This is a genomic window from Mangrovimonas xylaniphaga, assembly GCF_001280435.1.
Taxonomy (GTDB): Bacteria; Bacteroidota; Bacteroidia; order Flavobacteriales; family Flavobacteriaceae; genus Mangrovimonas_A; species Mangrovimonas_A xylaniphaga.
The window spans coordinates 461,372-519,042 of sequence record NZ_LBIP01000018.1 but is presented as its reverse complement, the minus strand read 5'-3'; the positions used below and the strand labels follow the sequence as shown (position 1 = coordinate 519,042).

The 57,671-nt window shown below is 37.3% G+C and carries 51 protein-coding genes (2 of these 51 running past the window's edge); 25 read left to right on the top strand and 26 right to left on the bottom strand.

Annotated features, from left to right (window positions below; translation table 11 throughout):
* On the top strand, positions 1-2,341 hold the 3' portion of the coding sequence (locus ZA06_RS13320; RefSeq protein ID WP_053977962.1) for a zinc-dependent metalloprotease. The gene continues 65 nt to the left of window position 1, outside the view; only the last 2,341 of its 2,406 coding nucleotides appear in the window; its start codon lies beyond the left edge, outside the window; it ends in the stop codon at positions 2,339-2,341.
* 1 nt (position 2,342) lies between these two features.
* Positions 2,343-3,365: a threonine aldolase family protein gene (locus ZA06_RS13315; protein ID WP_053977961.1), complete on the top strand. Its 1,023-nt coding sequence runs from the start codon at positions 2,343-2,345 to the stop codon at positions 3,363-3,365.
* A 1-nt stretch (position 3,366) separates the two neighbouring features.
* On the opposite strand, the gene ZA06_RS13310 is transcribed toward ZA06_RS13315, so the two are convergent.
* On the bottom strand, positions 3,367-3,690 hold the full coding sequence (locus ZA06_RS13310) for a YbaB/EbfC family nucleoid-associated protein (protein WP_053978092.1): 324 nt from the start codon (positions 3,688-3,690) through the stop codon (positions 3,367-3,369).
* 122 nt (positions 3,691-3,812) lie between these two features.
* Here ZA06_RS13310 and ZA06_RS13305 point away from each other — a divergent pair, with 122 nt between their 5' ends.
* The 3 genes from ZA06_RS13305 (at position 3,813) to ZA06_RS13295 (ending at position 8,397) form a co-directional block, all read left to right on the top strand.
* Entirely contained in the window at positions 3,813-5,876 is a 2,064-nt protein-coding gene (locus ZA06_RS13305; RefSeq protein ID WP_053977960.1) for a S9 family peptidase, read from the top strand.
* 72 nt (positions 5,877-5,948) lie between these two features.
* Positions 5,949-6,983, top strand: coding sequence for a PLP-dependent cysteine synthase family protein (locus ZA06_RS13300; protein WP_053977959.1), 1,035 nt, complete (start codon positions 5,949-5,951; stop codon positions 6,981-6,983).
* A gap of 154 nt (positions 6,984-7,137) precedes the next feature.
* Complete coding sequence (locus ZA06_RS13295; RefSeq protein WP_053977958.1) at positions 7,138-8,397, top strand: aminotransferase class I/II-fold pyridoxal phosphate-dependent enzyme; 1,260 nt, start codon at positions 7,138-7,140, stop codon at positions 8,395-8,397.
* A 52-nt stretch (positions 8,398-8,449) separates the two neighbouring features.
* On the opposite strand, the gene ZA06_RS13290 is transcribed toward ZA06_RS13295, so the two are convergent.
* Together ZA06_RS13290 and ZA06_RS13285 are read right to left on the bottom strand one after the other, a co-directional pair.
* Positions 8,450-9,565: a GNAT family N-acetyltransferase gene (locus ZA06_RS13290; protein ID WP_053977957.1), complete on the bottom strand. Its 1,116-nt coding sequence runs from the start codon at positions 9,563-9,565 to the stop codon at positions 8,450-8,452.
* A 39-nt stretch (positions 9,566-9,604) separates the two neighbouring features.
* Positions 9,605-10,555, bottom strand: a complete 951-nt coding sequence (locus ZA06_RS13285) for a transporter (protein WP_240472263.1) — start codon at positions 10,553-10,555, stop codon at positions 9,605-9,607.
* Between the two features lie 195 nt (positions 10,556-10,750).
* Between ZA06_RS13285 and ZA06_RS13280 the strand changes: the two genes are divergently transcribed.
* From ZA06_RS13280 to ZA06_RS13265, 4 genes are read left to right on the top strand one after another with little or no spacing between them, the layout of a single operon-like run.
* The gene (locus tag ZA06_RS13280) at positions 10,751-11,035 is read left to right on the top strand and encodes a DUF4834 family protein (RefSeq protein WP_053977955.1); all 285 of its coding nucleotides are present in this window, start codon (positions 10,751-10,753) and stop codon (positions 11,033-11,035) included.
* Between the two features lie 29 nt (positions 11,036-11,064).
* A complete protein-coding gene (locus ZA06_RS13275; RefSeq protein ID WP_053977954.1) occupies positions 11,065-13,488 on the top strand; it encodes a YfhO family protein in 2,424 nt (807 codons plus the stop codon).
* A complete protein-coding gene (locus tag ZA06_RS13270) occupies positions 13,475-14,758 on the top strand; it encodes a glycosyltransferase family 4 protein (RefSeq protein WP_053977953.1) in 1,284 nt (427 codons plus the stop codon). Before ZA06_RS13275 ends, ZA06_RS13270 begins: the two co-directional genes overlap by 14 nt.
* A 16-nt stretch (positions 14,759-14,774) precedes the next feature.
* A complete protein-coding gene (locus tag ZA06_RS13265) occupies positions 14,775-16,235 on the top strand; it encodes a lipopolysaccharide biosynthesis protein (protein WP_053977952.1) in 1,461 nt (486 codons plus the stop codon).
* Between the two features lie 92 nt (positions 16,236-16,327).
* Here ZA06_RS13265 and ZA06_RS13260 read toward each other — a convergent pair whose 3' ends face one another.
* The gene (locus tag ZA06_RS13260; RefSeq protein ID WP_053977951.1) at positions 16,328-17,395 is read right to left on the bottom strand and encodes a hypothetical protein; all 1,068 of its coding nucleotides are present in this window, start codon (positions 17,393-17,395) and stop codon (positions 16,328-16,330) included.
* Between the two features lie 259 nt (positions 17,396-17,654).
* Here ZA06_RS13260 and ZA06_RS13255 point away from each other — a divergent pair, with 259 nt between their 5' ends.
* The 3 genes from ZA06_RS13255 to ZA06_RS13245 all read left to right on the top strand — a co-directional run bounded on the left by ZA06_RS13255 (position 17,655) and on the right by ZA06_RS13245 (position 20,664).
* The gene (locus ZA06_RS13255) at positions 17,655-18,359 is read left to right on the top strand and encodes a LytR/AlgR family response regulator transcription factor (RefSeq protein WP_082332025.1); all 705 of its coding nucleotides are present in this window, start codon (positions 17,655-17,657) and stop codon (positions 18,357-18,359) included.
* 226 nt (positions 18,360-18,585) lie between these two features.
* Entirely contained in the window at positions 18,586-19,440 is an 855-nt protein-coding gene (locus tag ZA06_RS13250) for a hypothetical protein (RefSeq protein ID WP_053977949.1), read from the top strand.
* A gap of 156 nt (positions 19,441-19,596) precedes the next feature.
* Complete coding sequence (locus tag ZA06_RS13245; RefSeq protein ID WP_053977948.1) at positions 19,597-20,664, top strand: DUF3667 domain-containing protein; 1,068 nt, start codon at positions 19,597-19,599, stop codon at positions 20,662-20,664.
* Positions 20,665-20,816: 152 nt separating this feature from the next.
* On the opposite strand, the gene uvrA is transcribed toward ZA06_RS13245, so the two are convergent.
* Positions 20,817-23,600 carry an excinuclease ABC subunit UvrA gene (uvrA, locus tag ZA06_RS13240; protein ID WP_053977947.1) on the bottom strand — a complete coding sequence of 928 codons (2,784 nt, stop codon included), beginning with the start codon at positions 23,598-23,600 and terminating at the stop codon, positions 20,817-20,819.
* A gap of 311 nt (positions 23,601-23,911) precedes the next feature.
* Between uvrA and ZA06_RS13235 the strand changes: the two genes are divergently transcribed.
* Positions 23,912-24,496 (top strand): RNA polymerase sigma factor, encoded by a 585-nt coding sequence (locus ZA06_RS13235; protein ID WP_053977946.1) that lies wholly within the window; start codon positions 23,912-23,914, stop codon positions 24,494-24,496.
* A 224-nt stretch (positions 24,497-24,720) separates the two neighbouring features.
* On the opposite strand, the gene ZA06_RS13230 is transcribed toward ZA06_RS13235, so the two are convergent.
* A complete protein-coding gene (locus ZA06_RS13230; RefSeq protein WP_053977945.1) occupies positions 24,721-25,380 on the bottom strand; it encodes an endonuclease III domain-containing protein in 660 nt (219 codons plus the stop codon).
* Positions 25,381-25,417: 37 nt separating this feature from the next.
* Between ZA06_RS13230 and bcp the strand changes: the two genes are divergently transcribed.
* Positions 25,418-25,870, top strand: a complete 453-nt coding sequence (gene bcp, locus ZA06_RS13225; protein WP_053977944.1) for a thioredoxin-dependent thiol peroxidase — start codon at positions 25,418-25,420, stop codon at positions 25,868-25,870.
* Positions 25,871-25,928: 58 nt separating this feature from the next.
* Here bcp and ZA06_RS13220 read toward each other — a convergent pair whose 3' ends face one another.
* Positions 25,929-27,380 (bottom strand): hypothetical protein, encoded by a 1,452-nt coding sequence (locus ZA06_RS13220; protein ID WP_053977943.1) that lies wholly within the window; start codon positions 27,378-27,380, stop codon positions 25,929-25,931.
* A gap of 93 nt (positions 27,381-27,473) precedes the next feature.
* Between ZA06_RS13220 and ZA06_RS13215 the strand changes: the two genes are divergently transcribed.
* Both ZA06_RS13215 and ZA06_RS13210 read left to right on the top strand, forming a co-directional pair.
* Positions 27,474-28,235 carry an MBL fold metallo-hydrolase gene (locus ZA06_RS13215; RefSeq protein WP_053977942.1) on the top strand — a complete coding sequence of 254 codons (762 nt, stop codon included), beginning with the start codon at positions 27,474-27,476 and terminating at the stop codon, positions 28,233-28,235.
* A gap of 3 nt (positions 28,236-28,238) precedes the next feature.
* Positions 28,239-28,748 (top strand): hydrolase, encoded by a 510-nt coding sequence (locus ZA06_RS13210; RefSeq protein ID WP_240472261.1) that lies wholly within the window; start codon positions 28,239-28,241, stop codon positions 28,746-28,748.
* On the opposite strand, the gene ZA06_RS13205 is transcribed toward ZA06_RS13210, so the two are convergent.
* The 5 genes from ZA06_RS13205 to ZA06_RS13185 all read right to left on the bottom strand — a co-directional run bounded on the left by ZA06_RS13205 (position 28,745) and on the right by ZA06_RS13185 (position 34,003).
* Positions 28,745-29,395 (bottom strand): alpha/beta hydrolase, encoded by a 651-nt coding sequence (locus ZA06_RS13205; RefSeq protein WP_053977940.1) that lies wholly within the window; start codon positions 29,393-29,395, stop codon positions 28,745-28,747. The genes ZA06_RS13210 and ZA06_RS13205 overlap by 4 nt on opposite strands.
* Before the next feature lie 6 nt (positions 29,396-29,401).
* The gene (locus ZA06_RS13200) at positions 29,402-29,728 is read right to left on the bottom strand and encodes a DUF4870 domain-containing protein (protein WP_053977939.1); all 327 of its coding nucleotides are present in this window, start codon (positions 29,726-29,728) and stop codon (positions 29,402-29,404) included.
* On the bottom strand, positions 29,728-30,981 hold the full coding sequence (locus ZA06_RS13195; RefSeq protein WP_053977938.1) for a dihydroorotase: 1,254 nt from the start codon (positions 30,979-30,981) through the stop codon (positions 29,728-29,730). The genes ZA06_RS13200 and ZA06_RS13195 overlap by 1 nt, the downstream gene beginning before the upstream one ends.
* Positions 30,978-32,903: a BatA domain-containing protein gene (locus ZA06_RS13190; RefSeq protein WP_053977937.1), complete on the bottom strand. Its 1,926-nt coding sequence runs from the start codon at positions 32,901-32,903 to the stop codon at positions 30,978-30,980. The genes ZA06_RS13195 and ZA06_RS13190 overlap by 4 nt, the downstream gene beginning before the upstream one ends.
* Positions 32,904-32,977: 74 nt before the next feature.
* Entirely contained in the window at positions 32,978-34,003 is a 1,026-nt protein-coding gene (locus ZA06_RS13185) for a glycosyltransferase family 2 protein (protein ID WP_240472259.1), read from the bottom strand.
* An 82-nt stretch (positions 34,004-34,085) separates the two neighbouring features.
* On the opposite strand from ZA06_RS13185, the gene ZA06_RS13180 reads away from it, so the two are divergent.
* On the top strand, positions 34,086-35,981 hold the full coding sequence (locus tag ZA06_RS13180) for a M61 family metallopeptidase (RefSeq protein WP_053977936.1): 1,896 nt from the start codon (positions 34,086-34,088) through the stop codon (positions 35,979-35,981).
* 72 nt (positions 35,982-36,053) lie between these two features.
* Here the strand turns inward: ZA06_RS13180 and ZA06_RS13175 are convergent, their stop codons facing one another.
* Entirely contained in the window at positions 36,054-37,535 is a 1,482-nt protein-coding gene (locus ZA06_RS13175; RefSeq protein ID WP_053977935.1) for a S10 family peptidase, read from the bottom strand.
* 42 nt (positions 37,536-37,577) lie between these two features.
* Positions 37,578-38,351 (bottom strand): TIGR02757 family protein, encoded by a 774-nt coding sequence (locus ZA06_RS13170; RefSeq protein WP_053977934.1) that lies wholly within the window; start codon positions 38,349-38,351, stop codon positions 37,578-37,580.
* Between the two features lie 123 nt (positions 38,352-38,474).
* Between ZA06_RS13170 and ZA06_RS13165 the strand changes: the two genes are divergently transcribed.
* Complete coding sequence (locus ZA06_RS13165) at positions 38,475-39,092, top strand: MarC family protein (protein WP_053977933.1); 618 nt, start codon at positions 38,475-38,477, stop codon at positions 39,090-39,092.
* A gap of 1 nt (position 39,093) precedes the next feature.
* Here the strand turns inward: ZA06_RS13165 and ZA06_RS13160 are convergent, their stop codons facing one another.
* Positions 39,094-39,756, bottom strand: coding sequence for an ABC transporter ATP-binding protein (locus ZA06_RS13160; protein WP_053977932.1), 663 nt, complete (start codon positions 39,754-39,756; stop codon positions 39,094-39,096).
* A gap of 189 nt (positions 39,757-39,945) precedes the next feature.
* Here ZA06_RS13160 and folE point away from each other — a divergent pair, with 189 nt between their 5' ends.
* Positions 39,946-40,542 carry a GTP cyclohydrolase I FolE gene (gene folE, locus ZA06_RS13155; protein WP_053977931.1) on the top strand — a complete coding sequence of 199 codons (597 nt, stop codon included), beginning with the start codon at positions 39,946-39,948 and terminating at the stop codon, positions 40,540-40,542.
* A 46-nt stretch (positions 40,543-40,588) separates the two neighbouring features.
* Complete coding sequence (locus tag ZA06_RS13150; RefSeq protein WP_053977930.1) at positions 40,589-40,885, top strand: hypothetical protein; 297 nt, start codon at positions 40,589-40,591, stop codon at positions 40,883-40,885.
* Between the two features lie 55 nt (positions 40,886-40,940).
* On the opposite strand, the gene ZA06_RS17095 is transcribed toward ZA06_RS13150, so the two are convergent.
* From ZA06_RS17095 to ZA06_RS13105, 9 genes are all read right to left on the bottom strand, one after another.
* Positions 40,941-41,516, bottom strand: a complete 576-nt coding sequence (locus ZA06_RS17095; RefSeq protein ID WP_053977929.1) for a hypothetical protein — start codon at positions 41,514-41,516, stop codon at positions 40,941-40,943.
* Positions 41,517-41,528: 12 nt separating this feature from the next.
* Positions 41,529-43,931, bottom strand: a complete 2,403-nt coding sequence (locus tag ZA06_RS13140) for a TonB-dependent receptor (protein WP_053978090.1) — start codon at positions 43,929-43,931, stop codon at positions 41,529-41,531.
* 101 nt (positions 43,932-44,032) lie between these two features.
* Positions 44,033-44,368, bottom strand: coding sequence for a hypothetical protein (locus ZA06_RS13135; RefSeq protein ID WP_053977928.1), 336 nt, complete (start codon positions 44,366-44,368; stop codon positions 44,033-44,035).
* Between the two features lie 11 nt (positions 44,369-44,379).
* Positions 44,380-44,874 carry a DUF6787 family protein gene (locus ZA06_RS13130; protein ID WP_053977927.1) on the bottom strand — a complete coding sequence of 165 codons (495 nt, stop codon included), beginning with the start codon at positions 44,872-44,874 and terminating at the stop codon, positions 44,380-44,382.
* Between the two features lie 28 nt (positions 44,875-44,902).
* Complete coding sequence (locus ZA06_RS13125; RefSeq protein ID WP_053977926.1) at positions 44,903-45,334, bottom strand: DUF6146 family protein; 432 nt, start codon at positions 45,332-45,334, stop codon at positions 44,903-44,905.
* Between the two features lie 112 nt (positions 45,335-45,446).
* Positions 45,447-46,088: a DUF937 domain-containing protein gene (locus ZA06_RS13120; RefSeq protein ID WP_053977925.1), complete on the bottom strand. Its 642-nt coding sequence runs from the start codon at positions 46,086-46,088 to the stop codon at positions 45,447-45,449.
* Positions 46,089-46,185: 97 nt separating this feature from the next.
* On the bottom strand, positions 46,186-47,139 hold the full coding sequence (locus tag ZA06_RS13115; protein ID WP_053977924.1) for a D-2-hydroxyacid dehydrogenase: 954 nt from the start codon (positions 47,137-47,139) through the stop codon (positions 46,186-46,188).
* Between the two features lie 89 nt (positions 47,140-47,228).
* Entirely contained in the window at positions 47,229-48,290 is a 1,062-nt protein-coding gene (gene serC, locus ZA06_RS13110; protein WP_053977923.1) for a 3-phosphoserine/phosphohydroxythreonine transaminase, read from the bottom strand.
* A 175-nt stretch (positions 48,291-48,465) separates the two neighbouring features.
* Positions 48,466-49,524 carry an acyl-CoA reductase gene (locus tag ZA06_RS13105; protein ID WP_053977922.1) on the bottom strand — a complete coding sequence of 353 codons (1,059 nt, stop codon included), beginning with the start codon at positions 49,522-49,524 and terminating at the stop codon, positions 48,466-48,468.
* An 80-nt stretch (positions 49,525-49,604) separates the two neighbouring features.
* On the opposite strand from ZA06_RS13105, the gene ZA06_RS13100 reads away from it, so the two are divergent.
* The 5 genes from ZA06_RS13100 to ZA06_RS13080 all read left to right on the top strand — a co-directional run bounded on the left by ZA06_RS13100 (position 49,605) and on the right by ZA06_RS13080 (position 56,339).
* Complete coding sequence (locus ZA06_RS13100; protein WP_053977921.1) at positions 49,605-49,958, top strand: 4Fe-4S dicluster domain-containing protein; 354 nt, start codon at positions 49,605-49,607, stop codon at positions 49,956-49,958.
* A gap of 141 nt (positions 49,959-50,099) precedes the next feature.
* Entirely contained in the window at positions 50,100-51,194 is a 1,095-nt protein-coding gene (ychF, locus tag ZA06_RS13095) for a redox-regulated ATPase YchF (protein WP_053977920.1), read from the top strand.
* 146 nt (positions 51,195-51,340) lie between these two features.
* Complete coding sequence (locus ZA06_RS13090; RefSeq protein WP_053977919.1) at positions 51,341-53,197, top strand: DNA topoisomerase IV subunit B; 1,857 nt, start codon at positions 51,341-51,343, stop codon at positions 53,195-53,197.
* A 7-nt stretch (positions 53,198-53,204) separates the two neighbouring features.
* Positions 53,205-53,684, top strand: a complete 480-nt coding sequence (locus tag ZA06_RS13085; protein WP_053977918.1) for a hypothetical protein — start codon at positions 53,205-53,207, stop codon at positions 53,682-53,684.
* 3 nt (positions 53,685-53,687) lie between these two features.
* Entirely contained in the window at positions 53,688-56,339 is a 2,652-nt protein-coding gene (locus ZA06_RS13080) for a DNA gyrase/topoisomerase IV subunit A (RefSeq protein ID WP_053977917.1), read from the top strand.
* Between the two features lie 215 nt (positions 56,340-56,554).
* Here the strand turns inward: ZA06_RS13080 and ZA06_RS13075 are convergent, their stop codons facing one another.
* Together ZA06_RS13075 and ZA06_RS13070 are read right to left on the bottom strand one after the other, a co-directional pair.
* Positions 56,555-57,340 (bottom strand): TerC family protein, encoded by a 786-nt coding sequence (locus ZA06_RS13075; RefSeq protein ID WP_053977916.1) that lies wholly within the window; start codon positions 57,338-57,340, stop codon positions 56,555-56,557.
* A 3-nt stretch (positions 57,341-57,343) separates the two neighbouring features.
* A protein-coding gene (locus ZA06_RS13070; protein WP_053977915.1) for a hypothetical protein crosses the window boundary here: on the bottom strand, positions 57,344-57,671 show its 3' portion. It continues 59 nt past the right edge of the window; only the last 328 of its 387 coding nucleotides appear in the window; its start codon lies off the right edge, out of view — the gene reads right to left on this strand; the stop codon is at positions 57,344-57,346.

Sequence of the window (57,671 nt, the reverse complement as noted above, 5' to 3'; positions counted from 1 at the left end):
TGAAGGGAAGCAATTAGAATCCTATAAGGGATTCTTTAATTTTTACTATGAAGAAGCACAAGACAAGATTTATTTGGAAGTAAATAAATTGGATACTGAATTTCTGTATGTGAATTCTTTAGCCACAGGAGTTGGTTCTAATGATATTGGTTTGGATAGGGGGCAGCTAGGGGATAACCGTGTTGTAAGCTTTACCAAAGCAGGAAACAAACTGTTGTTGGTGCAAAGAAATATTGATTACAGGGCTAATACAGACAATGAATTGGAGAGAAAAAGCATTGAGCAGGCTTTTGCAAAATCAGTTCTTTTTGGGTTTAAGATAGAGAAGGAAAGTAATGGAGCTTACATCATTGATTTGACCCCTTTTTTATTAGAGGACAGACACGAGGTAGCCAATACACTGAAACGCTCAAAAGAAGGAAACTACAAGGTAGATTTAAGTAAAAGCGCTTTGTCTTTGAAACGAACCAAAGCATTTCCTGAAAATGTAGAATTTGAGGCCTTGTTGACTTTTTCGGGAGAACCTTCAGGAACCAAACTTAAATCCGTGACACCAACACCATCTTTAGTGAGTGTGATTCAACATCATTCCTTCGTTGAATTGCCAGATGATAGCTATCAACCAAGGGTTTTTGATCCTAGAAGTGGGGCAATTTCCATTTCCTATTTGGATTATGCTACCCCAATTCAAGAGCCTATAAAAAAACATTTCATCATTAGACATCGATTGGAAAAGCAGTTTCCGAATGAAAAAATAAGTGAGGCCAAAGAGCCTATTATTTATTATTTGGATCCTGGTACTCCAGAACCTGTGCGATCTGCTTTATTGGAAGGGGCAAGTTGGTGGAATGAAGCGTTTGAAGATGCCGGTTTTAAAAATGCATTTCAAGTAAAAATGTTGCCGGAGGATGCAGATCCTATGGACTGCAGATACAATGTTATTCAATGGGTGCATCGCTCAACTCGCGGTTGGAGTTATGGTAGTAGCGTAATAGATCCCAGAACAGGCGAAATCATCAAAGGTCATGTGAGTTTAGGGAGTTTAAGGATTCGTCAGGATTTTATGATTGCTCAAGCTTTATTGAATCAACCATTTGCTAAGAGTGATGATAATTACCAACCAATGTTGAAAATGGCATTAGCAAGAATTAGGCAGTTGAGCGCACATGAAGTAGGGCATACCTTGGGTTTTGCCCATAATTTTGCAGCTAGCGCCAATGACAGGGCTTCGGTAATGGATTATCCCCATCCATTGATAGAACTTCAGGGGAAGAATATAGACTTAAGCAATGCCTATGCAACGGGAATAGGAAGCTGGGATAAGGTTACAGTAGCCTATAGTTATTCTGAATTTTCGGATACTACAAATGAAGGAGAAGCTTTAAATGCTATTTTAGATGCTGCTCAAAAAGAAGGTCTTCGTTTTATCACTGATTCTGATGCTAGAGCACAGGGCGGTGCCCATTTGTTGGCCCATTTATGGGATAATGGAAATAGTGCCTCGGAAGAATTAAATCGAGTGATGAAGGTTAGGGAACAAGCCATAGCTAATTTTTCAGTTGATAATATCAGGACTTATGAGCCTTATTCGGTTTTGGAAGATGTGTTTGTGCCACTGTATTTCTTTCATCGATATCAAACAGAGGCTGCGACAAAAGTAGTGGGTGGTTTGGATTATAATTATGCTGTAAAAGGCGATGGACAATTAACTAGAAAAATAGTGGATGCAAAAGTTCAAAAAGAGGCTTTGGAAGCTGTTTTAGGAACACTATCTGCGGAACAATTGGCAATTCCGAAGGATAAATTGGAATTATTTCCGCCACGGGCTTTTCAATATAATAGAGGGCGCGAATCCTTTTCAGGAAAGGCGGGCGTAGCTTTCGACCCTTTAAGCGCAGCGTCCACCTCAAGTGAGATGACTTTAAAATTGTTATTACATCCAGAAAGAGCCAATAGATTAGTGACGCAAAAGAGTTTGGATAAAAATCAAATAGGTCTGGAAGACGTTTTAAATGAATTGATTGAAAAGTCGTTTCATCAATCATATAAAGATGCTTATTTAAATGAAGTACAGCAGATGGTTAATGTGATTGTTTTAAAATATGTAATGAATTTGGCCGTTACCGAAAAAGCCTATTTTCAAGTGAATGCCATCGCTAGTAATGCTTTGGAAACTATTTCCGCAGTGCTAAAACAAAGCAAAAACAACTATGCTTCGCATTACAATAGATTGATAGCTGAATTCAATGAAGAACCTAAGGAATTTGAGCTTGAAGAAGCCCCTAAAATTCCAGATGGTTCACCTATTGGAACCGATATGTGTAATTATGTTTTAGATTGATATGATAGTAGATTTAAGAAGTGATACCGTAACAAAACCTACTCCAGAGATGATGGAGGCTATGATGGCTGCTAAAGTGGGTGATGATGTGTTTAGGGAAGACCCAACGGTCCTTGAATTGGAGGAACGTATTGCGAGTATGTTTGGAAAAGCAAGTGCTTTGTTTTTCCCTTCTGGAAGCATGGCCAATCAAGTGGCCATAAAATTGCATACCAACCCAAGTGAACAGGTTATCTGCGATAAATATGCCCATATCTACAATTATGAGGCTGGGGGAGCTTCGTTTCATAGTGGAGTCTCTTGTAAGTTAATTGACGGGCACAGAGGTATGTTTACGGCCAATCAGGTTAAGGAAGCTATCAATCCTCCGCAATATTATTACAGCCATACCTCATTGGTAGAAATTGAAAATACGACCAACAAAGGCGGTGGTGCGTGTTGGGATTTTAAGGAATTGGAACGTATAAAGGAAGTCTGTAATGAGAATCAATTAGGATACCATTTGGATGGTGCCAGATTGTGGAATGCTTTGGTGGCAAAAGAGGAAGGTACCCAACAATACGGCGGGCTGTTCGATACCATTTCGGTGTGTTTGAGTAAAGGTTTAGGCTGTCCAGTAGGTTCTGTGTTGGTTGGTGATGCGGATATCATGGAGCACGCTATTCGTTACAGAAAACTTTTCGGAGGCAATATGCGTCAGGTGGGTTTTTTTGCAGCAGCTGGATTGTATGCCTTAGATCATCATATTGAAAGGCTTCAAGAAGATCATGACAAAGCCAAAGAAATAGGAATGGTTTTAAAGGAACTTTCTGTTATTAAAAGCATTGAGCCTATAGAAACCAACATCGTCATTTTTGAGTTGAATTCGGGCGTTGAAGAGGAGGTTTTTGTTAATGCTCTAAAAGAAAAAAACATCCATATTATTGGAATGGGAGGGGGAAAACTAAGAATAGTCACACATTTGGATTATACATCGCAAATGCATGACTATTTTTTATCAAGTTTAAAAACCTTGAAATTTTAGTTTATTTGAACATGTCCATTCCTGGAATGTTTGGCATTCCTTCTTTAGCTACAGCAGCAATTTCGGTTTCATTAACCGTTGTGGCGCGCTCAATGGCCTTGTTAAGGGTTAGCAGTAAATAATCCTCCAACATTTCCTTGTCTTCAAGCAATTCATCGTCAATGGAAATGGATTTTATGGTTCTGTTGGCGGTGATGGTAACTTTCAATTTATTGTCGTTACTGGTTTCGTCAATTAATACCGTATTTAGGCGCTCTTTAGTAGCTTCAACTTTCTTTTGGGCTTCCTGTAATTTGTTCATCATGCCCATCATATCTCCAAACATAATATTCAATTTTATGGTTTCCTGCAAAATTACCAATTCTCTCCAAAAAAAGCATTAATATTAAGTTAACACCCAAATTGTAATTAAAACCCTATTTTTGCACTCTTCAAAAATTAAACTTAATGACACAAGTAAAGGTACAGCCCCCTATTGCTAAACGTATTCCTAAAGAGTTAAAGATTCACGGTGATGTTAGAGTAGACGACTATTTTTGGTTGAATCAACGTGAGGATCAAGAGGTTCTTGATTATTTGAATGCCGAAAATGCCTATTGTGATGAACTGACGGGTCATACCAAGGAATTTCAAGAGCAATTGTTTGAGGAGATGAAGTCTAGAATCAAGGAAGACGATCAATCGGTGCCTTATAAATACAATGGTTATTGGTACATTGTAAAATACGAAACAGGAAAAGATTACCCTATTTACATAAGGAAAAAGGAAACTCTAGAAGCTGAGGATGAACTGCTTTTTGATTGTAATGAAATGGCAGAAGGTCACGATTATTTTCGATTGGTGGGACTAAATGTGAGTCCGGATAATACACTTATATCCTTTGGGTTGGATACTGTTGGACGTAGGAATTACACCTTGAAAGTGAAAAATTTGGTAACCAATGAAATATTGCCGGATAGTATTGAAAACACGACAGGTTCTGCTTCTTGGGCCAATGATAATATTACATTGTTCTACACTAAAAAGGACACGGAAACCTTAAGATCTGACAAGATTTACAAACACAAGTTAGGGGATGATGAAGCCAATGATACGCTTGTGTTCCATGAAGCGGATGATACATTTGGGGTGACCGTATACAAATCCAAATCCAGAAAATATTTGGTGATAGCTTGTTACAGTACTTTAACGAACGAATACCATATTTTGAATGCCGATACACCTGACGAAAGTTTCAAATTGTTCCAAGAACGTATTAGGGGAGTGGAATACAGTATTTCGCATTACGGTGATAACTTTTATGTGGTAACCAATTCTGATAACGCCATCAACTTTAAGTTGATGAAAACATCTGAAACAGCTACCGGAATTGAAAATTGGCAAGAGGTCATAGGGCATCGTGAGGATGTGCTGATTGAAGATATTGACATTTTTAAGGATTTCTTGGTGGTTAGTGAACGTAGCAATGGATTGAATGAAATTAGAATCATCCGTTGGGATGGTACAGAAGATTATTACCTTCCTTTTGATAACGAAACCTATACAGCTTATACAGGAACCAACGTAGATTTTGATACGGATATTTTAAGATATGGCTATAATTCATTGACAACGCCATCATCTACCATCGATTTTAACATGGTTGCCAAAACAAAAACGGTAAAGAAAGAACAGGAAGTTTTGGGTGGTAAATTCGACAAGGAAAATTATGTTTCCGAGCGCATTTGGGCCACTGCCGATGATGGCACCAAAATTCCGATGTCTATGGTGTATCGCAAGGGAATCAAAAAGGATGGCAGTAATCCATTGTTGCAATATGCCTATGGTTCTTATGGTTCAACCATTGACCCATATTTTTCAACCATTCGCTTGAGTTTGTTGGATCGTGGATTCATTTATGTGATTTCACATGTTCGTGGAGGTGAATATTTGGGACGCCAATGGTATGAGGATGGAAAATTATTGACCAAAACAAACACGTTTACAGACTTTATTGCCTGCTCAAAGCATTTGATATCTGAGAAGTATACTTCTAAAGAGCATTTATATGCCTTGGGAGGCAGTGCAGGTGGTTTGCTTATTGGAGCTGTTATAAATTTAGCGCCTCAACTTTACAATGGGGTAATTGCCGCCGTTCCTTTTGTGGATGTGGTTACCACCATGTTGGATGACAGCATCCCTTTAACTACGGGAGAATATGACGAATGGGGGAACCCCAATGAAGAGGAATATTACAACTACATGAAATCCTATTCACCTTATGACAATGTCAAAGCCCAAGATTACCCCAATATTTTGGTGACCACTGGTTTGCACGATTCTCAAGTGCAATATTGGGAGCCAGCTAAGTGGGTAGCTAAACTAAGATTATTGAAAACCGACAGTAACAAATTACTGCTTAAAACCAATATGACTGCAGGTCATGGCGGGGCTTCAGGACGTTTTGAAGCCTTAAAGGAAGATGCCGAAGAGTACGCATTTTTGCTGGACCTGGAGAATATTAATAACTAGTTAAAAAAAAAACGTTATTTTTGCGAGGTTTTAGGTGACATTTTTTTAATTTGTGACTGATAAATAGCATTTATGAAAGAAAACTTACAAGTATTTGATAATGTGTTGGAACTCATAGGGAAAACACCACTTATCAAATTAAACAAGATGACTTCAAACTTCGATGGTGACTTCTATGCTAAAGTAGAAGCTTTCAACCCAGGACATTCTTCTAAAGACAGAATTGCACTGCACATCATTGAAGAAGCCGAGAAAAAAGGAATTTTGGCACCGGGAGATACCATTATCGAAACTACTTCTGGAAATACTGGATTTAGTGTGGCAATGGTGAGCATCATTAAAGGCTACGAATGTATCCTTGCGGTGAGCTCAAAATCTTCAGCAGATAAAATTGACATGCTGAAATCAATGGGAGCAAAAGTTTATGTTTGCCCAGCCCATGTGAAAGCAGATGATCCTCGTTCGTACTATCAAGTAGCTAAGCGTTTACACGAAGAAATTAAAGGCTCTGTCTACATTAACCAGTATTTCAATCAATTAAATACAGATTCTCACTACAATAGCACGGGTCCTGAAATTTGGGAACAAACCGAAGGTCAAATCACGCATTTGATTGCTTGTAGTGGTACAGGAGGAACTATTTCAGGAACCGCTAAGTACCTGAAAGAGCAAAATCCAAATGTAAAGGTGATAGGAGTAGACGCTTATGGTTCGGTATTGAAAAAGTACCACGAAACCAAAGAGTTTGACGAAAAGGAAATCTATCCATACAGAATAGAAGGTTTAGGTAAAAACCTGATTCCTTCGGCTACAGACTTTGATGTTATCGATAAATTTATCAAGGTAACAGACGAGGAAAGTGCCCATACTGCTAGAGAAATATCAAGAACGGAAGGTCTTTTTGTGGGCTACACCAGTGGTGCTGCCATGCAAGCCATTAAGCAACTAAGTGCTGAAGGTGAGTTTAAAAAAGGCGATAAAGTTGTTGTGATTTTCCCAGACCATGGATCACGTTATATGAGTAAAGTGTACAGTGATAAGTGGATGGAAGAACAAGGTTTCTTTGATAGCAAAACTGAAATCGAAGCGATTCAATACGTAAAATAAGATTCATAATTCAGTAAGAAAGCCTATCATATAACCGTTTAGATGATAGGTTTTTTTGTGCATTAAAATTATGAACACAAGTTTATAAATTAATTATGCAAAGCGGATAGAATTAACTAATTTTGCCGCTATAACTAGACAAATTTTAGCTTTAATGAAAGATTTATTTGATAAAATATACAAGGATAAGGGACCTTTAGGAAAATGGGCCTCTCAGGCTGAAGGCTATTTTGTATTTCCAAAATTGGAAGGACAAATTTCCAACAGGATGAAATTCCAAGGAAAGGAAGTTATCACTTGGAGTATTAATGATTATTTAGGATTAGCTAACCACCCAGAAGTTCGTAAAGTAGATGCCGAAGCTGGTATCGCTTATGGTTCAGCGTACCCAATGGGTGCTCGTATGATGTCTGGTCACACAGATTTGCATGAAAAATTGCAGAGTGAGTTGGCTGATTTTGTAAATAAGGAAGCTGCTTACCTTTTAAATTTTGGTTACCAAGGAATGGTATCTACCATTGATGCTTTGGTTTCTAAAGATGATATCATCGTTTATGATGTAGATGCACACGCCTGTATTATTGACGGTGTTCGTTTGCATATGGGGAAACGTTTTACCTATAAGCACAATGATATTGAAAGTTTAGAGAAAAACTTAGAAAGAGCTACTAAAATGGCTGAGCAAACCGGAGGAGGAATTCTTGTAATTTCTGAAGGGGTGTTCGGTATGCGTGGAGAGCAAGGAAAATTGAAGGAAATTGTAGCCCTTAAAGAAAAATTCAACTTCCGCTTTTTGGTGGATGATGCCCACGGTTTTGGTACTCTAGGGAAAACTGGAGCTGGAGCAGGTGAGGAGCAAGGAGTTCAAGATGGTATCGATGTATACTTTGCAACGTTTGCAAAGTCATTGGCCAGTACAGGAGCTTTTATTGCTGCAGATCAAGAAATCATAGATTATTTAAAATACAACTTACGTTCTCAAATGTTTGCCAAGTCATTGCAAATGCAATTGGTGGTTGGTGCTTTGAAACGTTTGGATATGTTGAAAACTATGCCTGAGCTTAAAAACAAGCTTTGGGAGAATGTAAACGCATTGCAATCTGGTTTAAGAGACCGTGGTTTCGATTTGGGAACTACACAAAGTTGTGTAACTCCGGTGTACCTTAAAGGAAGTATTCCTGAGGCTATGGCTTTGGTTAAGGATTTACGTGAGAACTATGGAATTTTCTGTTCTATCGTAGTTTATCCTGTAATTCCAAAAGGATTGATTCTTTTAAGAATGATTCCAACGGCTACTCATACCATGGAAGATATCCAAGAAACTTTAGAAGCTTTCTCATCAATCCGTGAGCGTTTGGAGAATGGAACTTATAAAAGACTTTCTGCTGCTGTTGCCGCTGCAATGGAGCAGTAATGGGAAAATAGACAAAATAGAAAAGCCACTTTTTAAAGTGGCTTTTTTTATGCTAGAAATCTTTTCTGTAGGTTCTGCGTCGTTTTGTTATTGGAGATTCAAAGTTTTTCCACAATTGGTGAATGGCTATGTTTTCTTCCAGTTCAGGGGTTCTTATACATCGCTTTACACCATCTTTTCTGAAGGAGTCGTAGAATTCTTTAAAAATTAGAGCAGTAACCCCCTTGTTTTGGTATTCAGGATGCACGCCTATTAAATAAAAGACGGCTTCTTCGCTATGTTTTTTAGCCTTCAATAAGTGGTAAAATCCAAATGGGAACATTTTTCCTTTAGCCTTTTGTATGGCTTTTGAAAAGGAAGGTAATACTATGGCAAACGCAATGATATTATCGTCTTTATCCAAAATGAATTTGATATAGTTAGGGTTGATCAAAGGGATATACTTCTTTTTAAAATAATCCTTTTGTTCTTCTGAAATAGCTACAAAAGAAGCTAGTTTGGAGTAGGTTTCATTGAACAGGTCAAACATTTTGTCTACATAAGGCAACAGCTCATCAATTTTTGTAAAATTAAGGGAACGTACACCATACCTTCTGGAAATAAGCGGAACCATTCTCTCAAATTGTTCAGTTTTTACCTTGTCAACATCAAAATAACCTTCGATATATTCTTTCTGTTTAACGTAACCAAGTTTTTCGAGATGGGTGACGTAGTAAGGATGATTATACCAAGTAACCATAGTACTCAATTGGTCGTAGCCTTCGGTTAACACACCAACCTTATCTAAATTGGAGAATCCCATAGGACCTTCAATAAATTCTAATTTATGGGCTTTTCCGTATTCAATAACCTTATCCAAAAGTGCCTTGGTCACTTCTATATCATCAATCACATCAAACCAACCAAACCGTACTTTTTTGTCTTGGGATTTTACTTCGGTCCAGTTGATAATGGCTGCAATTCTTCCAACAATTTCATTGTTTTTGTAAGCTAAAAAATAAGAGGCCTGGGCATGCTTAAAAACTGGGTTTAATTCCGGATCGAAGCTTTCCACTTCATCTTTGATCATGGGAGGTACCCAATATTTATTGTTCTTATAAAGCTTGAAGGGAAATTTAACGAATGCTGTTAGGTCTTTTTTGGAATGTATTTCTTTTACTGTAATCATGTGTCTCCTCGGGCAAAATAATTGGATTTGCCACTGTCATTAAAAATCTGTGTCTATTTTCTTTTTGTTTTTATTGGCGCGTTGCTTACGCTTCATTTCGTCTTTGGCCGAATTGTTGTTATCTGGCTCTTTGTCCTTGTGGAAATCAAATCTGTAAGACGCTCCAATATTAAAATTGAATACTGATGGTGTGTCCTTGGTATTCAAAGTAACGGCTGTATCTAACTGGAAATTTTTGTTCCAAAGATAAGCACCCCCAAATCTAAACAAATTATCGGCGTAAAAGTCGCTTTTGATACCTTGGGTTTCACCAAACAGTACCCATTGTTCGTTTAAGGATTTGGTTAAGGTGATGATATATTGAAAATCCGAATACTCAGAGCCTATTCTGTCTTTTATAAAATTCAAGACCAATACCCAACCGTTGGAAAAATTGTTTTGGGTGGCAATCATAATTTTTGGGCTAAAGCCTTCTACATCCGGTGCAGTATAGGGATTGTCTTTAGAATCGAAATTGGCACCAACATAGGCCGAAACAGCTGGAATTAATGATTTCCATTGAAATTTTCTGTTAGCATGGTAGCTATAAATATTAGGTTTGTCCTCTTGGTTTTTATAAGGATCATAAATTAAATATTTGGCACCAAGGGTAAAGTTTTTAAAGTTGGAGCGCTTGGTTTTCTCAGAAATGGCAGAGCGGTTATCGGTGAACTTGTCGTTTTGATAAACCCCTTCTAAATTGATTTCCAATTGCTCAAAAAACAGTCCGTAACGCGCCATAAAATCTACTCCAAAACCAGATACTTCGTATTGAAGAGGGGTGTGCTTTTCCTTTACATAATATGGTCCCATCTCGAATTGCAGCACATTGGTTCCAACGGAAAAAGCACTGCTAGAAACCCCTGGGCGGTTGGAGTTGATAACATCGGTATATTGAGCAAAGGATGTGGAAGACGCCAAAAAGGCCAGTAATAATAAATAGGTTTTCATGGGTTTCATTTGGTACATAGCGTTTTAGAGGTTGGGCTTTGTTAGTGTACTGTTTGATTTCAAAACTACATAAATTTTTTCATTCTAATAGGATACCCTTAAAACGATGGAATGTCAATTCTATTTTATATTTTTTTTAAGGTTTTATGCGGGTGTTTAAGGAAAGAGAATTGTATTTTTGACAAAAAATAATTCATGTTGCAAACAGCATCTGCGGTGGGCCTTTTAAGAACAATATTAATAATACTGCTGATTTATTACGGATTGAAAATCCTTTCCAGGATTTTTGCGCCGCTTTTGGTGCGTTATATGTCCAAAAAAATGCAGGAACGTTTTGGAGGACAATTTCAACAGCAACAACCAAATAGAAAAGAAGAAAAAGAAAAGGTAGGGGAAACGGTCATTGACAAGATGCCCAAAACCGATAACACTTCAAATAAAACCGTAGGAGAATATATAGATTACGAAGAAATTGATTAATTTTCGCAATCATTCGATAATATATATTCATGCATTTTCCAATTAAAAGAATTCTTCCACACTTACTGGTTTTAGTAGGTTTTATTGTTGTTTCATTAGCATATTTTAGCCCGGTTTTAAAAGGAAAGGAAATCTTCCAAAGTGATATTATGCACTATAAGGGGATGGCCAAACAACAAAACGATTTTAGAGAGGAAACGGGAACAGAAACCTATTGGACTAACAGTGCCTTTGGGGGCATGCCAACATATCAATTAGGGGCCCATTACCCACATAACTACATCAAGAAATTAGATTTGGCACTTCGGTTTTTACCAAGACCAGCCGATTATCTATTTCTATATTTTATAGGGTTTTATATTCTACTATTGGTACTAAAGGTGGACTTTAAGCTGGCAGGTTTAGGTGCTTTAGCCTTTGGTTTTTCAACCTATCTTATTATTATTCTGGGAGTTGGTCATAATGCCAAGGCACATGCCATTGCTTATATGCCATTGGTTTTGAGTGGAATTTTGCTAACTTTTAGAAAAAAATATATCGGAGGTTTTCTATTAACCGCCGTTGCTTTGGCCTTGGAAATCTGTGCCAACCACTTTCAAATGACCTATTATTTACTGTTGTTGGTATTGGTTTTGGGTGTGGCTTATTTGGTGGATGCTTATAGAAATAAGGAATTGCCTCATTTCTTTAAATCGGTTGCGATAATGGCTGTAGCTGCTATTTTGGCTGTTGGGCTGAATGCCACGAACATCATGGCGACTCAGGAATATGTTAAAGAAAGTACCCGTGGTAAAAGTGAATTGACCATTAATGCTGATGGTTCTCCAAAAGAAGTAACCAGTGGCTTAAGTAAAGATTACATCACGGAGTACAGTTATGGATTGTTGGAAACTTTCAACTTGTATATCCCAAGATTTATGGGAGGTGGAAGTCACGAAGATGTGGGGCCAGATTCGGCCATGTATAAATTTTATACCAATATTGGGGCATCTCCGGTTGAGGCTGCGAGAGAAGTGCAGGCCACACCAACGTATTGGGGAGACCAAAGCATTGTGGAAGCACCTGCCTATATAGGAGCTGTAGTGTTGTTCCTGTTTGTTTTGGCCTTGTTTTTGGTGAAAGGTCGCTTGAAATGGTGGCTTGTGGGAGGCTCTATACTATCCTTATTATTGTCCTATGGAAAGAATTTAGGGTTCCTAACAGATCTATTTATAGACTATGTCCCATTATATAACAAGTTTAGAGCAGTTAGTTCCATCCAAGTAATTTTGGAATTATGTATTCCTGTATTGGCTATTTTGGGACTTACCCAATTATTTAAAAATGAAGACAACAAGGAAACCAAGGAAAAGGCCTTAAAGTATTCGGCGATGATTACGGGTGGTTTGGCTTTAGTTTTTTTATTGTTTAAATCTTCTTTTTTAGATTTTGTGGGAGTAAATGATGGTTATTTCCGTCAGGCTTATGGCGAGTATGGGCAAAGTTTTGTAGATGCTTTAAGAGAAGATAGAAAGTCTATGTTTACCGCAGATACCATCAGAACTTTGGTTTTGGTACTATTGGCTTCTGGGACTATTTTCTTATTTCTTCGCGAGAAATTATCTCAAGGGAAAGTCATTTTGATAATGGCTTTATTGATTGCTTTTGACTTGGTAGGGGTGGATAGACGTTATGTGAACAACGACAATTTTGTGTCTTCTTTAAAAGTAAACAATCCGTACCAAGCTTCTGCAGTAGATCAGGAAATCATGAAGGATCAATCACATTATAGAGTGTTTGACTTAACTTCGGGAGGGGCTAGAGCTTCTTATTTCCATAACTCTTTAAGTGGGTATCATGCGGCGAAATTGGGACGTTATAATGAATTGTATGAATTCCATGTGTCCAAGAACAATATGGAAGTGCTTAATATGCTAAATGCAAAGTATATCATAGCACAAGATGAAAAGGGAACTGTGTTTCCTTATACCAATGAAGAAGCTAATGGTAATGCTTGGTTTATTTCGGAGTTGAAAGCTGTGGAAACGGCCAATGAGGAAATGTTGTTATTGGATAGTTTGAATACCAAAACTACGGCGATTTCTTCTTTGCCAATTGAATCGAAAAAGTTTTCGGTAGATTCTTTGGCGACCATCACTTTAACTGATTTTAAACCGAATTACTTAAAATATACTTCTAATAATTCAAATGACGGTTTTGTAGTGTTTTCTGAAATTTACTACGGTCATGGTTGGCAGGCCTATGTAGATGGGATTGCTGCAGAACATACGAGAGTAGATTATGTCTTGCGAGGAATGAACGTGCCATCAGGTACGCACACCATAGAGTTTAAGTTTGAACCAAAAGTAATCGCTACAGGGAGCAAGATTTCTTTAGCGAGTTCCATTGTGTTGGTATTGTTACTTATTGGAGGCGTATTTTTTGGATATAAAAAAATGAATGAAGGTGCCTAAAAAAGCACTCATTATAACATATTATTGGCCTCCAGCTGGCGGACCTGGGGTGCAACGCTGGTTGAAATTCGTAAAGTATTTGCCACAGTTTGGTGTGGAACCTATCGTGTTTTGTCCGGAGAACCCCAATTATCCCATTGTGGACCAAAATATGTTGAACGAGGTGCCAGAAGGCACCACGGTTTTAAAACTTCCTATTAAAGAACCGTATCGTTTTGCCAATTTCATTTCCAAGAACAAAGCCAGTGAGATTAGCTCTGGTGTGATTCCAAAAGCTAAGAAACAATCCTTTATTCAAAAGCTCTTGCTGTATGTACGTGGAAACTTTTTTATTCCGGATGCCCGTAAAAGTTGGGTAAGCCCTTCGGTTGAATTTCTTTCAGAATATATTGCAAAGAATAATATTGAAACGATTATAACCACAGGGCCTCCGCATAGTTTGCATTTAATAGGAATGCAATTAAAGGCTAGGTTAGGAGCTACCTGGATTGCAGATTTTAGGGATCCTTGGACTACAATTGGTTATCACAAGCAACTTAGGCTGTCGAAATCTGCCAAAGAAAAGCACTTGAAATTGGAGCAGCAAGTGTTGCAAACTGCCGACCATATTTTGGTAACTAGTAATAACACCAAATTGGAGTTTGAAACCAAAACAAGCCAGCCCATTACTGTGATCACCAACGGATACGATACTCATAAGGTCGCTAGACCAGAGAAGGATAAAAAGTTTACGATGTCCCATATTGGGTCTTTATTGTCTGAACGTAATCCTGTTGAATTGTGGCAAGCTATTTCTGAGGTGATTGATGAATATGAAGACTTCCGGAAAGCATTTCAACTGAATTTGACAGGGGTGGTTAGTGACGACGTATTGCAGTCCATTTATATTCATAATTTAAAGGAGTATGTTCATTTGGAAGGCTATGTACCGCATACCGAAGCTATAAAAGCTCAAATGCAATCGCAAGTGTTGTTGCTAATTGAAATAGATTCAGAAGATACCAAAGTGATCATTCCAGGGAAATTGTTTGAGTATATGATTTCCAACACACCAATCATTGCAATTGGGCCTATGCAATCCGATGTGGAGCGCATCATTAAGGAAACCAACACAGGACACTATTTTTATTACGATGAAAAGCAACGGATAAAGTCGCAAATATTATTGTATTTTGAAGCTTACAAAACAAATTCATTAGTGACTCAGCCTATTGGCTTACAACAATACAGTAGAAAATCATTGACTGAAAAACTGTCCAAACTAATTTAAACCAACCTGAACTTCTATGGGAATTGTCATTAAACAATCCTTTAAAAACACAGTCAGTACATATCTAGGATTTGGTATTGGTGCCATCAATACTTTGTTTTTGTATACCAATTTCATTTCTGATGAATATTACGGATTGGTTGGTTTTATATTGTCTGCTGCCAATATCATGATGCCTTTAATGGCTTTTGGGGTACAGAACACTATGATTAAGTTTTATTCTACCTATAAAACTAAAAATAGCATCAATAGTTTTTTAACCTTAATGTTGTTTTTGCCTTTGGCAATGGCCATTCCAATAGGGATTATAGGATTTTTTGCCCATGATATAATTTCCAATTGGCTAGGTGCCGAAAATGCGATTGTGAAAGGTTATGTATGGCATATTTTTATCACAGCTGTTGCCATGGCCTATTTTGAAGTGTTTTTTGCTTGGGCCAAAGTACAGATGCAAACGGTTTTTGGAAATTTCATGAAGGAAGTCTTCCACCGAATAGCGATTATAATCCTCCTATTTGCCGTTTATTTGAATTGGCTTACCGTAGAACAGTTTATAAATGCTTTGGTGGGTGTATATGTGTTAAGGATGGTGGTGATGAAACTATATGCTTACAATGTGCGTTGGCCGGTGATTCGATTTAATAAAATTGAAAATCTGAGCGCTATTTTAAAGTATTCGTCACTTATCATCATAGCAGGTTCTATAGCTACGCTTATTTTGGATATCGATAAGTTCATGCTGGGGAAATTACGCCCCGATATTGAAGAAGTGGCCTATTACAGTGTGGCCATTTTTATTGCAACCGTTATTGCGGTGCCTCAAAGAGCGATGCACCAAATTATGATGCCTTTAACCGCAAAGTTGTTAAATGAAAAAAACACGGTGGAGCTAAAGGGACTTTACCAAAGGTCCTCACTAAACCTCTTCGTAGTAAGTGGCTTGATTTTTTTGTTGATTGTTTTGAATATTAATGAGCTTTATTTAATTATTCCAAAGGAATTTAGAGAAGGCTTGTTGGTGGTGTTTTTGATTAGTGCTGCGAAATTATATGATAATGTAATGGGAAATAATAACGCCATTTTATTCAATAGTGATTATTATAGAATGGTCTTGTTTTTTGGAGTTTTGTTGACCATTTTAATTGTATTGTTGAATTTAGCCTTTATTCCTAAGTATGGAATGAACGGAGCTGCCATAGCCACTTTTATTGCAATATTTATTTATAACTCTATAAAAATCTACTTTGTAAAATTGAAATTTGGGATGTGGCCCTTCACCAAAGAGAGTCTGGTGTTAAGTTTGGTAATTCTCGTTGGGTTTGTAGTCTTCTATTTTTGGGACTTTCCATTTCATCCCTTAATTAATATGACCTTAAAGTCTTTGTTGATTGTGTTAGGCTATGGCCTACTAATTTTCAAGCTTCGCATTTCGGAGGATATCAACAGTGTCGTAAAAAAGTTTCTTACCAAAATCTAAATAAGTGTATAATAAGAAAACCCCGTGAGGTGCTTTGAGGCATACTTCTCACAGGGGATTTCTAACTAACCAACCAAAAAGTCGTCTATATGTTATCTTCTTCCAGAACTTCTTTGAGAAGCATTGCTGCTTGCTCTTTTCTTTGAAGAAGTAGTGTTTCTACTTTGTGTTACTTGAGCAGATCTATTGTTAGTTTGTCTGCTAGTATATGTACGTTCATTAGATCGATTTGGTTGTTTCGATTCTAATTTTTTTCTCCTTTCTGTAGAAGTACTAACGGTTTGTCTAGAATTGGTCGTTCTAGTTGTTTGTGTTCTAGAATTTTGACTTCTATTGTTGTTATTTGAAAAATTTGCAGTTCTTCGCTCGTTGGTATTCACTTGAGAGCGGTTTGTACTTCTATTATTGCTGTTATTGTTCCTAGTTACCTGTCTTTGCGGAACAGCTTCTTGTCTATATCGCTCGTGAGTTCGGGTTTGTTGCGCATTGGTTCGTCTAGAATTGTTGGCAACAGCACTTCTGTGTCCATTTACATTCACATGTCTTACATTATTATGGTAAGGTCTGTAATAGGTATGTCTTACCGGTGTATAATATCTTCTGTAAGGTTGCGGACTTACCATGCAATAATTGTAGGTTGGAACTACATAATATCTATGCCAAGGACGGTATACATAGGCTCTATTGTACACGTTAATGTAACCAGTACAGTGGGTATAAGTTCTGTAATTGTTGTAGTGAACATATAAACCGCCTATTCTCGCAATGCGACCAAAATTGTTGTAAAATATGTTTACGTTTCCTGCACGTACAATTCTTCCATAGTAATCATAGAAAATTGGCACATGTTCAATTTGAATGATGGCTCCAAAATCGTCATACTGAATATATGGGCTGTAGTTGTATCCAGAATTGAAACTAATGGAGAAGTTTGGAGAAGTGAAAGCCACATTTACATCGGGGCCATATTTTGGAACATAAAAATCAAACTGTCCATCTGGAAATACCGAAAATTCAATGCCGTCCTCCATAAAGATAAAAGAGTTGCCATAACCTCCCACATACGTATGGGAAACTGTTGTATTGTTAAAAGTTGATGTTGCGTTTACAGATACCCCTGCTAGAAGTAAACTCGTAAATAATAAAATAATCTTTTTCATATTAGAAGATTTTAAGGGTTCGGTTTATACAAAACAAACAGCGTGCCAAATATGATTTGATAATTAAATGAAATAGAGAAAATTATTTTAAAACATTTGATTTTATTCAGCTAGAGCTTTGTTTATTAGATGGATATTTGTTGAATTATATACTGAGTGATACCAGTTAAAATCCATATAATTAAAAAAAAGTATCGCATAATTTATAATTATGTAACTTTAGAATAGCTAACTGCACTTCTGTGCTTTCTAACCAATCATGATTTGTAGATGTTTGATAATAGATGATGAACCTCCTTCAATTAAAATTTTGAAGGACCATATTGCATCTATTGAACAAATGGAAGTAGTGGGTGTATTTAGTTGTGCCCAACATTCTTTTGATACATTGGAAGGAGAACAGGTAGATTTGCTGTTCTTGGATGTGGGCTGTTTAGGTTTACCCGTTATGGAATTTATGAAAATCCATAAAAATACACCTAAGGTTATTTACATGTCTTCCCATAAAAACAAACCAATAGAGGCTTTTCAGTTGGAGGCATTGGATTATTTGTCCAAACCCATTTCTTACGATAGGTTTCTGCAGGCCGTAAAAAAGTACACCAATGGTTATTATTTTGACCTTTCAGCAGAAGGAGCTTTAAACAAGGAATTTTTGTATTTCAGGGCACAACGAAAAACGGTTAAGGTAATTTTGAAAAGCATTCTTTACATAGAAAGTTTCAAGGACTATATTATCATCCATCGTGAAGATCATCCTGAGCTCAAAGTAAAGCAGTCCATAAGCGTCACCGAAGCCATTTTGCCAAAACACTTATTTATCCGCACACATCGCTCGTATATTTTGGCGATTAAAAAAATTACTGCGTTCACCAATTACGATATTGAAATAGGGAAGGTGTCCATTCCCGTGGGAAGTAGTTATGCCCACGTTATAGATCAATTGTATGAAGGAAGGTTATAGTTTTTTCATTTCGTCTTTTAAAAACATGTTTCTGTCAACCAAACCATTTCCTTTATCTATCAGAACAATTTCCACTTTTTAAATTACCTATTTTTATGTAGTAATGGAGTTACTATTCTTTTACAAAACTCTCTTCCTAAGGTGTTCTAATAATGGTAAGTAATATCATGAGTCGTTGATATAGCTCATGATTTGTTTTGCTTGTATAATTCTAATACCAATAATCATGAAAAAACGTTGCAGTTATGCTACTGTATATCTGTGGATATTTGTGGCTTTTTTGATGTATTCCTGTTCTACTCAGGAAACAGATTTAATTGAAGAATCCGTTGAATCAATCCCAACGGAAAATGTACCTTCAGCCAAGCGAGAGGCTGATAAATTATTAATATTTAAAGGCCCTCAGGTTGCTTTTGGAATTGGGAAGGTAAGATCTTGGGTAAGTGTGGATGACAATGATTTTCCTGTGGCCTTCGGCATTGAAATTACCCCTGAAGCATTGGGAGATTTAGAAAGTTTGCCAGAAGATGATGCAATTACTTCAATTCCTCTTCATTTAAAGGCCAAACAATTGACGGCCTATGAGCATATTACCCTTAACTGGGAACCAATGGGGCATGCACCGGCCTATTGGATTCCTCATTTTGATGTTCATTTTTTTGAGATTACTGAAGAAGAACGCTTGCAAATCCTTCCGTATGATGACAATAATCAAGCCATTGTAGATGCTGTAAATGTGTTCCCCGATGTGAATAAAATGCCTGTGGGCTTTTTAAAATTACCAGGACAATTGGGGTATTACCCTTATGCTGGAAAGCATTGGTTGCCTTTTGATTTCTTAGCAGTAAACAATGACTTTGACACAGGAATCATCCATGGATCTTATAATCAAAAACATGTGTTTGTAGAAACTAAGTTTGCTTTGGACTTTTTACAAACCGCTACAGAGTTTACTTCAGATTTTACCCAGCCCTTGCAGTTTGAAAACCCAGGAAGCAATTACCCTACAAAATACAATATGGAAATAGATAGTAAAACTGGGCATATCTTTATTTTCTTAAGTGATTTTGTGGCTAGGTAAGATTCAATGAAAATATGAATTTGGAAAGACCTTATTTAAGGTCTTTTTTATGCGGTTAATTTAATTTGTGGTTTAGTCATTTTAATCCATGCGTTTAAATATGTAGTAAAATTCTTTTTTATTACTTTTAACTTATTAACCGCCAAATTATAGCAGATGAGTGAATCTGAGATTACTTGTAAAAATTGCGAAAACGAATTTGATGCCAATTTTGAGTTTTGTCCGTTTTGCGGTCAAAAGGTAGATGAGCAGTTAACTTTAGGAGTCTTGTTCTACAATACCATTAGTAATTATTTTTCTTTCGATGCTCGGTTTTTCAAGAGTTTCATTCCCTTAATGACAAGACCTGGATATTTGGCGAGTAAATTTATAGGAGGGAAGCGCCTGTTGTATTTACATCCAGCACAGATGTATCTGTTTATTTCCGTGATTTTTTTCTTTGTGTTCTCATTTGTGACTCGCGAACAAACTCAAAAATTGGATACCGCTTTAAAAACGGAATTTGAACATAAACAAGAATATATTGATTCCATCAAGCAAGCTGTTTCAGATTCGGTGAAAGTGGCGGAGGTGAATCAGAAGTTAAAGGATTCCAAGGTGGGCTTTCAACTGGATGAATCTGGATTTAAAGTGTTGGATTCCATTAAATCTTCCGAAGACAAAAAGGTTGTAAAAACAGGATTTAATTTTAATCAGGAAGCCATAGACTCATTAATTGCTTCGGGAGCTTCAGATGAGGAGATTTACAAAGAAATGGGCATGGACGACGATAACAGTGCTTTTTCGAGACGGCTGTACCATCAAGCATTAAAGTTTTATAAGAATAGAAGCGGAGGGTCTATCCTTCAGGCTTTCTATGATAGTATCCCCATTTCCATGTTCATTTTGCTTCCAATTTTCGCCTTGATTCTAAAAGTGTTTTTCTACAGAAAAGGGAAGTATGCGCACCATTTGGTGTTTACCTTTTATTTCTTTTCGTTCTTATTTATGGTGTTTAGCATTTTGGTAATCTGCAATCTAATTTGGAAGGGATTTCCTGGTTGGATCAACAGTGTCATCATGTTTTCTACATTCTTTTATCTGTGGATAGCCATTAAACGATTTTATGGGCAAGGATGGTTTGTATGTTTTTTAAAGAGCAGCACCATTTCTTTTGCTTTCTTATTGTTTGTAATTCCGTTGGCTGTGATAGTAATGGGACTTACAGCATTTCTATTTTACTGAAAAAGCTTGCCTCAAACTAATGAGACAAGCTTCCTGCTATATGTAGATTAATAAATTAAAGGGGTTTCAATAACGTTGCTCTTTTCTTTTAAAGAGGGCTGCAAGATACTGTATTTTAGAGGAATAAAAAGTCTAATAATTGTTAAAATCGATTAAAGTTTTTCTTTGAGGAATTTACCTGTAATCGAGTTTTCGTTTCTTACAATTTCTTCAGGAGTCCCAACAGCTACTAGTTGTCCGCCTTGCTTTCCGCCTTCAGGACCTAAGTCAATAATAAAATCGGCACATTTTATAAGATCCAAATTGTGTTCAATAACAATTATGGAATGGCCTTTGGCAATAAGTGCCTGAAATGACTTGAGTAGTTTTTGAATATCGTGGAAATGTAGTCCTGTGGTGGGTTCGTCAAAAATAAACAGGGCGTTATCACTTTTACTACCTTTTCCCAAGAAAGAAGCCAACTTAATACGTTGAGCTTCTCCACCAGATAGCGTAGATGAGCTTTGTCCCAAGGTTACGTAGCCCAAACCAACATCCTGAAGTGGTTGCAGCTTCGATTGGATTCTGGTTTCTTTAGTTTGGGTGAAAAATGCAATGGCCTCATCAATAGTAAGATTCAAAATGTCGTCGATACTTTTGCCTTCAAACGTCACTTCCAAGATGTCCTTTTTAAAGCGCTTTCCGTTACAGGTTTCACAGGTTAGGTGCACATCGGCCATAAACTGCATTTCAATAGTCACTTCACCTTCACCTTTACAAGTTTCACAACGACCACCATCCACATTGAAACTAAAGTGTTTAGCTTGATAGTTACGAATCTTGCTCAGCTTTTGTGAAGCAAACAACGCCCTGATATCATCATATGCCTTAATATAGGTAACAGGGTTGGAGCGCGAAGACCTTCCAATTGGGTTTTGATCAACAAACTCCACATGTTTGATATTTTTAAAGTTGCCCTGAAGCTCAGTAAATTGACCTGGTTTCTCACTAAAATCGGTTAGTTTCTTTTGAATGGCGGGATAGAGAATCTTTTTGATCAAGGTACTTTTTCCACTACCAGAAACACCAGTAATTACCGTGAGCATTTCCAAAGGAAATCTTACGTCGATATTTTGAAGGTTATTTTCTCTAGCTCCAAGAATATCGATATGGTATTTTGACGTGCGTCTTTTTTGTGGGATTTCAATTTCCAATTGTCCATTGAGGTATTGGGCCGTTAACGAATTGGACGCTAGGATATCCTTGTAAGTACCTGTGGCCACAACTTCACCTCCAAAAGTTCCCGCTTCGGGGCCTATATCGATAATTTCATCTGCAGCATTCATGATATCTTCATCATGTTCTACCACAATTACCGTATTGCCCAAATCACGAAGGGCCTCCAATACCTTTATAAGTTTTTGGGTGTCTTTTGGGTGGAGTCCTATACTAGGCTCGTCCAGGATATACATAGAGCCTACCAAACTGCTTCCAAGAGATGTAGCAAGGTTAATACGTTGGCTTTCTCCTCCAGACAAGGTGTTGGAACGTCTATTTAAGGTTAGATACTCAAGTCCTACATTTTTTAGGAAGGATAAGCGATTAGTGATTTCCTTCAGCAATCGTTCGGCAATTTTTGTGTCGTATTCGTTTAGTTCAAGAGTATCAAAAAAATCAGCTAATTGATTTAATGGCAATTCTACTAAATCCGTGATGGTTGCCCCTCCAATTTTTACGTAATTAGCTTCAGGTCTTAAGCGTTTTCCGTGACAAGTACTGCATTTGGTTTTGCCTCGATAACGGGATAACATGACCCTGTTTTGGATTTTATAAGCTTTGGCTTCCAGTTCTTCAAAAAAGGAATTCAAGCCTTCAAAATAGCTATTGCCTTCCCAAACCAATTGTTTTTGCGCGTCAGATAATTGGTAATAAGGTTTATGAATAGGAAAATCGAATTTATGTGAGTTGTTCACCAATTGATCTCTATACCAACTCATGCTTTCACCTCTCCATGGGAAAATGGCATTTTCATAGATTGATAAGCCTGTATTTGGGATGACCAAATCTTCATCAAGACCAATAACATCTCCATAGCCTTCGCATTTAGGACACGCACCATAAGGATTGTTAAAGCTGAACAAATGGACGTTAGGCTCCAAAAAGGTCATGTCGTCCAGTTCAAATTTGTTATTGTAGGAACGTTGCTCTCCGTTGGAAAGGTATTCTACTGTACAGGCACCTTTCCCTTCAAAGAAGGCAGTTTCAATGGCATCAGCCAATCGGTTAAAGAAGTCCTCTTCATGCCTTACAATAACGCGATCCACAACCAAAACAATATCCGAAGTCAATCCTTTTTGAAGGGCATCTTCAATTCTAAGGATCTCGTCTTGATATTTTACTCTGGCATACCCTTGTTGCTGTAACACTTTAAGTTTGTTCTCCATCGTGCGGCCCTCTTCAAGAATAATAGGAGAGAGAAGCAACAATTTTGCGCCATCTTCAAATTGTTTGATATATTCCAAAACATCCTGTGTGGTATGTTTCTTTACCTCATTTCCGGAAATGGGAGAGTAGGTCTTACCAATGCGAGCAAACAAGAGTTTTAAATAATCGTAAATTTCGGTGGTGGTTCCTACTGTAGAGCGCGGATTTGTAGAGTTTACTTTTTGTTCTATGGCAATGGCAGGGGCAATTCCCTTGATATAATCTACTTTCGGTTTATTGAGCCTCCCTAAAAACTGGCGTGCATAACTGGACAGACTTTCAACATAGCGTCTTTGTCCTTCGGCGTAAAGCGTGTCAAACGCCAAACTGGATTTTCCAGAACCAGATAGCCCTGTGATTACCACTAATTTATTCCGTGGAATAACAACATCAATATTTTTTAAGTTGTGAAGTTTTGCACCTTTAATGATGATATTCTCTTTTGGATTTACTTCGGAAATATTAATGCTCATAATGCCTTTTGCTAATAGATTTGCAAAGATACTACAAGTATTTTATCTGAATAAATTAATTTGATATTGATAAAGTTGAACGGAAAATCCTAAAATATTTCTGGTAAAAATTGTGCAAGCTTTATATCAGTTTTCCTCTTTTAGTATAAATAAAATGTTAAAGTTTGTTGTTAAATTTTGCTTTTTTGTCTTTATAGTTGTTATATTTGGTCATTAATCAGTCTAAAACCACTTGCCTATAGCATAATATTACTTTAAAAAAATTAACCCCAAGCTAGGAAGTTTTACTTCGAGCCATTAAAGTAATTATTATGAAAAACGAACTTATCACTGATGCTGTTTTAGTAAGGAATTATATTAACGGAGATGAGAGCGCTCTTTCCGTACTTATTTATAGGCACAAACAAAAAATTTACAGTTTTATCTACTCCAAAGTCTTGGATAGAGATGTTACCGAAGATATTTTTCAGGATACCTTCATTAAGGTTATACGTACCTTGAAGTTGAAAAAATACAACGAAGAAGGGAAGTTTTTGCCTTGGGTGATGCGTATTGCCCACAATTTGGTCATTGATCATTTTAGGAAGAACAACAGAATGCCCAAATTTGACAATGCAGGGGAATTCAGTATTTTTTCGGTTTTGGGAGATGATAACTTAAATGCCGAAAAGCAGCTTATAAAAGATCAGGTAGAAAGCGATCTTAGACGGTTGATAGAAGAGTTGCCTGATGACCAAAAAGAGGTTTTGAAAATGCGTATGTACAAGGATATGAGTTTTAAGGAAATCTCAGACGTAACAGGCGTGAGTATTAATACAGCATTAGGTAGAATGCGCTATGCATTGATCAATTTGCGAAAGGTGATTGAAAAAAATAATATAATTTTAACAAATTGATATAATAAAGTGATTTTTTGTACGTTATTGAAATTATAAGAACCTAAAAATTTAATAATGGCAAAACTTTACTCAGAATGCACACCCCCAAAGAAAGACAATCTGAATCCTAAAAAGGAGACCATAGAGTTTCTTTTAAATTATTCGAAGGCTTTAAGTGTTATACATTGTAATAAATTGAAGTTTGAAGCACTTCTAAACTAGACTTTGTAAGCCCTGAGAAATCAGGGCTTTTTCATTTTGTTATAGTCATTAATTACTGTTGTTCTTCCAATAATTTTGGTGATGATATCTTTATCAAGATCCCAACCTCTAGCTGGAGAATATTCTCTTCCGTACCAAATAATCTGTAAATGAAGATCGTTCCATAATTCTTCTGGGAATAATCGTTTCGCATCCTTTTCGGTTTGGACTACATTTTTGCCGTTGCTTAAATTCCAACGGTACATTAAGCGGTGAATATGCGTATCCACAGGAAATGCGGGAATACCAAAGGCTTGTGATAGCACTACAGCGGCTGTTTTATGACCTACGGCAGGTAATGCTTCTAGTTCTTCGTAGGTTTGCGGAACCTGGCCATTATGTTTTTCAATCAATATTTCAGATAATCCATGAATCCCTTTACTTTTCATTGGAGAAAGGCCAACTGGCTTAATGATTTCCCTAATTTCTTCCACCGAAAGTTTCACCATATCATACGGATTGTCTGCTCTCTCGAACAATAGAGGTGTAATCTGGTTCACCCTAACATCAGTACTTTGTGCAGACATCAAGACTGCTATCAATAAGGTATAAGGATCTTTATGGTCTAACGGAATTGGAATGGTTGGGTATAGTTCCTTTAAAGTGGTAATTACGAAATCCACTTTTTCTTGCTTGGTCATAAATTGTATTTTTGGACAAAATTCAAAGTTAATAATTATGACTCAATTAAAGGTAGGAGATAAGGCTCCAGATTTTACGGCAAAAGACGAACAAGGAAACACAGTATCACTTACAGACTATAAAGGAAGAAAGTTGGTTCTTTTCTTTTATCCAAAGGCAAGTACACCGGGTTGTACGGCTGAAGCTTGCGATTTAAGTGATAATTATGAACGTTTTCAAAGTATGGGATACGATATTTTAGGCGTAAGTGCCGATTCGGAAAAGCGTCAATCCAATTTTAAGAAGAAATATGGCTTTCCTTATCCATTATTGGCAGATGAAGACAAAGAAGTCATCAAATCCTATGGTGTTTGGGGACCAAAGAAATTTATGGGTCGTGAGTTTGATGGTATCCATAGAACCACTTTTGTTGTTGATGAACATGGGATTATTCAGGATATCATTCTAAAAGTGAAAACCAAAGCGCACGCCGATCAAATTTTGGCATAAAAGAAAAGCCCTTTTGAAGTCCTCAAAAGGGCTTTTTTATAATATATCGTTTTACGAACTATTCTTCGTGGTAAACTTCTTCGGTTTCAAAACCAAACAAGTTCTCTTCCTTAATTAATTTCGCAACTCCTTCAGGTAGGAGGTTTTCCCAACCATTTTTGCTGTTGGAAATCATTTTTAATACGGTTCTAGAGAAAATGTTTAAAACACTTGGATCATAATCGGTGATATCTACCACTTTTCCATTGTATTTAAAGAACTTATACAATTCTTTCATACGTGGGTGTACCTTAAGGTTTTCACTGTTTACCAACGTACCATCTTTGGTAACCATTGGATAAAGATATACGCGAAGATCCTTAAAGAACAATTTTCCGAAGGCCTCCAAAATACCACCACTTAAGTGACGGTAATATTTCTCGTCGAAAATATCTACAAGGTTGTTGACGCCCATGGCCAATCCCATTCTGTTTTTAGAATATTGAGAGAAATACTCCACCAAACGGTAATACTCTTGGAAATTGGAAATCAAAACAGTTTGTCCCAAAGAACACAATAGTTTGGCGCGGTCCATAAAGTCCTGTTCGTTGATTTCTCCTTCGGCACGTAAGTTGGAAAGCGTGATTTCAAACACCACTTGAGTGTTTTTAGGATCTACTTTATTCTCCTTAACAAACATGTCGTAAGACTTATGGAACATGTCCATATTTACTTTGGTTACCGGTCTAAAACTTCCACGGAATGCCAAAATGTTCTTTTTGTACAACACTCTCGCAGGAAGGACGTTGTTTCCATCTGGTGCGAACATTACCGCATCGGTCATGCCGTTTTTCACCAATTGTAAACTCATTAAACGGTTGTCAACTTCACTAAAGATAGGACCACTAAAGTTGATAGTGTCAATTTCCAGTTGGTCCTTGTCCAAGTGGTCATATAGATATCTTAAAAGCTTCTTTGGTTCGTTGTATTTATAGAATGCTCCATAAATCAAGTTGGTACCAAGTACCCCTAAAGTTTCCTGCTGCAGTCTTGCGTCGTTTTCTTTAAAACGCAAGTGAAGAATAATTTCGTTGTATTCTTGCTCTGGATCTACTTGATATTTAATACCTACCCAACCATGTCCTTTATAGTTCTTTGCAAAATCTATGGTAGCAACAGTGTTGGCATACGAAAAGAACAATTTGTGTGGGTGTTTATCTCTAGGAAGTCGTTTTTCTATTAAGTTAACCTCGTGGTTAAGCATTTTACGCAAACGGGCTTCGGTTACGTAACGTTTGTCGTCTTCAATACCATAGATGGCGTCACTAAAGTCTTTATCGTAGGCAGACATGGCCTTAGCGATGGTCCCAGAAGCGCCTCCTGCTCTAAAGAACTGGCGTACAGTTTCCTGTCCAGCGCCAATTTCAGCAAAAGTTCCATAAATATTCTCATTAAGGTTGATTCGAAGTGCTTTCGACTTTAACGAGGGAACATCATCGAATTCTTTATCTCCCTTTAAGGTTATTTCCATCTTTTAAATCCGGGTTTTAAGTACTGCACAAAGGTATTAAAATACCATGGTAAACAAAAAAATAACATTATTTTTGTTCCAAACTCAGATGATTTGAAAGTTACGTTTTTAGGCACAGGAACATCCCAGGGAATCCCCATTATAGGTAGTACACATCCTGTGTGCCTGAGTAAAAACCCTAAAGACAAAAGGTTACGAGTATCTGTTTTGGTAGAGTGGCATGACCATGCTTATGTGGTAGATTGTGGTCCAGATTTCAGACAGCAAATGCTACGGGCAAAATGTACTAAACTGGATGGTATTTTGTTTACCCACGAACATGCAGATCACACCGCTGGGCTTGACGATATTAGACCTTTCAATTTTATGCAAGGCGATATGCCCATCTATGCACATAAAAGAGTCATTGGGGAATTGCAAAGGCGTTTCGATTATATTTTTGAAACCGAAAACAAATATCCGGGTGCACCAGGCGTAATATCTAATGTGATTACTAGCAAACCTTTTACTTTGGGAGGTTTAGAAATCATCCCTGTGAATTTAATGCACCACGAACTCCAAGTTTTTGGATACCGTTTTGGTGATTTTGCCTATTTAACGGATATGAAGACCATAGAGGAAGAGGAGATGGAAAAGTTGAAGAATTTAAAAGTTTTGGTGGTTAATGCCCTTCGTATAGAGCCGCATATGTCACACCTTAATTTAGAAGAAGCCCTGAATTTTATAGAAAGAGTGAAGCCAGAGAAAGCGTATTTAACGCATATCAGTCATCTTTTGGGATTTCACGACGAAGTACAACAAAAATTGCCAAGCAACGTTTTCTTGGCGTATGATAACCTACAAATTTCAATTTAAATTATGAAGAGCAGAATTTTTATGTACCTGTTTATTTTTTCGGTATTGTTGATCGTTTTCCAATATGCGAATTCTAAAAACATTTTGGATTCCTATGAAAAGGATATCAAACAGCTAAAGGAAAAATTAGAAAAGGACAAAGTAGAAATTGAAGCGTTGCATGATGAAAATTTGGAGTTGATGTACTTTGATATTGAGACGGATGAAGATGCCCTTTCTTATTTTGAAAACAAAGGTTACGACGTAGAGGAGTTGATTCCTTTTATTAAGGACGAAATTTACAAATTGAATGTTTACGAAGGTGACGATCATCCGTTGGTGCCTTATGCATCTATGACTGATGGAAAGATGATGATCAATAAAATTAAATTATTGAACCATAAATGGATCATTGCCGATTTTAGTGACGGGAAATACTGGGGACAGATTTTTATGACCTATGAAATTTCAGAAACAGAGGAGCTGAAATTTAAAGTGGTGGAGTACTTTATGTATCCACCACCTTCAATCTAAATGCGTTCAGATAACCATTTTCTGAATTCGTAGAAGTTCTGTGGGGCAACGCCATGCCCTACAGGAAATTCAGAATAGGCGTGTTTGATATTGTGTGTGCTTAAGAATTTAGGGATTTTGCGGGCCCATTCCACAGGAATTACTTGATCGACACTGCCGTGGGATGCATAAATGTCCAATGAGCTAAAATCTTTACTACCTAAGTTTTCTGGCAAAATTTCTTCATTGATATAGCCACTCAAAGCAATGACATTCTTTATTTTTTCTGGGTAAGTCATTGCTACGGCATAGCTCAAAATACTTCCTTGGCTAAACCCTAAAAGTGTAACATTGTCTTTGTTTACTGGATAGGTATCGCAGGCTTGATCGATAAAGGTTGCAATTAAATCACGAGATTGCGCAGCTTGCACATTGTCGTTCCATTTGTTCATTTCTGCATCAAAATTGATGGCATACCAAGCGTTACCATAAGGCTGCATAGGGTAGGGCGCTCTTACAGAGATGATAAATAGTTCTTCCGGTAATTCCGAAGCAAAGGAATATAAGTCGTTTTCATCACTGCCATAACCATGAAACATAATCAATAACGGTGCATTTTCCTTTAAAGACGAAGGTCTGGTAATGTGGTATAAAGCTAAATTTGTCATTTGGGATTAGTTAATGTTACGAAACCAGTCTTGAAAATATTCCCCCACTACAGGAATTGGTTTGTCCGAACCTTGAATGGCATTATACAAACCGAACAACCAAGACACAAAAGTGATGGTCCAAAGCACAGTGCCCAGCCAACTATTGATATATTGTTCGGAAACATTGGAAACCAATAGCATTAAAATTAACCCCAACATCTGGCGGATATGAAAACTGGTGAAAGGGTTTTTCTTTTCCAAATTCATGATAATGGCTATAATTAGGCCAACAAACGTCATGTAGCTTACAATCGCCAGTGTTTTGCCTTCTTTTATCGTCTGTTCTGTCATTATTTTATTACCAATTGATTATTTGCAAAAATCCCGTAGGCTTTTCCTTTTAACTTATGGTCTACGAAGCAGCTGTTTTTGGAAGTCGCTATAATGTCTTCAGAAGAAAATGTGTAGGTGTCATCAGGGTTGAATAAAGTGATGCAAGCCGTTTCGCCAACTTTTATTGGATGATTTTCTATGCCAAAACGATCTTTACCCTTCGTGAGCAATTCTACCGCTTTTTTAGTAGTGAAAGTTGAGTTTAAGGCACCAAAAGCACTTTCCAAACCGGTGGTTCCATATTGGGCGTGATCAAATTCCACTTTTTTATGTTCGATATCCAACGGATTGTGATCGCTGGTAACCATATCTATCGTTCCATCTTTCAAGCCTTCAATTAGGGCATCGATATCTTCTTGAGTTCTCAAAGGAGGTAATACTTTGAAATTGGTGTCAAAACCTACCAAGCTTTCATCTGAAAACACGAGGTTATGTACCGCCACGCTACAAGTCACATTTAAATTCTTTGCTTTAGCCTTTCTAATAAGGTCTACAGATTTGGCAGTAGAGATGGTAGGAATGTGTAGTTTTCCTTCGGTATATTCCAAAATAAAAAGGTCACGAGCTATTTGCAGTTCTTCCGCAAGGGCAGGATTTCCTTTTAAACCAAGCGAAGTACTTGTTATGTGCTCGTTCATGACTCCAAGTCCGGTAATTTTTGATTCCTGAGGGAATGACAATACCAAACCTCCAAAGTTACCTGCATATTGCAACGCAATTTTTACAAGGTTAGGGTTGGAGATAGGTTTTTGGTAATCATAGAAAGCAACAGCACCTGCATTTTGCATGTCATATAATTCCGCCAAATCAACACCTTCGCTGTTTCTGGTCAAAGCGCCCACAGGGTAAAGGTTTACCGCATTTCCAAAAGATTTTGCCTTAAGGAAAGAGATATCCGTATTACAATCTATGACGGGGTCGGTGTTGGAATTCACGGCCACATCCGTAAAGCCTGAAAGTGCAGCCGTTTTTAATCCGTTTGTAATCGTTTCGCGGTCTTCGTATCCTGGCTCTCCAAAACTTACACTGCTATCGAACCATCCTTGGGAAACATGTAGGTTTTCCAAAGTTAATTCTTCGTAGTTTTTGGTGTTTTCAATGGTTTCGGAAATTTGGGATATTTTCCCGTCTTCAATTAAAATATCAACAGTTTGATTGTGAAAATCGCTTTTGGAATCAACTATTGTTGCAGATTTTATAAGTAAGGTCATTTTAGGAATTTTAAGATAAGCATTTCAATGATTAAAAAAGCTACTGCAAAAATAACAAACCATTTCCATAGCTCATTAACATTAGAGGCACTTTTTATCTCGTTAATCATAGAGGAAACACTGTTGCTGCTTGAAATTCCATCCAAGGATGCAAGGTTGTGGTAAGTCAATTGGCTTTCGCTTCTGTCGTAGTTGAAACTTAACTTTTTGAGCGCCTTGTCTTTATTCATAACTGTGATGATTCCAGCAGTTTCAGGGAATTCATTGGTTTTCAATTCCACCTTGTTCATGTAGGTTTGTTGTAAAGGAATCACAGATTGCTCATCACTTTTTAAGGAAAGAATATCATCCTGCTGCAGTTGGGTATTGATATCAATCGTGTTTTCCTTGCCTATGGTGTAATATAATTGCGGCAATTTTAAACTTTGCTTGCCAATATTATAGATTACGGGAACAATTAAAGGCGAGTTTTTAAAATTGGAATTGTCGTCATTCAAGGCCGCCGAAAACACAAATACATGGTGATATTGTGATAGAAAAGAAGAGCCATCTTCAAATTTCAAAACAGCTGAAGGATTGGGAGCCTGTAACGTGAAATAAGAATTGGTCTTTGGATATTGAAAGTTGCTCACTTTTTTGTCAAATACATTCGTGAAAAGGGGATGGTCAAAATTAATATTGGTAATATTCTTTTCGCTTTCAATGAAGTTGTTGAATGAGCTTGTGTTTAAATTTATAAATAATTGATTTAATGTGTTTAAGTTTGCTTTACTTGAAGGGATAATTAAGACATTTCCGCCGTTGTCATTATATGCTTCTAAGGCTGTGGTTAGTGACATTGGAATGTCTTTCAGCTCATTGACGATAATTAAATTTTGATCTTCAATTGTGTTGTAATCCAAAGATTTGAATTGAGATGAAGTATATACAAATTCATCATTGGTAAATATTTTACTTAAAAAAGTGTCGTCTTCTTCATTTATAGACATCACTTTGATTTTATCCTGTTGGTTTAGGTTGAAATAAAGTGTGTTATCATAAAGAAGGTTGGGGTCATCAATAAGCAATTTACCATCTATTTCCTGATTTATTGGAAGAGTAAAAACGGCTGTATTACTTTCTTCAAAAGCAACAGAATTTTTAGCAATTAAATTATCATTATTAAAAAGTGAAACTGATTGATTTGCAATATCTTGATTGTGATTGTTTAAAGTAATAGTTAATTCTAGATTTTCAACATCCTTTTTAGAAATATAGGCGCTGTCAATACTCACGTTTCGGGTGTTGACAGGTTCCAATTGCACCGTATTTAAATGAAAGGTACTGTCTGCCATAAAGCTGAAAGGAGCTCCTTTTTCCTGAAAATCTGATATCATTACCAAATTTTTAGTGGAGCTTTTGTCATTGGAAAATGCCTTTCTTCCTTTTAGAACAGCTGCCTCATAGGTTAATTGATTGGATGATGTTTTTAAGCGAATCAATTCATTTCTTAATGCTTTTATCGTGGTATTTGGGTGATAGGAATCGTTGGTGAAAAAGGTAATTTGGTCATTTTCTGGAACTGTTTCCAAAAGATCTTGTACAGCCGTATTCAATAAGGTCCCGTTTTTTCCTTTGGCTTCCATGCTAAAGGAATTGTCTAAATAAATAACAGTTTCTGTGCTACTATTAAAGCTGTTGGATTTTGTAATATAAGGCTGTGCAAAAGCAATGATAATGGCTGCAAGCAACAATAATCTTGTAATTAGGGTAAGCCATTTTTTAATTTGGGAACTTTTGCGGGTTTGCAGCGTCACATTCTTCAAAAACTGCACATTGGTAAAAGGCACTTTTTCAAAACGTCTTAATTGAAACAAATGGACAATTATAGGGATGATAAGTAGGAATAGTGCGTAAAGAAGTTCCGGGTATTTAAACTGCATTCGTGTTGATTAAATGTACAAGTATTCAAATATAGAAAATGATAGAGGATTATGCTCTTTGGCTTTTAAGAATTTTAACAAAAGAAATAGTAATCCTCTATGGGCTTCATATCTAATGATTGTAAGTGTTGTGTGATTTTGGTTTGCTCATCAGGATTGGCAACGGTGATGATGCATTGTGGTTGCTTAAAAGTCTTTAAATACTCAAAACTGTGGAGTTCCAAGCCGTAAATATGCTTTCCAATTTTCTTTTCGTTATTACACAACCATGTAAAGGGAATTCTATTTGCTATCAGTCTTCGGGCAACCATTTTTCCTTTATGTCCAGCTCCCCAAAGTGCTAGAGGCCTTTTGTTGTCGTAATCCAGTTTGAGGAAATAACGAATTTTTAAAGGAATAAAATGGTTTTTGGAGTAGTGTTCGTCTGTTCTGGAAGCTCTATCGGGGTAATCGCGCCATTGATGCAATACTGTATTGCTAGGGATGCATTTCAATTGCCCTTTATAAAATCTAAAGGCTAAGTCGTAATCCTCAGGATAACGGTTCGGCCTAAAAGCTTTGCAGGCCTCCAAATCAGTCCTGTAAACCATCCAGCAAGGAGAGGGGATGGCACACTCTTTATAGATTTCCTTAAAATTATCGCCTTTCATGGTAAGCTTGTTGAGCCAAGTTTCGTAGCGTTGAAATCCATTGCCTAAGTGTCCAGAATTGGAAAAATATTGAACCAGCCCCAAAGCAATATGGCCTTTTCCATGTATTTTAAGATCGTGAAGCATGAATTGTAATTTATCAGGACTCATGATATCGTCACTGTCCATTCGAGTAATAAATACTCCCTTACTTTCGTTAAAGGCTAGGCGAAGTGCCGAAATGATTCCTGTTCCATTGTTTTTGAAAAGTTTAATCCGCGGGTCTTTTTCAGCATAGGAATTGACGATTTCGTAACTATTGTCGGTAGAATTGTCATCTACTATAATTAGTTCCCAAAACGTATGTGTTTGGCTTTGAATAGACTTGATACAGGCGGGTAAAAAATCGGCTGTATTTTTAAATGGTGTTAACACACTTACGAGAGCTTGTTGCATGGTACTAAGGTACATACAAAAATATTTTAACAAAACCTTTACTGAAAAAACGCATCCGATTGCGTAAATTTGCCCCTCGTTTTAAAAAAATGAGCTTATGAAGAGAGTAATGGCCCTAATAGGGTTTGGAATGATGATGTTATCCTGTGGTTCCTCCCCAAGAACTTCTAATGAATTAGCAGTTTCAAACCCAATTGAATCCTCCATGGACTTAACCGCTGTTGTGAATGATAAGGTGCCCGTAACCATTAATCCGGGTCGTTTTACCCAAGATACCGTAACCTACAGATTGCCTCGCGTAGTACAAGGGACTTACGATATCAGTGATTTTGGTGCCTTTGTTGATGATTTTAAAGCCTTGGATTATGATGGTAAGGCACTTCCCGTAGAAAAAGTTGACAAAAACACTTGGGTAATCACCAATGCTACCCAATTGGATAAATTGACGTATTGGGTAAACGACTCCTTTGATGTTGAAAGCAATCCAAGCTATCCTAATTTGTTTTCTCCAGGAGGAACCAATATCGAGCCTAACAACTATGTGTTGAATCTTCATGGATTTATAGGGTATTTCGATAGCTTGAAAAACAGCCAGTATACATTGGACGTAGTGTCTCCTGCTAATTTTGAAAGAACTTCAGCCTTACAAAAGGTTGCGGAAAGTGCTAGTGCCAATGGCGAAAAAATGACAACGAGCTATTTTGCACCACGTTATTTTGATATAACCGACAATCCAATGATGTATGGGAAATTGGATGTTGAAGAGTTTATGGTTGGGGATATCAAGATTGTATTGAGCGTGTATTCTCCAAACAAAAAGCACACTGCTGAAAGTTTAAAAGAAACCATGTATAAAATGATGGAAGCCCAGAAAAACTATTTGGGATCTATCAACAGTACGCCTAGATATGATATTTACCTGTATTTATCTGATGGTAGTGCTAAAGCTCCAAAAGGATTTGGTGCCTTAGAACACCATACGTCTACAGTGGTTGTTTTAAGAGAATGGGACTCTAAAGAATCTCTTGCGCAATCTATGGTAGATGTGGTATCTCACGAGTTTTTCCACATCGTGACGCCACTTACAGTGCATTCTGAAGACATTCATTATTTCGATTATAACAATCCAACATTCTCCAAGCATTTATGGATGTATGAAGGTGTAACGGAATACTTTGCGCAACATTTCCAGGTGTATGAAGGTTTGGTGACGCCAAGGGAGTTTTTTGGTACCATGGATAAAAAGATCGATCACGCCAGCTATTTTAATGATGCTTTAAGTTTTACGGAAATGAGCGAAAACATCACGGAAGAGCCTTATGCTTACAATTATGTAAACGTATATCAAAAAGGAGCCTTGATTGGAATGTGTTTGGATATTTTAATGAGGGAGGAAAGTGACGGGACACGAAGTATGTTGTCTTTAATCAAAGAGTTGTCTTCAAAATATGGAAAGGACAAACCTTTTGAGGATGATAGCATCATTGATGAAATTTCAAATATGACCTATCCGTCGGTGGCAGCTTTTTTGCAAAACCATGTAGTGGGTAGCGAGCCAATCAATTATGATGAGTTTTTTGAAAAAGTTGGTTTATATTATGAAGAAACAAAAGTATCAACCAATTATGTACAGGCTGCAAACGGTTTGGTGATGGACAGAAATAAGGAAACCGAAGAAATGTTCTTTACTGATAATGTAGAAGATAATTCTTTCTGGAAGGAGCAAGGAGTACAGCCAGAAGACAAGTTGGTTGGCATTAATGGCTTCAATATTTCCGATATGAATATCAAATTTGTGGTAAGCCAGATTTTTGCTTGGGAAACTGGTAAGGAAGTAGATGTTACTTTGGATAGAAATGGAGAAACAATTGAAATCAAAACAACACTGACTCCTGCATTTACCACAAGTAGAACTTTGGTTGAAAATCCAAACGCTACTAAAAAGCAGATTGCTTTAAGAAATGCATGGTTGAATCAAAGCGAGAATATGTAAAAGCTAAATAGTTATAAATGAAAAGAGCCCGATTTATTTCGGGCTCTTTTTTTTGTTTAAGGAAAACGTTTCTTAGTATTTGGCAGCTTTTCCGTTGGAAAGGGAAGCCTTTATAAAGGTTCTAAGATCTTCGTTGGCTGTATTTAAGTCTTCCTGTCTTAAATACATCATATGTCCGCTTCTGTAGCCTTTAAAACTAAAACGGTCTTTCATTTTGCCACTCGGATCAATTTGCCACATGGTATATTTAGCGTTGAAATAGGTAGTGGCGCCATCATAATATCCAGATTGGAAAAACACTTTCAAATAAGGATTTTGGGCCATGGCCATTCTTAAGCCTTCGCGAGTGTTGTCGTTTTGGCGGTCCCAAGGATGTACATTGGCCAACATGTGATAAGGCACATCGGTTTCAAATTTCAATTCATTTTTAATGTACATGTTGATTGGAGGTGTGAAGGAATGTAACCAAGAATCCAATTCAGGGTTATAGCTTGGGCTATCAGCCGCATCGTCGTAATCAATCCCTAAGTATCTGGAATCCAGTCTTCCAATAATCATGCCTTTATCTCTTAATAATTCTTTCCAAAAGAAGCTTGATGGCACTCTTAAATTATTTTTTAGGATGATATCCTCGCTAAGCCCTGAATAACTGGCCAATTGTTTGGCAATAGCTGCTTTTTCTTCTGCAGAAACAAAACCTCCTCTTGAAATGGCAGGCAAATAGGTGTTGATGGCAAAATTTTCAGCTTCAGGAAGGATGTCTTCAAGATCTTTGCTTTGCAAATGGGAAGGCAACATTTTGTGGTACCATGCTGTTGCAGTGTAATAGGGTACATGAACCGCATCCGATATTGGATTTCCAGAGGTCAATACTTTGTAATCGGCAGGGGAAACCATAATCACACCGTTTAAATACATGTTTTGTGCATTCTGTAATTCATGCGATAATCCCATCACACGCGTACCGCCATAGCTTTCACCAACTATGTATTTAGGCGATTGCCAGCGGTTGTGTCTGGTTACAAAGGTGTTCATCCAAGACGCCAAATATTTGATATCAGCATTAATTCCGAAGAACAGGTTGTTGTCTGGCAGTTTTCCTTCTTTGTTAGCGATACTTCTAGAATACCCCGTGTTTACAGGGTCCACAAAGACAATATCAGCCACATCAATGATGGAATAAGGGTTATCCCTAACGCCGTATGGTTGCAAAGGGTAGCCTTCTTCGTCAATATTCAACATTTTTGGTCCGGTATAGGCAATGTGCATCCAAACTGAAGCAGAACCAGGTCCTCCATTAAACGAAAAAATAATCGGGCGGTTATCGTCCTTAATGTTTTTGCGTTTGTAGTAGGTAAAAGAAAGGGAGGCTACCAATTCTCCTTTGTCGTCCCAAACCGGCTGCATTCCAAAGGTGGCATCATAATCAATTTTTTGTCCTTTAACCTCAATAGAATGTGCTGTCGTGATTAACGTGTCCGAAGGAATTGTTCGGTTTTGTGAAAATCCGCTAATTGCAGAGAGTAAGAATAGTGTTAGTAATTTGAGTTTCATTATGTAATGTTTAATAAATATGGTTAAAGATAGGTCTTCTTTTTAGAATTTTTCAAAAACCCCTAATCCAAATAATGCGTAGTCATATTTTACCGGATCTGTGGGATCCATGGAGCGCAATGCGGCATCCAATTCAGCCAAAGCCTTACCGTCATTTTGAGTTCTTTTTAGGATGCCTAATTTTCTTGCCACGTTGCCGGAATGCACGTCCAATGGGCAGGAGAGCTGAGCGGGGGATAAGGATTTCCAGATACCAAAATCTACGCCAGCATTGTCATTTCTCACCATCCAACGCAAATACATATTGATGCGTTTGGCTGCCGAATTTTTCAAGGGGTCACTGATGTGTTTTTTGGTGCGCGGCAGATGCTCAATTTCAAAAAAGACATTTTTAAATTGATGGATGGCATTTTGCATACTTGTTGGAGAAGCGTGTTTATGGAACAGGTTTTCCAATCCTTCGTGCTTTTGGTAAATATGTTGTAAAGCCTTGATAAACGTGATAAGATCTATGCCGTTGAAAGTTCGGTGGACAAAGGAATTTAATGGTTCCAAATCTTGCTCTTGGTGATTCATTACAAAATCATAAGGTGCATTTTCCAAGAACGCCATAATTTTTTTAGCATTATTGATAATGCTTTTTCTATTGCCCCAAGCAATGGTTGCTGTCAGAAACCCTGCTATTTCAATGTCTTCTTTTAAGGAAAAACTATGCGGAATTTGAATTGGATCGCTTTCAATGAACTTAGGATTGTTATAAAGGATGGTCTTTTCATTGAGGAACTCTGTAAGTTCTTCAGGGGTAAGCTGCTGCATTTTATTTGTTTGTTTTGAACTTTTTTGTGGATTGAAACATTATTTTGCTGTCGCAATATTAATACATTTGCAAGTGTTTTGATAGCTGATTAAAAAAGCTATCTTTATATACATATTGAATATATGAATACACTTTTACCTTTTATATTAACTGTTTTTACGGGCTTTTTTGCAATTATGAATCCCATTGCAAATGTACCCATTTTTTCATCTTTGGTACAGGATGCCGATGAAGCTACCAAAAAGAAAATCAGTAAAAATGCAACCATTATCGCCTTTCTTATTGTGGTGGTGTTTGTGGTATTGGGTAAGTTTATTTTTGAATTGTTCGGCATTACCATTCCTGCCTTTAAGATTACAGGGGGTATTTTGATATTTTTTGTTGGGTTTGAAATGCTTCAGTCCAAAAAATCGAGTGTGAAGCACTTAAAGGAAAATGCGGTAATCGATGAGAACATTGCGGTGTCTCCTTTGGCCATCCCAATTCTTTCAGGGCCAGGAACTATTGTAACAGCCATGAACTTCGTGTCTAAAGGCGATTTCACCGAAATAGCCATTGTAATTGTGGTGTTTGGAGTGATCTGTTATCTAACCTACCTAGCCTTTAACATTAGCGACTTTATTGTTAGAAAATTGGGTAATAACGTTATTACAGTAATCAGTAAAATAATGGGATTAATCATTGCCATTATAGGTACAAGCATGATCATTCAAGGGATTAAAGTAGCGTTTGAAATTTAGATTATCCCACAATATTTCCATCCACCATCGTTAATTTTCTGTCCGCCATATTGGCCAAGTCTTCGTTGTGGGTTACAATGACAAAAGTTTGTCCAAATTCGTCACGAAGCCTAAAGAACAATTTGTGAAGGTTTTCGGCAGATTCACTGTCTAAATTTCCTGAAGGTTCATCTGCAAAAATCAAGTCTGGGTTGTTTACTAAAGCTCTGGCTACGGCTACACGTTGTTGCTCGCCGCCGGAAAGTTCACTAGGTTTGTGATTGTAACGTTCACTCAGTCCTAGAAAATCCAACAACTCTTTAGCGCGTTTTTCGGCTTGTGGTTTTGGGGTGTTTTTGATAAAAGCAGGAAGACACACATTTTCTAAAGCAGTAAATTCAGGGAGCAATTGATGAAACTGAAAAATGAAACCGATATGTTCATTTCTGAATTTAGCCAAAGCTTTATCATTCAGCTTCAAAATATCCGTGCCATTAATCAGTAGGCTATTGGTATCTTTTTGTGACGCCTTGTCCAAAGTTCCCAAAATCTGTAGTAACGTGGTTTTTCCGGCGCCTGAAGCACCCACAATGGATACAATCTCGCTTTTGGAAATTGAGAGGTCTACACCCTTTAAAACATGTAAGTTATTGTAATATTTATGGATGTTTTTCGCCTCTATCATATTGTTGTGAATCATAGCGTGAAAATACTATTTTAAGGTGTGATGCACAATTAGAAATTCATATAAAAAGGAGGGGAGCTGATGTATTATAAAAATAGAGGTGTTTAAATGAGTTAAAGCTATTGTGGTTGAATGGTTTAACTCGGTAAATTTGTTTATTTTTAAGGAAGCAAACTTATTATTAACATCATGCCTTACGAAAAATTTGAAGAGTACAACATCCAAATTACCGATGATATTAAAGCTAGGTACAATGGGATAATTGAAGAATTGGGGGAGGATGTTACAAGGGATGGCCTATTGAAAACACCTGAACGCGCAGCAAAGGCCATGTTGTATTTAACCCAAGGCTACTCTCAAGATGCCGCAGAAATTCTGAAAAGCGCCATGTTTAAGGAATCTTACAACGAAATGGTTATTGTTAAGGATATTGAATTGTATTCCTTATGCGAACATCATATTTTACCGTTTTTTGGGAAGGCGCATGTAGCTTATATTCCAAATGGCTATATCGTCGGGCTGAGTAAAATTCCTAGGATTGTGGATGTGTTTGCGAGACGACTTCAGGTGCAAGAGCGCCTAACAGAGCAAATATTGGACTGTATTAACGATACTCTAAAGCCTCAAGGGGTGGCAGTGGTTATTGAAGCGTCCCATATGTGTATGATGATGCGTGGGGTGCAAAAGCAAAATTCGGTGACAACTACTTCTGGATTTCGGGGGCAGTTTGAAAAAATAGAAACCCGGAATGAGTTTTTGAAGCTTATAAGTGAAAAATTGTCATAGTTTTATTTTGGTATACTTCTTGCCTTCAGAAGATTAAAATTTTAAAATGAAATATAAAAGTAATAGACCCTATGGTAAGTTGGTCCTTAGTGTGCTTTTGGATGCTATGGGATATGTAAGTTTTGCCATTCCTGGGATTGGTGAATTTTCAGATATCATTTGGGCACCAGTTTCTGCTTGGATCATGACAAAAATGTATAAGGGCCAAAAAGGGAAGATTGCCGCAGGGATTGCCTTTGTAGAAGAGGCTATGCCTGGCTTGGATGTTATTCCAACCTTTACCATCATGTGGTTGTATAGCTATGTTTTTAGCAAGAAAAAGGAAACCATTATCGAAGTTTAATAAATGAAAAGAGCGGCTTAAATAGCCGCTCTTTTTTTTTCAAACTATATGATATTTATTCAACTGAAATATTGAATGAAGTTTGGATATCTGTTTCTCCTCCTGCATTTGCAATATCTCCATCGCTAACACCTGTAGCATCCTTGTTTGGCTCGTGCCTTAAGGTGATGGTTAATGCACCGTCCAAAGTAGTTGAAGTTTCAACAGTTTGGAATGTAAATTCTACTCCAATAGGATTTCCGTCTGCATCGGAATCATTATAAGAAAATGTTCCCAAATCATTGGTAGTAGCATAGAATATTTGATGCTCATCACCTTCTTCTTGTACTTCTTCCGTGATGTCCTCCGCTGGAGAATCTAATTCATTCAAAAATTCAACAGAGCCATTGTAAGTGGTGTTGCTTGCAAATGGTCCTGAAACAGTTATGACTGGAGCATTTGGTCCATCTCCATCTAAATCCTGAGTTTTCAAAACAACACTGGTGCCGCCTCCTACAGGTACAAATGTAGCTGTTAGGGTAGTGATCACTTCCTCTTCATTTACTGGAGCAGGGGTATCATCGTCACTAGAGCAAGAGGTTACAAAAGGAGCAACAAATAATAATGGTAGAAATTTTAAAATAGTTTTCATAATTTTTTTGATTTAATAATTAAACTTTAATTGAACAGTTATATTCCTTCCAGTATCATCAGCAAAATACCTTAGTCTGTTCAAATATTCCCTGTAAGAGGTGTCAAATATGTTTTCTACAGCAGCCATCACATTTAATGACATTTTATTTGAAATGTCGAAAGTGGCATCTGCAGAAAGGTTAAATAAATTGTAAGCGGCAGGCGGTGTGCTAATATCAACGAGCACGTAACTATCGCTAGAGGCAATGTAAGTTTCAAAGTTATAATCTGGATACCTGTTTTGTTTTGCAACAAATTCATGATTTAGAGCAACGTTTAAATCTTTCCAATTGGCCTTTGAATACGAAAGAGTATTGCTCAACCTAAAGGAAGGCATATCAATTACAGGTAAATCATTTTCGGTATCCTGCCCATAGACATAAGAAGATTTATTGTTGAAATTCCAATTATTGGACAACAATACATCAAAACTAGCATCGATACCCGTTAGGATGGCATTGGTTTGAAAATACTCCCACACAGGAAAGGTACCGCGTATGGTAGCTTCAGTGCCTGTAGGTTTGATATAGATGAAATCATTAATGTGATTAAAGTACGTTTCGAGGTTCATTACAATTCTCTTAGTGTTTAACCTGTAACTTAACCCCAATCTATTGGAAATTTCTTTGTTGATCCTTAAATCTCCCAACTCAATCCTTGCTGCTGAGTGGTGCAAACCGTCGCTAAACAATTCCGATGGGTTTGGTGGGCGTGACGAAAGGCTGTAGTTGAATGACAACTCATTTTTTTCATTATGGTTGTATAATAAGCCTGTAGATACGGAGATGTTGTGAAATGAAAACTTGGGATTTGTTAAAAGTTGCGTTCCCAAATCATCTATTACAATATCGCTAAAATCTTCGTCATAACCGCGCTCTTCCCATCTACTCGTTTTATAGTACTTTTTGGCATCAATATGGTTGTAATCGTATCTAACACCTAAGTCTCCAGATAGTTTGTCGCTAAAATATGACTTAACTATACCATAAATACCAAAGTCAAGCTTCTGATAGTCTGGGATAAGTCGCCTAACGCCTGTGTCTGGATTGGCAAAGTTGTCCTGAAACCTTCCTGAAACACCAAAATCCATGATGTATCCTTCTAAGTTGTCGATCTTGGTATCTACTCTTAAACTGTGAGTTTGAAGGTTTAAGTCTACAGCAGGTTTGTTCTTATCGCTACCAACCCTTTTGTCGTATTCAAAACGTTGGTTGTTTTGATAATCGTACTGAAAATTCACCTTTCCAAACGATTTAAAGCGTTTAAATCCAGTGGCCTTTAACAAAGTATGATTGACATCTTGTTTTGGTGCTTTTATGCTATAACTGAAATCCTCATTTACATAAGGCTCATTGCTATTGATGGCATTTACCAAATCCTCAGTATTTCCAATATGGGAAGCGCTTAGGATGCCAATTTCATTATCGATATGGCTTAGATATACTTCAAAACCTTTTTCAAAGCTTTTAAAACCACCCTGCAAACTTGCCGAGAAACTTTTAGAGCCTGTGTTGTTCAAATAGTAATCTGGAGCTTTTAGATCGCCATTTTGCTTGTATCCCAAAACGCCATTTGCGTACCAGCCAGACTCAAAGGTTTTATGGAGTGAAGAACTGATGTTATACCCCAGTCCATTACTTTGAAACCCGGTGATAGTTTTACCAAAAAGCGAATCTACCAAATGCGGATGCTTAGGTTCCAAAATCACAACACCACCAATGGCATCACCTCCATAGGCCAAGGTGCCAGCTCCCTTAATCACAGAAATATTATCAGCTGCGTTGACATCAATATTGGGAGCGTGTTCAATGCCCCAATCTTGGTCTTCCATTCTAACGTTGTTATTTACTACAAGAACGCGGCTACTGTGAAGCCCATTAATAACAGGTTTTACTATTTTACTACCTGTAGTAATTGAGGTCACGCCGCTAACCTGTTTAATGACATCGCCTAAACTTGCCGAACTATAATCATCAATTACATCTGTTTTTATGATGGTTTCTTGGGCTGCCGTGGTTTTCTTTTTCACTTCAGCGCCTTTTACGACAATGGTTTCCAGTTCTTCAACATGATGTTCTAGATAGATGGTTCTTTCTAAATTTTCTGTCAAATTGATCTCAATGGTTTTTGTTTCGCATGATAAATGGGAAAAGGTGACTTTGAGAGGGCCTTTGCATAGATTTTTCAGAATAAATTTTCCATCCAAATCAGTTGTCGTGTAAATATCTAGGGATTCAACATGTACCGTTGCATCTATAATAGGCTCACCATTGTGGAAGTCCACAATTTTACCTGAAAAGATAATATTACAATTTTGACCATTAACCAATAGCCCTAAAAGGGAGGCTATGGCAGTAATAAAAATATGTTTCATATTCTTTTTCATAACTAACCACACATTATAGGTTTCTATAATGTGTCACTTATAAAGTTTACTAAGTAGTAAAACCAGACTTCGGGCAAAGTTTGGCTGAATTAGGCTAGTTCAGGAGGACCACGTAACGAAAAAGATAATTGCTGATGATTGTATTTAAAGTTGTATAACCCAACTGTGGTTTCCTTTGCAGGAATAATTTTTGGAATTACAAAATCGAAGCTTGTAAGAACAAAAGTGTTGTTTATTTTGAACTGGTAAAAGCTACAGTCTTGGTCTAAACTGTGAAGGTGTGTTTGGCTTTCCCCATTACAAACTTCGTGGTGGTGATGGGTGAAAACGTGAGTTAACTTGGTAATATAAGGAAGCAACAATGCAACCACTACAAGAGCAGAGGCTAGTTTAAAAACGGTATGTTGTTGCTTTTTGCGTTGCATTTGTTAAAGCTCTAATCTACAAACTTTCCCAGTCCAAATCTGCGAAGCATTTTCTTTTCGAATTCCCAAAAGAATTGAAATTGCCCCAGTAACCAACCAAAGGTTACCAAGAGTATTTGGTAGAAAATGAGGCCAATGATAATGAATAATACCCAATACAGCGCAGGATTTAAGTTTTCTTTAGTAATTCCTGCCCATGCAATCAAGGGTCTTCCCACAAAAACAGAAGAAGATCCCGTTATGGCAAACACAATAAAAATACGGATCATTTCCCATTTATATGTCACTACCCATTTATGCTCCAATTTTTTGAAAATCCACAACGTAAGTTTTATGAGTGCATAAAAAATCACTAAGGTTACAGGGGTAATATAGAGTAGTGTAGGGCTTTCAAAAAAAAGGTTTGCTAATTTATAACTGCTGTAGAGTAGGGCAATAAGTCCGAAAAGGGGAAATATTAATTGCCAATTGCGCTGTATTTCCCATTTTGTTTTGAATTTTTTCATAGACAAAAATAATCTGCGCAAATATACTTTAAATTCTAGGAATAAAGCCTGTTAATTGTTGCCGGTAAGTCAATTGAAAGTAAATGAAATAATTGTAGAGTTTATAGTTTACCTCGTAGCCATAATCAATATTGGAATCATAGTTTATTTGCATGCCATATAAATTGGGATCATAAACTTGAGGCTGGAGCACTCTTTGGTTCCAGGCAACCACGTATTGGTAGTTTCTACTTTCCATAAACTGTTGGGAATAGTAGCCTTCAGGTCTTGCTGTGCTTCTTAGCCATGTGCTGAATCCCGGATCAAAAATGATGATTTCATATTCCAATTCGTCATTGGCAATCCTAACTGTGTCGGTTTCCGATATTTTTGCGTCGTCAGTAGTGCTGGCCACTTTTTGAGTACTGTGGCAGCTGTAGAACAGAATAACGAACAATATTGCAGAAACGAAGGTTTTCATGACTTGAATTTCTATTAAAGATACGAAAAATGCCTGTAATTACCTTACAAGTCCTTTTGCAGTAAAAAGGCCAAGAGATTGTCTTGGCCTGTAGAATTTAAAAGAAAGGTGGTTAGGTGTTTCCTTTCAGAATGTCTCCAAGCATTCCACCTAAGCCTCCCTTTGTTTTGTTGTTTCCTAAAACCATACCGGCAATGTCGTCTATAGCACTGCCATCTCCATCGGCATCTAAAATGGAGGTTAAGAAATCCTGTTGTTTATGTGCTGAACTTCCTCCCAGCAAGCCTCCAAGCATGTCTGAAAGGTCTGAGGAGCCCGAAACATTGCTTTGTCTGGATTGTTTTGCTAAATACCCCATAAGGATAGGAGCGGCAACCTTTAGGATATTGGCTATGGTACTAGTATCAATTCCCGATTGGCGCCCTAACACATTAGTGACATTTTGTTGCTTGTTACCTAATACGTGGCCTAAAATCTTTTCGCCATCTGTTAGAACATTTTGGTCTACACCGCCCTTAAACAATCCTTCCAAATCATCTAAAAGTCCTGTGTCATGATGGTTATTTAAGGCGTTTAAAAGTCCTTCGGCACCTTGTGGTGATTGTGCGTTGTTTTTCATGGCTTGAGTCATTAAGGGTAGTGCCATGGTGAGAATGTCCTTTGTTTTGTCATGCGGTTGATTGGTTTGTTGGGACACTCCGTTAATGATGGATTTGCCTAAATCCGTATTGAATAAATCTAAAATTCCGTCCATTGTAATGTGCTTTTGATTGAGACTATAATGTACGAAAAAAAGCCTGTAAAAAATTGATTTACAGGCTTTTGTTAGTAAGTTTTAGATTTGTAAAACCTTATCCTCTAAGGAGTTGTATTATTTGGGAAGCCAATTCGGTTCCAATTCTATCTTGAGCTTCATTGGTCGCTGCTCCTGTATGAGGCGTTAGCGATAGGGAAGGGTTCATAAGTAATTGAATTTCCGGTTTTGGTTCGTTTTCAAAAACGTCTAGAGCGGCTCTTGCAACTTTTCCGGTACCAATGGCTTCTACAAGGGCAACCTCATCGATAACGCCACCACGAGCAGCATTTACCAAAATCACGCCGTCCTTCATTTCATCAAATTCCTTTTTACCAATCACATACTCTTTTTGAGCAGGGACGTGTAGGGTAATAAAGTCTGATTGCTTTAAAACATCATCTTTTGAAATGGTATTGATTTCAAAATTCAATTTTTGACCATCAAAGAAATCTAGTTCCAGGTTTACGGTTTCCATAAATGGATCGTAGGCAACCACTTTCATTCCTAAGCCAATAGCAACTTTAGCGGTAGCTTGCCCGATTCTTCCAAATCCTAGAATTCCGATAGTTTTACCTTTTAATTCAATTCCTTTGGAATAGCTTTTCTTCAAATCCTTGAAACGCGTATCTCCATCAAGTGGCATATCACGATTGGAATTGTGTAAAAAACGCGCCAAACCTAACAAATGGGCAAATACCAATTCTGCCACAGAGTGAGAGGAAGCTGCAGGTGTATTGATTACGTGGATATCTTTACTGCGAGCATAGTCTACATCGATATTGTCCATACCAACACCGCCACGGCCAATGATTTTTATACTTGGACAGGCATCTATGATATCCTGTCTTACTTTTGTAGCGCTTCTAACCAGCAATACATCTACTTCATTCTCATTGATGTAATTGATCAATTGTTCTTGTGCAACGGTAGTGGTGCTTACCTCGAAACCGGCCTTTTCCAAGGCTTCAATTCCACTTTTAGAAATTCCGTCGTTAGCTAATACTTTCATGTTCTTATTTTAAAATATTAAAGCTTATGTTTTACAGTTACAACCTATGTTGGTTGCTTCAAATTATATCTTGATTTATTGGTGAAGTTTTAAGCTTTGCGCTCAAGTTCACTCATTACTTCAACAAGGGTGGCAACACTCTCCAAAGAAAGTGCGTTGTACATAGAGGCTCTGTAGCCGCCTACACTTCGGTGACCATTAAGCCCGTTAATGCCTGCGTCCTTCACCATGGTGTCAAAAGTTTCCTTTAAATCTTCATTTGTAAGGTTAAAGGTGGCGTTCATGATAGAACGGTCACTGTTGCTGGCGAAACCTTTGAACAATGGGTTTAAATCTATTTCAGAATAAATAAGCTGTGCTTTTTTCTCGTTTATCTTTTCAATTTCTGAAATGCCTCCAAGATTTTTAAGCCATTCCAATGTCAACATAGAGGTGTATACCGCAAATACAGGAGGCGTATTGTACATACTGCTTTTGTCGATATGTTGCTTGTAGTCCATCATGGAAGGAATTTTACGGGATACTTTCCCTAAAATATCTTCCTTAACAACTACCAAAGTGGTTCCCGCAGGTCCCATGTTTTTTTGTGCACCGGCATAAATTAAATCGAATTTGCTAAAATCCAATGTGCGAGAGAAAATATCACTACTCATGTCGCAAACCATCGGTATCGGACAGTCTGGAAATTCCTTTATCTGTGTTCCGAAAATGGTATTGTTTGATGTGCAATGGAAATAATCGTAATCTGTCGGGATATCGTATCCTTTCGGGATATAATTATAGTTAGCATCTTTAGAAGACGCTACTTCATAGATGTCATCGTAAATTTTAGCCTCTTTGATAGCTTTGTCCGCCCAAGTCCCCGTGTTAAGGTAACCGGCACGCTTTTCAAGTAAGTTTAAAGCTACCATTAAAAACTGTGTACTGGCGCCACCTTGCAAAAACAATGCTTTGTATCCTTTGCCTTCAAGACCTAAAAGCTCCAATGCTAAAGCTCTGGCATTCTCCATGACATCAACAAAGGCTTTGCTGCGGTGGGATATTTCAATAAGTGACAGGCCGTTATCAAAATCCAATAGCGCTTCAGATGCTTTTTGGATCACTTCACGCGGCAATACGCATGGCCCTGCACTAAAATTGTGTCTTTTCATTTTTGAATATAATTATAATTGTGTTTGTTAGAATGTGTGATCGACAATGTAGTTTTTATAAGTTGTTTGATAGATTTTTGTCCTAAAAACAGTTTTATTGATTAATTTGTTTGTGTTGACCGCAAAGTTGATAAATTATATTAAAAAAGGCGTTAATAAATTAATAATTTATCAGCTAAATCGTTAGCAAAAATTCAATAGTATCTACGTTATCGGCATAATCCCAAAGTTGCGGGTTTTGAGTTTGTCCGAAAGGGATTTCATTGCCGGTAACATTTTTAGAAACAATACATTGAATGTCTTCTTTGTCGTTTTCTAATTTGTTTTTTAAGTCTTCAATGGAATCATAATATTCGTAAAAAACCGTCGCTATTGGTGAGCTATAATTTGGGTCTTCCTTGATCATCAAAAAGCCGTTTTCCAAAATGTCAAATTCACTCATTAAATACACCGCTTTGTTATAATCGTAGTTGTTGGCGTATTTAGCTTCATTAATAATAGGATTCCAATCATACATAGCTTGAAAGAAGTGATTGAAATCATAGTCTTTAGGAATGAATATTTTGGAAACATTTCTACAGCCCAATCCGTAATATCTGAATATGTCATTGGACAGCTCTTTAAGTTCTTCTTCGGTTTCGTTTCCTGTTAGAACTGCTACGGAATTGCGGTTTTTTCTAATAATGGAAGGTTTGCCCTTGAAGTAGTATTCAAAATAGCGCGCTGTGTTGTCGCTACCGGTGGCAATTACAGCATCAAAATTCTCTAGTTTTTCTTCCGTAAAACTTATTTTTCCTTTGAAACCAGGTTCAACAAATTCTAAATATTTGGCCAAAAAGGGTAGTAGCTGCTTATCGTTGCTGGATTGCTTTACCATAACATCGTGACCAGAAATAAGCACTGAAACAAAGTCATGAAATCCTACCAAAGGAATGTTTCCAGCCATAATAATGGCTACTTTTTTAGGGGATTCATTGTTAAAGTGATACTTTAAGAGCCACTTTTCAATATTGTTTTTTGTCAGCGATTTAGACCATCCATTAAGCGCGTAAACAATATTCTCTTTTGTGAACCAGCCATTGTGTTCATTGGCCAAATTAATTTGATGTTTAAAGCCGTCAAAGAATAGGTCGTTATGAGGAATATGTTCCTTTTTTATAAAATTATCTTGTGCAAACTGACTTAAAAAATCACCTAATTTTACGAATGCATCAATTCTTTGTGGTAAATTCATTCTGTGTTTGGTTATGAATGGTTTTGGCTTTATTTTTGTACAAAGTTAGAAAATTTAAACGCTGAAATAGAAAAAATGCTATGGCAATAATTATAACAGATGAATGCATAAATTGTGGAGCCTGTGAACCGGAATGCCCTAATACAGCTATATATGAAGGTGCCGATGATTGGAGGTACAATGATGGAACCAGTTTGAGTGGGGATGTTATTTTACCAGACGGTAAATCGGTGAATGCTGATGAGGCACAGGAACCATTAAGTGATGAAATATATTATATAGTTCCTGATAAATGTACCGAGTGCAAAGGATTTCATGAAGAACCTCAATGTGCTGCGGTATGTCCGGTGGATTGTTGTGTTCCAGATGACGATCACGTGGAAACAGAAGATGAATTGTTAGGAAAACAACGCTTTATGCACCCTGAAGATTAATTCAGAGGCAATTTTTACAACACATCATTAAATCCTGAGTAAACACTCGGGATTTTTTGTTTAAAACATCGTATAAATGGTTAACTTTGCCACCGCATTTCCACGGCGGTGGAACATAACGTAATGAACTAATACTAAAATATGAAAGCAGGAATTGTAGGATTGCCTAATGTGGGTAAATCAACCTTATTCAATTGTTTGTCCAATGCTAAGGCGCAAAGTGCAAACTTTCCATTTTGTACCATAGAACCTAATGTTGGGGTGGTAAACGTGCCAGATCCTAGATTGCAAAAATTGGAGGAATTAGTAAAGCCTGAGCGCGTATTGCCAGCAACGGTAGAGATTGTGGATATTGCAGGTTTGGTAAAAGGAGCTAGTAAAGGTGAAGGTTTAGGGAATCAATTCTTGGCAAATATTCGTGAAACTGACGCGATTCTTCATGTTTTGCGTTGTTTTGAGAACGACAACATTGTGCACGTAGATGGTAATGTAAACCCGATTAGAGATAAAGAAACCATCGATATGGAGTTGCAGTTGAAAGACTTGGAGACCGTTGATAAAAAGCTGGAAAAAGTTAAGCGAGCTGCTAAAACCGGGAACAAAGAAGCTCAAAAAGAGGAAGCTGTTCTGTTGACTATCAAAAATGGTTTAGAAGCAGGTATTTCTGTAAGAGCTTTGGAGTTTAGCGAGGATGATTACAATGATTTTGTAAAGCCTTCCCAATTCATTACAGACAAGCCAGTAATGTACGTTTGTAATGTAGATGAAGGATCTGCAGTATCTGGAAATGAGTATGTAGAGCAAGTTCGCGAAGCTGTTAAGGATGAAAATGCTGAAGTTTTGGTGTTGGCAGTTGCTACAGAAGCAGATATTAATGAATTAGACGATTATGAAGAGCGTCAAATGTTTTTACAGGATGTTGGCTTGGAGGAGCCAGGGTCTTCAAAATTGATCCGTTCGGCTTACAAATTATTGAACCAACAAACTTATTTCACTGCAGGTGTGAAGGAAGTGAGAGCTTGGACTGTAGATATAGGAGCGACAGCGCCTCAAGCAGCAGGAGTAATCCATACCGATTTTGAAAAAGGTTTCATTAGAGCTGAAGTAATCGGCTATGAAGATTATGTGAACTTCGGTAGTGAAGCAAAAGTAAAAGAAGCTGGAAAAATGCGTGTGGAAGGAAAGAATTATATTGTGAAGGATGGGGACGTTATGCATTTCTTATTTAACGTATAAAACTACTTTTCTTACAAATCTAAAAGCCAATATCCTATGGGATGTTGGCTTTTTTATGTGTAATTTGTATCCGTTTATTTCGGATTTTTGTGCCGAAATATTATATTAGCATCTAACTCAAAAAAATAATTGCATAGGCTTGTTATATGATTGAACAAACCAATTACACCGAAGACAATATTCGCTCACTCGATTGGAAAGAACACATCAGGATGCGTCCTGGGATGTATATCGGGAAGCTTGGTGACGGTTCTTCACCAGATGATGGTATTTATATCCTATTGAAGGAAGTTTTGGACAACTCTATTGATGAGTATGTCATGGGAGCTGGTAAGACCATCGAAATTTCCATTCAGGGAAATAAGGTGATTGTACGTGACTATGGTCGTGGTATTCCTTTAGGGAAGGTTGTGGATGTTGTTTCAAAAATGAACACGGGAGGGAAGTACGATTCCCGAGCCTTTAAAAAATCGGTTGGATTAAATGGGGTTGGTACCAAGGCCGTAAATGCCTTGTCCGTTTATTTCCGGGTAGAGTCTACCAGGGATGGAAAGTCGGCTTCGGCTGAATTCCACCAAGGAAACCTTACCAATCAAGAAATGTTGGAGGATACCTCTAGACGTAAGGGAACCAAAGTGTCCTTTGTACCGGATGATACCATTTTCAAAAACTATAAGTTTAGAAGTGAGTATGTAGAAAAAATGCTCCGTAACTATGTGTATCTCAACCCAGGATTGACCATAGTTTTCAACGGTGAAAAATTCTATAGTGAAAATGGTTTGAAGGATTTATTGGGAGATAACACCAATGAGTCTGATTTGGCATATCCAATCATTCATTTGAGGGGAGATGACATAGAGGTTGCGTTAACTCACAGTAAAACACAATATAGCGAAGAGTACCACTCATTCGTTAACGGACAAAATACAACGCAAGGAGGAACACATTTAGCGGCTTTTAGAGAGGCGTTGGTGAAAACCCTTAGAGAATTCTTCGGAAAAAACTATGATGCCTCCGATGTGAGGAAATCTGTGGTGTCCGCCATTTCCATTAAGGTTATGGAGCCTGTTTTTGAAAGTCAGACTAAAACCAAATTAGGATCTACTGATATGGGAGGGGATTTGCCAACGGTAAGAACCTACGTAAACGACTTTTTAAAAACACATTTAGATAATTATCTTCACAAAAATCCTGAAACTGCGGACAAGATCCAAAGAAAGATCCTTCAAGCAGAACGTGAGCGTAAGGAGCTTTCTGGAATCCGTAAATTGGCGAAGGACAGAGCTAAAAAAGCCAATCTTCACAATAAAAAGTTACGTGATTGCAGGATTCATTTTGGGGATACAAAGAATGAGCGCAATCTAGAAACCACGATATTTATAACTGAGGGGGATTCAGCATCTGGAAGTATCACAAAATCCAGAGATGTGAACACACAGGCGGTATTCAGCTTGAAAGGGAAACCATTAAACTGTTATGGCTTGACCAAAAAGATTGTTTACGAAAACGAAGAGTTCAACCTATTACAGGCGGCTTTAAATATTGAAGAATCACTTGAAGATTTGCGTTATAACAATATTGTAATAGCAACCGATGCCGACGTGGATGGAATGCACATTAGACTGTTGCTGATCACGTTCTTTTTACAATTTTTCCCTGAGGTAATTAAAGAAGGGCACTTATATATTTTACAAACGCCTTTGTTTAGGGTTCGCAATAAAAAGGAAACCATCTATTGTTATTCCGACGAAGAAAGGCATTATGCCATTGATAAATTAAAACCAAAGCCAGAAATCACACGATTTAAGGGGCTTGGTGAAATCTCACCCGATGAGTTCAGGCATTTTATAGGAGAGGACATCCGTTTGGATCCTGTAATGTTGGATAAGGATAAGTCCATTGAAGAGCTTTTGGAGTTTTATATGGGAAAAAATACGCCAACCAGACAAGAATTCATCATTAACAATCTTAAGGTAGAGTTAGACGTACTGGAAGAAAAGTAGGGGATCTATGAGAACCAATAATGCTAAAGTAAAGAATGTTATCATTTCGGTATATTTTATACTGATTGTTTTGGCTATACTTTTAGCTACGGTTTTTAGCGCTTTTTCAGATGTGAGCGATAACCCATTTATCACCTTTACGTTGGTTACTGGAGGTTTTATAGTGCTTTTTTCTATTGTTTACTATATTTCCAGATATTTTGAATATGATAGCGATGGTGTAAAAGTAGTGGTCATTAATAGAGGGTTATTGTTGGCGGACTATTTTAATTACAGGGAGCATAAAGCTGAATTTACTAAAGAACAGTTGGTAAGGTTTCGAATCAACAATTTTATAGTTTACAAATCCTTGGCGCTTTATATAAAAGACAAGCGAGGTAACGTGAATAAGGAAAGCTTTAATATCACTTTGGTATCTCGAAGAAAACGGAAATATATGAAGCAGTCTTTGAGTAAAATGATTAAAATAAATAGAAAATCTAAATAATTAATGACAGAAGATAACGACGATTTGCTAAATAATGAACGAGACGATCAACAGGAAACCATTACCCGTGTTACGGGGATGTACAAAGATTGGTTTCTGGATTATGCCTCGTATGTAATTCTAGAACGGGCCGTGCCTGCCATAGAAGACGGCTTTAAACCCGTACAGCGAAGAATCATGCATTCCATGAAAGATTTGGATGATGGTCGTTATAATAAAGTAGCTAATATTGTTGGGCACACCATGCAGTATCACCCACACGGGGATGCCAGTATTGGAGATGCTATGGTACAAATTGGCCAAAAGGATTTATTGATTGACACTCAAGGAAACTGGGGGAATATTTTAACGGGTGATGGTGCTGCTGCTTCCCGTTATATTGAAGCCCGTTTGTCTAAATTTGCTTTGGATGTAGTCTATAATCCTAAAATTACAGAATGGCAGGCTTCTTATGATGGAAGGAGAAAGGAGCCCATAAACCTTCCGGTAATGTTCCCGTTGTTGCTGGCCCAAGGAGCAGAAGGTATTGCGGTAGGATTGTCTACTAAAATTTTACCACACAACTTTATCGAACTTATCGATGCTTCCGTAAAGCATTTAAATGGGAAACGTTTTACTATTTTTCCAGACTTCCCAACAGCGGGAATTGCTGATGTCACCAATTATAATGATGGTAACCGAGGTGGACGCGTTAGGGTAAGGGCTAAAATTTCTCAATACGATAAAAACACATTGGTTATTACCGAGATACCATTCGGTACCAATACCTCTACTTTAATAGATTCTATTCTAAAAGCCAATGATAAAGGCAAGATTAAAATCAAAAAAATAGAGGATAATACAGCTGCTGAAGTTGAGATTTTGGTGCATTTACCCGCAGGAATTTCTCCGGACAAAACCATTGATGCGCTATATGCATTCACTAATTGTGAAATGTCTGTTTCGCCATTGGGCTGTGTTATTGAAGACAACAAACCACTCTTTATAGGGGTGTCGGAAATGTTGAGACGTTCTACAGATAATACGGTTGAATTGTTGAGACAGGATCTTCAAATCAAGTTGGAAGAATTTGAAGAGCAGTGGCACTTTGCATCTTTGGAACGCATATTTATTGAAAACAGGATTTATCGCGATATTGAGGAAGAAGAAACTTGGGAAGGTGTCATTCAGGCAATTGACAAAGGACTAGAGCCTCATGTGAAGCATTTGAAAAGAGCGGTAACCGAGGAAGATATTGTGCGTTTGACAGAAATACGAATCAAACGTATTTCTAAATTCGATATTGATAAAGCACTTCAAAAAATTGAAGCTCTTGAAGGTCAAATTGCAGAAGTTAAGCATCATCTAGCCAATATTATAGACTATGCGATAGCTTATTTTGAAAGACTTAAAAAAGAGTACGGGCCAGGAAAAGAACGTAAAACCGAAATCCGAGTATTTGATGATGTAGATGCAACAAAAGTGGTGATTAGAAACACGAAGTTGTACGTAAATCGAGCAGAAGGATTTATTGGTACGTCCCTTAGAAAGGACGAATATGTTTGCGATTGTAGTGATATTGATGATATTATCGTGTTCACAGCCGATGGTAAAATGATGATTACCAAGGTGGATTCCAAGACTTTTATAGGGAAGGATATCATCCATGTGGCCGTATTCAAGAAGAAGGATAAGCGCACCATTTATAACATGATGTACCGAGATGGTAAGGGTGGGCCAACCTATGTAAAGCGCTTTAATGTTACAGCCATTACGCGCGACAGGGAATATGACCTTACCAACGGGGCTAAAAATTCTGCAGTGTTATATTTTTCGGCCAATCCAAATGGGGAAGCTGAAGTAGTAACGGTGTTGTTACGTCAAGTGGGCAGTATCAAGAAATTAAAATGGGATTTGGATTTTGCCGAAATCCTGATAAAAGGGCGTGCTTCCAAAGGTAATTTGGTAACCAAATATTCTGTGAAGCGTATCGAACTGAAAGAGAAAGGGGTGTCTACTTTGAAGCCTAGAAAAATTTGGTTTGATGACGCTGTACAACGTTTAAATGTTGATGGAAGAGGCGAGTTGTTAGGGGAATTTAGGGGCGAAGACCGCATCTTGATCATTAATCAAGCAGGTGTAGCAAAAACCATTACTCCTGAATTGACAGCACATTTTGGAAATGATATGGTTGTTATGGAAAAATGGATTCCTAAAAAACCAATTTCCGCCATCTATTACAATGGTGAAAAGGAACTGTATTATGTGAAGCGATTTTTTATAGAAAACGAAAGTAGGGAAGAAAGCTTTATTCCGGACCATCCAAATTCACAACTTGAAATAGTTTCTACCGATTGGAAACCTATGGCTGAAGTGGAATTCACGAAGGAGCGGGGTAAAGATAGGAAAGAGAATCTCTTGGTGAACCTTGAAGAATTTATTGGTGTAAAAGGAATTTCAGCTCTGGGAAATCAGTTGACCAAATACAAAGTCAACCAAATAAGCTTGTTGGATCCTTTGCCTTATGAAGCTCCGGAAGAAGTTCATGCCGATGATTTGGAAGTGGTAGACGAAACTGATGTTACAGAAAAAAATGAAGCTTCCGAAGAAAATGTTTCTCAACAAGACAATTCGGAATTAGAGGATGATGATCAAGGTCAAACTACCTTGTTCTAATTTCTACAACAAATAATTTTTAAAAGGGTCAAATCAAATTTTAGGATTTGACCTTTTTTTGAACGAAAAACCAAGATTTATTTACATCGGTATATTTTGCGTATTCTGCACATCGGTAAGGAAAAAATTAAATACGCAAATTATGAGCAAGTAGGAAAATTTGCTCATTTTGATTTTTTAAGGTGATTTTTATTTGAAGTGAAATTATTTTGGACTTACCTTTTTTTGGAAGTTTTAAAATTCAATAATTCCACGAAAAGTGAAAAGGCAATTGCAAAATATAAATACCCTTTTGGAATAGCACCAATGGTTTGATCAAAAATAGAGGTGTGCGATAAATGCGCCGCTTCGGTGATAAGCATAAAACCGATAAGGATAAGAAATGCCAATCCCAAAACTTGCATACTAGGGTTGTTGTCTATAAATCTTCTTACGGGATTTGCAAAAGCAATCATAATTCCTATGGAAATTACCACCGCAATAATCATCAATATTAAAGCATAATTATGGTTGGGGTGTAGGCCGTTGGTCATTCCAACTGCCGTAAGGATTGAATCCATGGAAAAAATAAAATCAATAATCAATATTTGAACAAGGGCTTGAGCCAGTGATTTTATTTTTTTTGACTTTACGGAGTGTTCATCATGGGTAGGATTCTCAATTTTTTCTCGTATTTCAGAAGTGCTTTTGTAAATTAAAAACAGGCCTCCAGAGAACAAAATTATGGCTTGCCAACTGATGCCAATGTGCAGCCAAGAGGTATCAATGGTGTAAAAAGGATCGTCCAAACCAATTAAAAACGATACAAAAAACAATAATACAATACGCTGAAACATAGCCAAGAGAAGCCCTATAGTAGTTGCTTTTGAGCGTTGCGTTTCAGGGAGTTTGTTAGCAGCTATGGATATGAATACAATGTTGTCAATACCAAGGATGACCTCAAGAAATGTGAGGGTGAGTAGTGCCATAATAGCTTCCCCGGACAACAAAAATTCAAGCATGGACTAATCTACTTTTTTGGCGGTGCCTTTAACGACTCTGTTGGGGCGGTTGCTTTCCTTTACGGCATATTTATATTCAAAGGTATACGTATCTTCGGTAGTACTGATGATTTTCATGTGAATGGCCCTTTTTTCCTGATTGGATTTAGGATTTAAGTTGGTTAAGATGAACTCACAATCATTGATCCATCGTACGGAAGAAGAATCTATTTTTCCATCAAAATAATCAATGCTGTAAGCTTCGGTACGCACAAATTTCCCAGTTTTCTCAACACCATCTTCTAGGTAATTAAATTGAAAAGTACCTGTTTTATAGTCGGCGCAATTGCGA

What these genes read in the sequence shown, in the direction of transcription:
- ZA06_RS13315 (WP_053977961.1), top strand. Translation starts at nt 2,343, where the DNA reads ATGATAGTAGATTTAAGAAGTGATACCGTAACAAAACCTACTCCAGAG.
- ZA06_RS13310 (WP_053978092.1), bottom strand. Translation starts at nt 3,690, where the DNA reads ATGTTTGGAGATATGATGGGCATGATGAACAAATTACAGGAAGCCCAA.
- ZA06_RS13305 (WP_053977960.1), top strand. Translation starts at nt 3,813, where the DNA reads ATGACACAAGTAAAGGTACAGCCCCCTATTGCTAAACGTATTCCTAAA.
- ZA06_RS13300 (WP_053977959.1), top strand. Translation starts at nt 5,949, where the DNA reads ATGAAAGAAAACTTACAAGTATTTGATAATGTGTTGGAACTCATAGGG.
- ZA06_RS13295 (WP_053977958.1), top strand. Translation starts at nt 7,138, where the DNA reads ATGAAAGATTTATTTGATAAAATATACAAGGATAAGGGACCTTTAGGA.
- ZA06_RS13290 (WP_053977957.1), bottom strand. Translation starts at nt 9,565, where the DNA reads ATGATTACAGTAAAAGAAATACATTCCAAAAAAGACCTAACAGCATTC.
- ZA06_RS13285 (WP_240472263.1), bottom strand. Translation starts at nt 10,555, where the DNA reads ATGAAAACCTATTTATTATTACTGGCCTTTTTGGCGTCTTCCACATCC.
- ZA06_RS13280 (WP_053977955.1), top strand. Translation starts at nt 10,751, where the DNA reads ATGTTGCAAACAGCATCTGCGGTGGGCCTTTTAAGAACAATATTAATA.
- ZA06_RS13275 (WP_053977954.1), top strand. Translation starts at nt 11,065, where the DNA reads ATGCATTTTCCAATTAAAAGAATTCTTCCACACTTACTGGTTTTAGTA.
- ZA06_RS13270 (WP_053977953.1), top strand. Translation starts at nt 13,475, where the DNA reads ATGAAGGTGCCTAAAAAAGCACTCATTATAACATATTATTGGCCTCCA.
- ZA06_RS13265 (WP_053977952.1), top strand. Translation starts at nt 14,775, where the DNA reads ATGGGAATTGTCATTAAACAATCCTTTAAAAACACAGTCAGTACATAT.
- ZA06_RS13260 (WP_053977951.1), bottom strand. Translation starts at nt 17,395, where the DNA reads ATGAAAAAGATTATTTTATTATTTACGAGTTTACTTCTAGCAGGGGTA.
- ZA06_RS13255 (WP_082332025.1), top strand. Translation starts at nt 17,655, where the DNA reads ATGATTTGTAGATGTTTGATAATAGATGATGAACCTCCTTCAATTAAA.
- ZA06_RS13250 (WP_053977949.1), top strand. Translation starts at nt 18,586, where the DNA reads ATGAAAAAACGTTGCAGTTATGCTACTGTATATCTGTGGATATTTGTG.
- ZA06_RS13245 (WP_053977948.1), top strand. Translation starts at nt 19,597, where the DNA reads ATGAGTGAATCTGAGATTACTTGTAAAAATTGCGAAAACGAATTTGAT.
- uvrA (WP_053977947.1), bottom strand. Translation starts at nt 23,600, where the DNA reads ATGAGCATTAATATTTCCGAAGTAAATCCAAAAGAGAATATCATCATT.
- ZA06_RS13235 (WP_053977946.1), top strand. Translation starts at nt 23,912, where the DNA reads ATGAAAAACGAACTTATCACTGATGCTGTTTTAGTAAGGAATTATATT.
- ZA06_RS13230 (WP_053977945.1), bottom strand. Translation starts at nt 25,380, where the DNA reads ATGACCAAGCAAGAAAAAGTGGATTTCGTAATTACCACTTTAAAGGAA.
- bcp (WP_053977944.1), top strand. Translation starts at nt 25,418, where the DNA reads ATGACTCAATTAAAGGTAGGAGATAAGGCTCCAGATTTTACGGCAAAA.
- ZA06_RS13220 (WP_053977943.1), bottom strand. Translation starts at nt 27,380, where the DNA reads ATGGAAATAACCTTAAAGGGAGATAAAGAATTCGATGATGTTCCCTCG.
- ZA06_RS13210 (WP_240472261.1), top strand. Translation starts at nt 28,239, where the DNA reads ATGAAGAGCAGAATTTTTATGTACCTGTTTATTTTTTCGGTATTGTTG.
- ZA06_RS13205 (WP_053977940.1), bottom strand. Translation starts at nt 29,395, where the DNA reads ATGACAAATTTAGCTTTATACCACATTACCAGACCTTCGTCTTTAAAG.
- ZA06_RS13200 (WP_053977939.1), bottom strand. Translation starts at nt 29,728, where the DNA reads ATGACAGAACAGACGATAAAAGAAGGCAAAACACTGGCGATTGTAAGC.
- ZA06_RS13195 (WP_053977938.1), bottom strand. Translation starts at nt 30,981, where the DNA reads ATGACCTTACTTATAAAATCTGCAACAATAGTTGATTCCAAAAGCGAT.
- ZA06_RS13190 (WP_053977937.1), bottom strand. Translation starts at nt 32,903, where the DNA reads ATGCAGTTTAAATACCCGGAACTTCTTTACGCACTATTCCTACTTATC.
- ZA06_RS13185 (WP_240472259.1), bottom strand. Translation starts at nt 34,003, where the DNA reads ATGTACCTTAGTACCATGCAACAAGCTCTCGTAAGTGTGTTAACACCA.
- ZA06_RS13180 (WP_053977936.1), top strand. Translation starts at nt 34,086, where the DNA reads ATGAAGAGAGTAATGGCCCTAATAGGGTTTGGAATGATGATGTTATCC.
- ZA06_RS13175 (WP_053977935.1), bottom strand. Translation starts at nt 37,535, where the DNA reads ATGAAACTCAAATTACTAACACTATTCTTACTCTCTGCAATTAGCGGA.
- ZA06_RS13170 (WP_053977934.1), bottom strand. Translation starts at nt 38,351, where the DNA reads ATGCAGCAGCTTACCCCTGAAGAACTTACAGAGTTCCTCAATGAAAAG.
- ZA06_RS13165 (WP_053977933.1), top strand. Translation starts at nt 38,475, where the DNA reads ATGAATACACTTTTACCTTTTATATTAACTGTTTTTACGGGCTTTTTT.
- ZA06_RS13160 (WP_053977932.1), bottom strand. Translation starts at nt 39,756, where the DNA reads ATGATAGAGGCGAAAAACATCCATAAATATTACAATAACTTACATGTT.
- folE (WP_053977931.1), top strand. Translation starts at nt 39,946, where the DNA reads ATGCCTTACGAAAAATTTGAAGAGTACAACATCCAAATTACCGATGAT.
- ZA06_RS13150 (WP_053977930.1), top strand. Translation starts at nt 40,589, where the DNA reads ATGAAATATAAAAGTAATAGACCCTATGGTAAGTTGGTCCTTAGTGTG.
- ZA06_RS17095 (WP_053977929.1), bottom strand. Translation starts at nt 41,516, where the DNA reads ATGAAAACTATTTTAAAATTTCTACCATTATTATTTGTTGCTCCTTTT.
- ZA06_RS13140 (WP_053978090.1), bottom strand. Translation starts at nt 43,931, where the DNA reads ATGAAACATATTTTTATTACTGCCATAGCCTCCCTTTTAGGGCTATTG.
- ZA06_RS13135 (WP_053977928.1), bottom strand. Translation starts at nt 44,368, where the DNA reads ATGCAACGCAAAAAGCAACAACATACCGTTTTTAAACTAGCCTCTGCT.
- ZA06_RS13130 (WP_053977927.1), bottom strand. Translation starts at nt 44,874, where the DNA reads ATGAAAAAATTCAAAACAAAATGGGAAATACAGCGCAATTGGCAATTA.
- ZA06_RS13125 (WP_053977926.1), bottom strand. Translation starts at nt 45,334, where the DNA reads ATGAAAACCTTCGTTTCTGCAATATTGTTCGTTATTCTGTTCTACAGC.
- ZA06_RS13120 (WP_053977925.1), bottom strand. Translation starts at nt 46,088, where the DNA reads ATGGACGGAATTTTAGATTTATTCAATACGGATTTAGGCAAATCCATC.
- ZA06_RS13115 (WP_053977924.1), bottom strand. Translation starts at nt 47,139, where the DNA reads ATGAAAGTATTAGCTAACGACGGAATTTCTAAAAGTGGAATTGAAGCC.
- serC (WP_053977923.1), bottom strand. Translation starts at nt 48,290, where the DNA reads ATGAAAAGACACAATTTTAGTGCAGGGCCATGCGTATTGCCGCGTGAA.
- ZA06_RS13105 (WP_053977922.1), bottom strand. Translation starts at nt 49,524, where the DNA reads ATGAATTTACCACAAAGAATTGATGCATTCGTAAAATTAGGTGATTTT.
- ZA06_RS13100 (WP_053977921.1), top strand. Translation starts at nt 49,605, where the DNA reads ATGGCAATAATTATAACAGATGAATGCATAAATTGTGGAGCCTGTGAA.
- ychF (WP_053977920.1), top strand. Translation starts at nt 50,100, where the DNA reads ATGAAAGCAGGAATTGTAGGATTGCCTAATGTGGGTAAATCAACCTTA.
- ZA06_RS13090 (WP_053977919.1), top strand. Translation starts at nt 51,341, where the DNA reads ATGATTGAACAAACCAATTACACCGAAGACAATATTCGCTCACTCGAT.
- ZA06_RS13085 (WP_053977918.1), top strand. Translation starts at nt 53,205, where the DNA reads ATGAGAACCAATAATGCTAAAGTAAAGAATGTTATCATTTCGGTATAT.
- ZA06_RS13080 (WP_053977917.1), top strand. Translation starts at nt 53,688, where the DNA reads ATGACAGAAGATAACGACGATTTGCTAAATAATGAACGAGACGATCAA.
- ZA06_RS13075 (WP_053977916.1), bottom strand. Translation starts at nt 57,340, where the DNA reads ATGCTTGAATTTTTGTTGTCCGGGGAAGCTATTATGGCACTACTCACC.